57 protein-coding genes (1 of these 57 running past the window's edge) are annotated in these 57,163 nt (G+C 45.0%); 40 read left to right on the forward strand and 17 right to left on the reverse strand.

All coding sequences use genetic code 11. The annotated features are described in order from the left end of the window. Positions 1-82: 82 nt before the first annotated feature. The 4 genes from csdA to ACHUFZ_RS13355 form a co-directional block, all read right to left on the reverse strand. Positions 83-1,294: a cysteine desulfurase CsdA gene (gene csdA / locus ACHUFZ_RS13340; RefSeq protein ID WP_394127547.1), complete on the reverse strand. Its 1,212-nt coding sequence runs from the start codon at positions 1,292-1,294 to the stop codon at positions 83-85. Next, positions 1,294-1,893: a DJ-1 family glyoxalase III gene (locus ACHUFZ_RS13345; protein ID WP_394127548.1), complete on the reverse strand. Its 600-nt coding sequence runs from the start codon at positions 1,891-1,893 to the stop codon at positions 1,294-1,296. The genes csdA and ACHUFZ_RS13345 overlap by 1 nt, the downstream gene beginning before the upstream one ends. Before the next feature lie 2 nt (positions 1,894-1,895). Then, positions 1,896-2,780, reverse strand: a complete 885-nt coding sequence (gene panE / locus ACHUFZ_RS13350; protein WP_394127549.1) for a 2-dehydropantoate 2-reductase — start codon at positions 2,778-2,780, stop codon at positions 1,896-1,898. A gap of 110 nt (positions 2,781-2,890) precedes the next feature. Continuing rightward, entirely contained in the window at positions 2,891-3,703 is an 813-nt protein-coding gene (locus ACHUFZ_RS13355) for a nucleoside-specific channel-forming Tsx family protein (RefSeq protein WP_394127550.1), read from the reverse strand. 343 nt (positions 3,704-4,046) lie between these two features. On the opposite strand from ACHUFZ_RS13355, the gene ACHUFZ_RS13360 reads away from it, so the two are divergent. From ACHUFZ_RS13360 to ACHUFZ_RS13370, 3 genes are all read left to right on the forward strand, one after another. After that, complete coding sequence (locus tag ACHUFZ_RS13360; protein WP_394127551.1) at positions 4,047-4,610, forward strand: LON peptidase substrate-binding domain-containing protein; 564 nt, start codon at positions 4,047-4,049, stop codon at positions 4,608-4,610. Between the two features lie 66 nt (positions 4,611-4,676). Continuing rightward, on the forward strand, positions 4,677-5,261 hold the full coding sequence (locus ACHUFZ_RS13365; protein WP_394127552.1) for a sigma-70 family RNA polymerase sigma factor: 585 nt from the start codon (positions 4,677-4,679) through the stop codon (positions 5,259-5,261). Beyond that, complete coding sequence (locus tag ACHUFZ_RS13370) at positions 5,258-5,920, forward strand: ChrR family anti-sigma-E factor (RefSeq protein WP_394127553.1); 663 nt, start codon at positions 5,258-5,260, stop codon at positions 5,918-5,920. The genes ACHUFZ_RS13365 and ACHUFZ_RS13370 overlap by 4 nt, the downstream gene beginning before the upstream one ends. A gap of 49 nt (positions 5,921-5,969) precedes the next feature. On the opposite strand, the gene ACHUFZ_RS13375 is transcribed toward ACHUFZ_RS13370, so the two are convergent. The 4 genes from ACHUFZ_RS13375 to ACHUFZ_RS13390 all read right to left on the reverse strand — a co-directional run bounded on the left by ACHUFZ_RS13375 (position 5,970) and on the right by ACHUFZ_RS13390 (position 9,745). Further along, complete coding sequence (locus ACHUFZ_RS13375; RefSeq protein ID WP_394127554.1) at positions 5,970-7,364, reverse strand: AmpG family muropeptide MFS transporter; 1,395 nt, start codon at positions 7,362-7,364, stop codon at positions 5,970-5,972. A 74-nt stretch (positions 7,365-7,438) separates the two neighbouring features. Next, the gene (locus tag ACHUFZ_RS13380; protein WP_134836320.1) at positions 7,439-7,984 is read right to left on the reverse strand and encodes a peptidylprolyl isomerase; all 546 of its coding nucleotides are present in this window, start codon (positions 7,982-7,984) and stop codon (positions 7,439-7,441) included. Then, positions 7,984-8,553 (reverse strand): YajG family lipoprotein, encoded by a 570-nt coding sequence (locus tag ACHUFZ_RS13385; protein ID WP_394127555.1) that lies wholly within the window; start codon positions 8,551-8,553, stop codon positions 7,984-7,986. The genes ACHUFZ_RS13380 and ACHUFZ_RS13385 overlap by 1 nt, the downstream gene beginning before the upstream one ends. Positions 8,554-8,614: 61 nt before the next feature. Continuing rightward, positions 8,615-9,745 (reverse strand): methyltransferase, encoded by a 1,131-nt coding sequence (locus tag ACHUFZ_RS13390; RefSeq protein WP_394127556.1) that lies wholly within the window; start codon positions 9,743-9,745, stop codon positions 8,615-8,617. A gap of 137 nt (positions 9,746-9,882) precedes the next feature. Here ACHUFZ_RS13390 and bolA point away from each other — a divergent pair, with 137 nt between their 5' ends. From bolA to nqrM, 9 genes are all read left to right on the forward strand, one after another. Further along, on the forward strand, positions 9,883-10,191 hold the full coding sequence (gene bolA, locus ACHUFZ_RS13395; RefSeq protein ID WP_394127557.1) for a transcriptional regulator BolA: 309 nt from the start codon (positions 9,883-9,885) through the stop codon (positions 10,189-10,191). Positions 10,192-10,623: 432 nt separating this feature from the next. Further along, positions 10,624-11,964 (forward strand): Na(+)-translocating NADH-quinone reductase subunit A, encoded by a 1,341-nt coding sequence (locus tag ACHUFZ_RS13400; RefSeq protein WP_394127558.1) that lies wholly within the window; start codon positions 10,624-10,626, stop codon positions 11,962-11,964. A 6-nt stretch (positions 11,965-11,970) separates the two neighbouring features. Further along, complete coding sequence (locus tag ACHUFZ_RS13405) at positions 11,971-13,215, forward strand: NADH:ubiquinone reductase (Na(+)-transporting) subunit B (protein ID WP_138973488.1); 1,245 nt, start codon at positions 11,971-11,973, stop codon at positions 13,213-13,215. Next, the gene (locus ACHUFZ_RS13410) at positions 13,205-13,975 is read left to right on the forward strand and encodes a Na(+)-translocating NADH-quinone reductase subunit C (protein WP_394127559.1); all 771 of its coding nucleotides are present in this window, start codon (positions 13,205-13,207) and stop codon (positions 13,973-13,975) included. The genes ACHUFZ_RS13405 and ACHUFZ_RS13410 overlap by 11 nt, the downstream gene beginning before the upstream one ends. Continuing rightward, complete coding sequence (locus ACHUFZ_RS13415; protein WP_053440090.1) at positions 13,975-14,607, forward strand: NADH:ubiquinone reductase (Na(+)-transporting) subunit D; 633 nt, start codon at positions 13,975-13,977, stop codon at positions 14,605-14,607. The genes ACHUFZ_RS13410 and ACHUFZ_RS13415 overlap by 1 nt, the downstream gene beginning before the upstream one ends. A gap of 7 nt (positions 14,608-14,614) precedes the next feature. Then, entirely contained in the window at positions 14,615-15,211 is a 597-nt protein-coding gene (gene nqrE / locus ACHUFZ_RS13420; protein WP_004415327.1) for an NADH:ubiquinone reductase (Na(+)-transporting) subunit E, read from the forward strand. A gap of 33 nt (positions 15,212-15,244) precedes the next feature. Next, positions 15,245-16,471 carry an NADH:ubiquinone reductase (Na(+)-transporting) subunit F gene (gene nqrF / locus ACHUFZ_RS13425; RefSeq protein WP_134836313.1) on the forward strand — a complete coding sequence of 409 codons (1,227 nt, stop codon included), beginning with the start codon at positions 15,245-15,247 and terminating at the stop codon, positions 16,469-16,471. A 250-nt stretch (positions 16,472-16,721) separates the two neighbouring features. After that, positions 16,722-17,726 (forward strand): FAD:protein FMN transferase, encoded by a 1,005-nt coding sequence (locus tag ACHUFZ_RS13430; RefSeq protein WP_394127560.1) that lies wholly within the window; start codon positions 16,722-16,724, stop codon positions 17,724-17,726. 23 nt (positions 17,727-17,749) lie between these two features. Then, the gene (gene nqrM / locus ACHUFZ_RS13435; RefSeq protein ID WP_004415318.1) at positions 17,750-17,983 is read left to right on the forward strand and encodes a (Na+)-NQR maturation NqrM; all 234 of its coding nucleotides are present in this window, start codon (positions 17,750-17,752) and stop codon (positions 17,981-17,983) included. 75 nt (positions 17,984-18,058) lie between these two features. On the opposite strand, the gene ACHUFZ_RS13440 is transcribed toward nqrM, so the two are convergent. After that, entirely contained in the window at positions 18,059-19,273 is a 1,215-nt protein-coding gene (locus tag ACHUFZ_RS13440) for a GGDEF domain-containing response regulator (protein ID WP_394127561.1), read from the reverse strand. A 165-nt stretch (positions 19,274-19,438) separates the two neighbouring features. Between ACHUFZ_RS13440 and dinB the strand changes: the two genes are divergently transcribed. After that, entirely contained in the window at positions 19,439-20,506 is a 1,068-nt protein-coding gene (gene dinB, locus ACHUFZ_RS13445; RefSeq protein WP_394127562.1) for a DNA polymerase IV, read from the forward strand. A 2-nt stretch (positions 20,507-20,508) separates the two neighbouring features. On the opposite strand, the gene ACHUFZ_RS13450 is transcribed toward dinB, so the two are convergent. After that, on the reverse strand, positions 20,509-22,443 hold the full coding sequence (locus ACHUFZ_RS13450; protein ID WP_394127563.1) for a RecQ family ATP-dependent DNA helicase: 1,935 nt from the start codon (positions 22,441-22,443) through the stop codon (positions 20,509-20,511). Positions 22,444-22,520: 77 nt separating this feature from the next. On the opposite strand from ACHUFZ_RS13450, the gene ACHUFZ_RS13455 reads away from it, so the two are divergent. The 4 genes from ACHUFZ_RS13455 (at position 22,521) to ACHUFZ_RS13470 (ending at position 26,945) form a co-directional block, all read left to right on the forward strand. Beyond that, positions 22,521-22,997 (forward strand): GreA/GreB family elongation factor, encoded by a 477-nt coding sequence (locus ACHUFZ_RS13455; protein WP_394127564.1) that lies wholly within the window; start codon positions 22,521-22,523, stop codon positions 22,995-22,997. 48 nt (positions 22,998-23,045) lie between these two features. Continuing rightward, positions 23,046-23,789, forward strand: coding sequence for a YggN family protein (locus ACHUFZ_RS13460; RefSeq protein ID WP_394127565.1), 744 nt, complete (start codon positions 23,046-23,048; stop codon positions 23,787-23,789). Between the two features lie 127 nt (positions 23,790-23,916). Continuing rightward, entirely contained in the window at positions 23,917-25,434 is a 1,518-nt protein-coding gene (locus tag ACHUFZ_RS13465) for a sensor domain-containing diguanylate cyclase (RefSeq protein WP_394127566.1), read from the forward strand. A gap of 146 nt (positions 25,435-25,580) precedes the next feature. Beyond that, entirely contained in the window at positions 25,581-26,945 is a 1,365-nt protein-coding gene (locus tag ACHUFZ_RS13470; RefSeq protein WP_394127567.1) for a sodium-dependent transporter, read from the forward strand. 101 nt (positions 26,946-27,046) lie between these two features. Here the strand turns inward: ACHUFZ_RS13470 and ACHUFZ_RS13475 are convergent, their stop codons facing one another. The 3 genes from ACHUFZ_RS13475 to ACHUFZ_RS13485 are packed head-to-tail and all read right to left on the reverse strand — an operon-like array spanning position 27,047 to position 29,446. Further along, positions 27,047-28,141, reverse strand: a complete 1,095-nt coding sequence (locus ACHUFZ_RS13475; RefSeq protein WP_394127568.1) for a succinylglutamate desuccinylase/aspartoacylase family protein — start codon at positions 28,139-28,141, stop codon at positions 27,047-27,049. Continuing rightward, on the reverse strand, positions 28,101-29,006 hold the full coding sequence (gene rimK, locus ACHUFZ_RS13480; RefSeq protein ID WP_004415299.1) for a 30S ribosomal protein S6--L-glutamate ligase: 906 nt from the start codon (positions 29,004-29,006) through the stop codon (positions 28,101-28,103). The genes ACHUFZ_RS13475 and rimK overlap by 41 nt, the downstream gene beginning before the upstream one ends. Further along, positions 29,006-29,446: an ATP-dependent zinc protease family protein gene (locus ACHUFZ_RS13485; RefSeq protein WP_394127569.1), complete on the reverse strand. Its 441-nt coding sequence runs from the start codon at positions 29,444-29,446 to the stop codon at positions 29,006-29,008. Before ACHUFZ_RS13485 ends, rimK begins: the two co-directional genes overlap by 1 nt. A 361-nt stretch (positions 29,447-29,807) precedes the next feature. On the opposite strand from ACHUFZ_RS13485, the gene ACHUFZ_RS13490 reads away from it, so the two are divergent. Continuing rightward, a complete protein-coding gene (locus ACHUFZ_RS13490) occupies positions 29,808-30,347 on the forward strand; it encodes a DUF3332 domain-containing protein (RefSeq protein WP_394127570.1) in 540 nt (179 codons plus the stop codon). A 59-nt stretch (positions 30,348-30,406) separates the two neighbouring features. On the opposite strand, the gene ACHUFZ_RS13495 is transcribed toward ACHUFZ_RS13490, so the two are convergent. Further along, a complete protein-coding gene (locus ACHUFZ_RS13495; RefSeq protein WP_394127571.1) occupies positions 30,407-31,879 on the reverse strand; it encodes an aminoacyl-histidine dipeptidase in 1,473 nt (490 codons plus the stop codon). 1,032 nt (positions 31,880-32,911) lie between these two features. Between ACHUFZ_RS13495 and ACHUFZ_RS13500 the strand changes: the two genes are divergently transcribed. The 14 genes from ACHUFZ_RS13500 (at position 32,912) to pgpA (ending at position 45,535) form a co-directional block, all read left to right on the forward strand. Continuing rightward, entirely contained in the window at positions 32,912-34,201 is a 1,290-nt protein-coding gene (locus ACHUFZ_RS13500) for an NCS2 family permease (RefSeq protein ID WP_394127572.1), read from the forward strand. A gap of 287 nt (positions 34,202-34,488) precedes the next feature. Further along, entirely contained in the window at positions 34,489-34,953 is a 465-nt protein-coding gene (gene gpt / locus ACHUFZ_RS13505; RefSeq protein ID WP_053440075.1) for a xanthine phosphoribosyltransferase, read from the forward strand. 101 nt (positions 34,954-35,054) lie between these two features. Beyond that, on the forward strand, positions 35,055-36,302 hold the full coding sequence (gene frsA / locus ACHUFZ_RS13510; protein ID WP_394127573.1) for an esterase FrsA: 1,248 nt from the start codon (positions 35,055-35,057) through the stop codon (positions 36,300-36,302). Positions 36,303-36,406: 104 nt separating this feature from the next. After that, positions 36,407-36,796, forward strand: a complete 390-nt coding sequence (gene crl / locus ACHUFZ_RS13515; protein ID WP_004417345.1) for a sigma factor-binding protein Crl — start codon at positions 36,407-36,409, stop codon at positions 36,794-36,796. 167 nt (positions 36,797-36,963) lie between these two features. Then, entirely contained in the window at positions 36,964-38,097 is a 1,134-nt protein-coding gene (gene proB, locus ACHUFZ_RS13520; RefSeq protein ID WP_004417343.1) for a glutamate 5-kinase, read from the forward strand. 10 nt (positions 38,098-38,107) lie between these two features. Next, positions 38,108-39,358 carry a glutamate-5-semialdehyde dehydrogenase gene (locus ACHUFZ_RS13525; RefSeq protein ID WP_394127574.1) on the forward strand — a complete coding sequence of 417 codons (1,251 nt, stop codon included), beginning with the start codon at positions 38,108-38,110 and terminating at the stop codon, positions 39,356-39,358. A 103-nt stretch (positions 39,359-39,461) separates the two neighbouring features. Beyond that, the gene (nrdR, locus tag ACHUFZ_RS13530) at positions 39,462-39,911 is read left to right on the forward strand and encodes a transcriptional regulator NrdR (RefSeq protein ID WP_038139576.1); all 450 of its coding nucleotides are present in this window, start codon (positions 39,462-39,464) and stop codon (positions 39,909-39,911) included. A 12-nt stretch (positions 39,912-39,923) separates the two neighbouring features. Then, positions 39,924-41,030, forward strand: coding sequence for a bifunctional diaminohydroxyphosphoribosylaminopyrimidine deaminase/5-amino-6-(5-phosphoribosylamino)uracil reductase RibD (gene ribD / locus ACHUFZ_RS13535; protein ID WP_394127575.1), 1,107 nt, complete (start codon positions 39,924-39,926; stop codon positions 41,028-41,030). A 2-nt stretch (positions 41,031-41,032) separates the two neighbouring features. Then, entirely contained in the window at positions 41,033-41,686 is a 654-nt protein-coding gene (locus tag ACHUFZ_RS13540) for a riboflavin synthase (protein ID WP_394127576.1), read from the forward strand. Positions 41,687-41,754: 68 nt separating this feature from the next. Beyond that, positions 41,755-42,864 carry a bifunctional 3,4-dihydroxy-2-butanone-4-phosphate synthase/GTP cyclohydrolase II gene (ribBA, locus tag ACHUFZ_RS13545; protein WP_394127577.1) on the forward strand — a complete coding sequence of 370 codons (1,110 nt, stop codon included), beginning with the start codon at positions 41,755-41,757 and terminating at the stop codon, positions 42,862-42,864. A 171-nt stretch (positions 42,865-43,035) separates the two neighbouring features. Then, entirely contained in the window at positions 43,036-43,506 is a 471-nt protein-coding gene (gene ribH / locus ACHUFZ_RS13550; protein WP_004415274.1) for a 6,7-dimethyl-8-ribityllumazine synthase, read from the forward strand. Further along, a complete protein-coding gene (gene nusB / locus ACHUFZ_RS13555) occupies positions 43,506-43,973 on the forward strand; it encodes a transcription antitermination factor NusB (RefSeq protein ID WP_004415273.1) in 468 nt (155 codons plus the stop codon). The genes ribH and nusB overlap by 1 nt, the downstream gene beginning before the upstream one ends. Before the next feature lie 77 nt (positions 43,974-44,050). Further along, positions 44,051-45,016 carry a thiamine-phosphate kinase gene (gene thiL / locus ACHUFZ_RS13560; RefSeq protein ID WP_394127578.1) on the forward strand — a complete coding sequence of 322 codons (966 nt, stop codon included), beginning with the start codon at positions 44,051-44,053 and terminating at the stop codon, positions 45,014-45,016. A 12-nt stretch (positions 45,017-45,028) separates the two neighbouring features. Then, complete coding sequence (gene pgpA / locus ACHUFZ_RS13565) at positions 45,029-45,535, forward strand: phosphatidylglycerophosphatase A (RefSeq protein ID WP_394127579.1); 507 nt, start codon at positions 45,029-45,031, stop codon at positions 45,533-45,535. Positions 45,536-45,702: 167 nt separating this feature from the next. Here pgpA and ACHUFZ_RS13570 read toward each other — a convergent pair whose 3' ends face one another. The 3 genes from ACHUFZ_RS13570 to map form a co-directional block, all read right to left on the reverse strand. Then, complete coding sequence (locus ACHUFZ_RS13570) at positions 45,703-46,086, reverse strand: DUF3461 family protein (RefSeq protein WP_134836294.1); 384 nt, start codon at positions 46,084-46,086, stop codon at positions 45,703-45,705. A gap of 136 nt (positions 46,087-46,222) precedes the next feature. Further along, positions 46,223-48,844: a bifunctional uridylyltransferase/uridylyl-removing protein GlnD gene (gene glnD, locus ACHUFZ_RS13575; RefSeq protein WP_394127580.1), complete on the reverse strand. Its 2,622-nt coding sequence runs from the start codon at positions 48,842-48,844 to the stop codon at positions 46,223-46,225. 102 nt (positions 48,845-48,946) lie between these two features. Next, positions 48,947-49,825: a type I methionyl aminopeptidase gene (gene map / locus ACHUFZ_RS13580; protein WP_394127581.1), complete on the reverse strand. Its 879-nt coding sequence runs from the start codon at positions 49,823-49,825 to the stop codon at positions 48,947-48,949. A 360-nt stretch (positions 49,826-50,185) separates the two neighbouring features. Between map and rpsB the strand changes: the two genes are divergently transcribed. From rpsB to rseP, 8 genes are all read left to right on the forward strand, one after another. Continuing rightward, positions 50,186-50,914, forward strand: a complete 729-nt coding sequence (rpsB, locus tag ACHUFZ_RS13585) for a 30S ribosomal protein S2 (protein WP_394127582.1) — start codon at positions 50,186-50,188, stop codon at positions 50,912-50,914. Positions 50,915-51,045: 131 nt separating this feature from the next. Next, entirely contained in the window at positions 51,046-51,888 is an 843-nt protein-coding gene (tsf, locus tag ACHUFZ_RS13590; protein ID WP_134836290.1) for a translation elongation factor Ts, read from the forward strand. 150 nt (positions 51,889-52,038) lie between these two features. Further along, entirely contained in the window at positions 52,039-52,770 is a 732-nt protein-coding gene (pyrH, locus tag ACHUFZ_RS13595; RefSeq protein ID WP_394127583.1) for a UMP kinase, read from the forward strand. 102 nt (positions 52,771-52,872) lie between these two features. Further along, positions 52,873-53,430: a ribosome recycling factor gene (frr, locus tag ACHUFZ_RS13600; RefSeq protein ID WP_394127584.1), complete on the forward strand. Its 558-nt coding sequence runs from the start codon at positions 52,873-52,875 to the stop codon at positions 53,428-53,430. 96 nt (positions 53,431-53,526) lie between these two features. Beyond that, on the forward strand, positions 53,527-54,282 hold the full coding sequence (locus ACHUFZ_RS13605; RefSeq protein ID WP_394127585.1) for an isoprenyl transferase: 756 nt from the start codon (positions 53,527-53,529) through the stop codon (positions 54,280-54,282). A gap of 11 nt (positions 54,283-54,293) precedes the next feature. Then, complete coding sequence (locus ACHUFZ_RS13610; RefSeq protein ID WP_394127586.1) at positions 54,294-55,136, forward strand: phosphatidate cytidylyltransferase; 843 nt, start codon at positions 54,294-54,296, stop codon at positions 55,134-55,136. A 42-nt stretch (positions 55,137-55,178) separates the two neighbouring features. After that, positions 55,179-56,387 carry a 1-deoxy-D-xylulose-5-phosphate reductoisomerase gene (ispC, locus tag ACHUFZ_RS13615; RefSeq protein ID WP_394127587.1) on the forward strand — a complete coding sequence of 403 codons (1,209 nt, stop codon included), beginning with the start codon at positions 55,179-55,181 and terminating at the stop codon, positions 56,385-56,387. Then, a protein-coding gene (gene rseP, locus ACHUFZ_RS13620; protein ID WP_394127588.1) for a sigma E protease regulator RseP crosses the window boundary here: on the forward strand, positions 56,384-57,163 show its 5' portion. 579 nt of this gene lie beyond the right edge of the window; 780 of the gene's 1,359 nt are visible here — the first part of the coding sequence; it begins with the start codon at positions 56,384-56,386; its stop codon lies beyond the right edge, outside the window. The genes ispC and rseP overlap by 4 nt, the downstream gene beginning before the upstream one ends.

Here is a 57,163-nt window from a genome sequence, read left to right on the forward strand (position 1 = left end):
TCTCGCTTCTCGCTTCTCGCTTCTCGCTTCTCGCTTCTCGCTTCTCGCTTCTCGCTTCTCGCTTCTCGCTTCTCGCTTCTCGCTATAACATATCAACGGCTTTCTCGATCGCAGCAATAAAGCGCTCTACATCTTCCATTGTGTTGTAGATGGCAAATGACGCTCTAACGGTTCCCTTAACACCGAGTGCATCCATAAGAGGGTGCGCGCAGTGATGTCCCGCTCGAACGGCGATAGCTTGTTGATCAAGTAGTGTGGCGATGTCTTGATGGTGAACCCCATCCATCACAAAGGAGAGCACACTAGCACCTGGCCGGTAGCCAAGAATTTCAATATCTTCTAGTGCGTTCAGGCGTGTGTATGCCGCTGACACTAGCTGGTGGATATGCGCTTCAAGTGCCAGTTGGTCAAAGCTCTGATACCAGTTGATAGCCGTTTCTAAAGCAATAGCACCCGCGACATTCGGTGTGCCAGCTTCAAATTTACCCGGAAGTTCGCTGTAGGTTGTTCCTTCAAATGACACTTTCTCTACCATCTTGCCGCCGCCGTGCCATGGGGGCATAGCTTCAAGCAGTTTCAGTTTGCCGTAAAGCACTCCAATACCGGCCGGAGCATACAGTTTATGACCAGAGAAAACGTAAAAATCAGCATTGAGTGAAGCAACGTTGACTTGCTCATGGACGATCCCTTGAGCGCCGTCCACGACAACAATCGCTCCCATCTGATGGGCAAGCTCAATCACTTGTTCGATAGGTTGGCGAGTACCCGTTACATTAGTGATATGGGCCAACGCGACGATTTTAGTTTGAGGAGAAAGCCGAGATTTAAAGGCAGCCAGATCAAACGAACACTCGCTTGTCATCGGTACCTTGATCACTTTTGCTCCGGTCTGCTCAGCCACTATTTGCCATGGAACTATATTCGCATGGTGCTCCATTTCACTGATTAAGATTTCATCTCCGGGCTTAAGCGTGTTTCGCGCGTAAGTTTGAGCAATCAGGTTTAAAGCTTCTGTGGCACCACGAGTCCAAACTATCTCTTTGCTTGTCGAAGCGCCTAAAAAGTCGGCTACTGTTTGGCGAGCAGATTCAAACTGGCTGGTGGCTTTCGCAGTTAGGCTATGGCTACCGCGGTGGACATTGGCATTTTGATGACTGTAATAGTCGGTAATCGCATCGATCACACAGCGTGGCTTCTGCGTAGTCGCGGCACTGTCTAAATAGACCAAGCGTTGGCCATTAACTTGCTGAAGTAAGGCAGGGAACTGCGCAGCCACTGCTTGAACGTCAAACATTATTCGTCACCCAGTTTGTGGTATTGCAGCGTCGGTATCGTCACCATCGGCTCTGCAACGGTCCACGCATGTGCTTTGCCTGATAGATTGATGATGACTTCCATGGCAAATTCCAGTGCGGTACCTGGGCCTTGGCTGGTTAATAGGTTGTGGTTTACATCGTAAGTGACACGTTTAACGCGCCATTTTTTCGCATTGATGTGGCTTTCAAAACTTGGATGACAAGTCATTAGTGCATCACTGTATAGGCCGTGATGAGCAAGAACGAGAGCTGGTGCGGCACAAATTGCGGCAACCAACTTACCTTCGTACATCTGCTGGCGAACAATCTCGACCAAAACAGTGCTGTCGCGGAACGTTTCTGCCCCCTCAACGCCACCCGGCAAGATCACTGCATCGAATTCATCATCAGCGATATCGACCAGTTTACAGTCAGCGGTGAGTGTAATGTTACGTGAGCCTTTCATGGTTAACTGACCATCGAAGTCGGCACTGGCAACCACAGTTTCGTATCCAGCTCTAACCATCATATCAATGATAGTAATAGCTTCCATTTCTTCACTGCCAGGAGCGATAGGGACGAGGACTTTTTTAGTCATGGTTAATTCCAACCTTGTTCGATGTTTTTAATGGCGTCATACAGCGAGCGGTTTACCGGCGTCGCTATTTTGTGCTGCTGCGCTTTTTCAATCAGATAGCCAGTAATAAAGTCTATCTCGCTTTGGCGTTGATGAACAATATCTTGCTGCATAGAAGATAAGTTTTTCGCCGTTGCTTGAATGACTTGAGCAACGGACTGACTCAACATTTCTGAGTTGGTGTCGATCCCTTCAGCTTGCATCACTAAGGTGACTTCGTTAATAACGGACTGCAAGGTGTCTTGATATTGGCTTTGTGCTAACTCGCCATTGGCTACCCTGTGCATTGCGGTAAGCGGGTTGATTGCGCAGTTGATGGCAAGCTTATTCCAAAGTGCATCAAGAATGCTAGGGTTCCACACGACTTGAGGAAGAGCGTGCTGGAATACCTCAGCTAAGAACTCACACTGTTTGCCTGCTGAGTTATAGCCACCCAACTCGGTTTTGCCCAATCCCGTGTGTACGACATGGTGAGATGACTTTCGATACGCGCCGTGAGTGGTCGTTGCAAGAACTAAAGGGTTATTAATGAGTAATTTAGAGACGACTTCTGCCGTACCCATGCCGTTGTGCATTAAGGTAACTATGGTGTCTTTGTTAATTAATGGCTTAAGCTCAGATAAAGCTCCCTCGACTTGAGGAGCCTTTAACGTGATTAGCAGTAAGTCCGCATGCTCAAGAGCTTGTTTGGAGCGATTACCGAACTGAATTGAAGCATGCTCATCTCTCTGGATATGAATCGTCGATTCTGCATGTCGAGACCAGAGTGAAACAGAGTGCCCTGCATGATGGAGGTAGGATGCCCATAAAGAGCCGATTGCACCAGGACCAAGAACGACAATATTCATACGATAGAAAATCAGTGGGTTTGGCCAAGATCATAAGGTTATCTATTGAGAAAGCCAATAAAAATGGCACCCTAAGGTGCCATTTAAAAATCTATCGCTTATAAGCTCAATTAGAACTTGTAAGTTACTGCGAAGTAGTGACCTACGCCAGAAGAGTCATTGGTTTGAGCTGGGTTCCAAGGAACAGCTGCGCCATCTTCGAAGCCGTATACGTCGTTAAACAGTTTTAGGCCGTAACCAACAGCAAAACGGTCTGAGTGCCAGTAGATACCGTTAAACATTGCAGCACCAGTGCTTGACTGAGAGTACTCGTCTTTCATGCCAAATTGGAAATCTAGGTAACCTTGGTAAGAAATGAATGAACCGTTCTCGAAGAAGTAGAATGGCTTAAACCAGTTAGTAGATAGTTGGTAGCCGTTCCAGTCTTTAAGTGCATTGTCGTAGTTACCGTATAGGTTTAGGCCCATTTTGCCTAACCATGGTGCATTGATGTCAGAACCAAGACCAATTTTGTATTGACCTTCGTTTGAACCACCGTAGAAGATCATTTCTGATGCAACGTAAACTTCTTGAACTGGACCGAAAGACAGATCTTTACCAGTAAGAGCGTCAAGAGACATACGTGGTGCAAACTTCATGAATAGTTTGTCTGAACCAGATTTGTCGCTGCTAGAGTCACCAGTAATGTTGAAGTAATCAACATAGCCGTATAGATCAAAGATGCCCGAACGACCGCCAAATTCCATCTCTAGGTAATCGTGAGTAGATTCTTCACCAGGACCTTTCTCATCGATTGCTGCCATCAGGTTGAACTGAAGCCATTTGTAGTCATTCTTGTGGATATCGCCGTCTGAATAATCAGCAGCCATCGCAGGTGCAGACATTGCAGCTACAACACCAAGAGCTAAAAGTGATTTACGCATAATGGAACTCTCTATGTATGTTAATTCAATATTCATTGGATATTTGTTTAGTTGCACAATCTGTGTCGTGCTTTGTTGAGGCGAATAATAGCGATAAATTTCTCAAAAGCCATGTGCAACATGTGTAAAAAAACATAAAACAGGTGATCGAGATCTCATTAACATACTAAAAATTGAAATGTAACGGAACTAATCACACGTTGCACAAAAAATGAAACGGGTATCGATTACGCAAGCGTTTGCTCATATTTTTATGTCTGTCATGTATTCAACAGATATGGTGAATGATCTTGTTGGGGGCAGGTGACGTAAATGTTAATAACAAAATAGAATGAGAGCGTTTATGTCAGAAGTTATGCTTTTCCCACTGAGTTCAGTTGTGTTGCCAGAAGGAAAAATGCGTTTGAGGATCTTTGAACCTAGATACAAGAGACTCGTATCGCAAGCAATGCAAGGAGAAGGTACATTCGGTGTCTGTCTTTTCGACAGTGAAATTAAAGGGCAAGAGTTATCTAATGTAGGCACTTTAGCGAAGATCATCGACTTTGAGCTTCTTGAAGATGGTTTACTCGGGATATCAATCACTGGATTAAGTAAGTTCAAGATTCAAAGTGTGCGGGTTGAGTACGACGGTTTACGATTTGCTCGGATAGAAACACTTCCCAGTTGGAGCGCTGAGGGAATTGAAGCCAATGACGTGCGGATTACAACAGAGCTCGTTCGGGTCTACCAACAGTTTCCAGATCTAGGTACCCTTTACGAGCACAAATTTTTTGATGATGCGAGTTGGGTCAGTCAGCGTTGGTTAGAATTATTGCCTGTGAGCAAACAGCGATTTGATCAGCTTACATTAGAAACAAATTGTCGTGCAGCGGTAAGCTATATTAAAAAGAGCTTAGAAAGATAGTAGCGGAGTGATCGGTTTTCGGTCTATGACGTATAAACAGAAAAAAGTGAAACTAAGGCTATCAAAATGGAAAATTTAGATACCCAGACTTTTTCAAAAGAAGAGTGGCATTTGTGCATGGAGAAAGTAAAGCAAAGAGATAAAGCTTCCTTTTCCGTAATATTTACCCACTTTTCTCCTCGACTTAAACAGTTTGTTTTTCGTCATATGGGCAATGAGCAAGTCGCAATGGAAATTGTTCAAGAGGCGCTTTCAATCGTTTGGCAAAAGAGTGTCTTGTTTGACCCGTCTAAAAGCTCTCTGTCGACTTGGATTTATACCATCGCGCGTAACTTATGCTTTGATACGTTACGTAAGCAAAAAGGGCGAGACTGTCATCTTCACTCTGAAGATTTATGGCCTAACGACTATTGCCCGCCTGATCTGGTAGAGCATTATTCTCCTGAAACGGACCGGCTTAAACAGCAGGTGATTAAGTATCTGGATATCTTGCCTGAGGCACAAAGAGAGGTGGTCAAAGCGGTCTATCTGGAAGAGCTGCCGCACCAGCAAGTTGCGGATATGTTCGATATACCTTTGGGAACGGTTAAGTCCCGTTTACGGTTAGCTGTTGAAAAACTACGCGATACGATAGGGGCGGATAAGTTATGAGTTACCATCCAGAAACATCTATTTTAGAAGCGTATGCACAAGGTACGTTGGACGATGTGAGCGCTTTTACAATAGCGACACACATCGAGACTTGCCCTAAATGTCGCGCTAAGGTCAGTGAGCTAGAGGAGAGTTGCGGGGAAGAATTAGCTAACGCCTCTATGCATTCAGCCGATAGCTTTGATGACATGCTAACGAATATCTTAGCTTTAGAGCCAAGTGATGAGCCTTTTAGACCAGCCAGAAAACCAACCTTTATTGAAGTCAATGATAAGACGTTTCGGTTGCCGTTGTCGCTAACTCGCTTTAGAGAGCAGATTGGCGAATGGAAAAGTTACGGCGGCAAGGTTTACAGCGCGTCCATTGAGATCTCGACCCAAGCTAGAGTCAATCTGATGTATATATCTGAGGGAGTGGCAATTCCTCAACATACTCACAAAGGACTTGAATCGACCCTTGTATTACACGGTAGCTTCAGTGATGAAGATGGCGAGTACCAAGTTGGTGATTACTTACTTAAAGATGCATCAGTTAAACACTCTCCCTTTACTAAGCAAGGTGAGGACTGCTTATGCTTAACAGTACTGACTGAACCTATGCTGTTTACTCAGGGCGTCGCGAGGGTGTTTAATCTATTTGGCAAGGGCATGTATCCATAATTAGCCCTAACAAATGAAAAAGGCTTGGTGATTCACCAAGCCTTTTTGTTTATTTTGAGGTGGCTTCTTCTTGTTCAGCGTCGGCAGACTCATCTCGTTGTCTTGCTTTATCGAGTAGGTCGGTAAAGTAATGACGTAGAGAGTAGAGCATGATTAAGCTTGGAATCACCATCAAGGCTGTGATGACAAAGAACAGCGACCAATCATTGAGGTAATCAGCAAGCTCACCACTAAACGATGCCAGTGTGGTACGGCCAAAGTTACCCAGTGAAGCGAGCAAGGCATACTGAGTTGCAGAGAACGCTTGGCCTGTCAGCACAGTGAGGAATGACACAAATGCAACTGTCGAGAACGCAGTTGTGAAGTTATCGACAAGGATGGTGGCTAAGAATAGGTGTTCATTCGGACCAACTTTAGCAATCCACGCAAACATCAGGTTACTTGCCGCCATTGCAATACCGCCAATCATGAGACCGCGAACAATGCCGAACTTAACGTTGAACATACTTCCCACTAAGGTAAAGAAGATAGTTGCTCCCCAACCAATGAGCTTGGAGTAGTAGCCGATCTGTTCGTTGCTAAAGCCGACTTCTTTATAGAAGGTAATCGACATACGGCCGAGGAAGGCTTCACCAATCTTAAACAGGAATACAAACAACAATAGTGTGATAGCAACTTGTACACCGTTACGTTTGAAGAAGTCTAAGAAAGGCTCAATAACGGTTACACTAAACCAAGCAACGACTTTTGAATGGACAACTTTGTTGTGGCGGGCTTCTGCTTGGTGTTGCAGAGCCTCGCGGTTGGTTTTTGGCTCGCCGACTAATAAAGTAAAGAGCATCAAAATGCCGACAATAAATGCCATGCCATAGTAGACACCATTCCAGCCGATGGTATCTGCGTTGATGAAAGCAACATATCCAGGAAGTGAATAGCCTGTCCACCAACCAATTACGGCCATCGCAGAAGCTTGTGGCAGCTTAGACGATTGTGATTTCGGGAAAGTATCGATACGGTATGCATCAATGGCGATGTCTTGAGTGGCAGAAGCGATTGCAATCCCAAGCGCTAGCATCGAGGTGAACATTAGGTTCTTGGATGGATCAACGCCGGCAATAAACAATGTGCTTACTAACACTAAAGATTGACATAGGAAAATCCAACTACGGCGCTGGCCTAATACCTTGTGTAGCACTGGCAGTTTGACACGGTCAACCAATGGCGCCCATAAAAAGTTAATCGCGTAAACCGCGAAGACACTACCAAAGTAACCAATTGCCGCGCGTGTTAATCCCGCATCTTTTAGCCAACCGGACATATTTGAACCGATCAGTACCCATGGGAAACCGCTCGAACAGCCCAGCATAAAGACCCACATAAGGCGTTTATCCATATAACTGCGGATAGTCTCTAGCCAAGACATGGAGGGAGAGTCAGAAGACATACACAAATCCTTGTTTGATTTTTTGGTCAGCAAGAAGAATGAGGCTCTAACTTGTGGGTTAGAGCCTAAGAGAATTATTTAAGAAGAGTAGCTTTAGTAATAATGATTGGCTCGACTGGAACATCACGATAGCGACCAACTGAGTGTGTTGGTTTTTTACCCATTCCTTGGATGACATCGAATCCTTGAGTCACCTTACCAAATACTGCATAGCCCGGTGGGCGCTGGTCGTAATCTAAAAAGCTGTTATCAACGAAGTTAATAAAGAACTGCCTAGTTGCTGAGTGAGGATTATTCGTTCTCGCCATCGCAATGGTTGCTGTGTTGTTCTTTAGCCCATTAGACGCTTCGTTTCTTACCGGTGAGTAAGTTGGCAACGACTTCATGTTCTTGTCGAAACCACCACCTTGTGCCATAAAATTCGGGATCACACGGTGGAACTGACTGCCGACATAGCTGCCATCTTTCACGTACTTTAGAAAGTTTGCCACCGTCAGCGGTGCTTTCTCTTGGTTTAGTTCGACAGTAAATGAACCTAGGTTGGTTTCAAATTCAACTTTAGGCCCTGCCATCGCTAGACTACTGAGTAGCGCTAGCGAAGCAATTGCTACCTTTAACATTAGAATCGCTCCTGCATGTACTGTTGAAGCTCTCGGTCATTTGAGATTTCTTGAAGGACTAAATTAATCACATCATTTAGGACAACTTCGATATCTTCATTTGAAGCACTTAGAGCACCAGTACGCTTAGCTGTACCTGTGTAGGCCTTGACCAGTTTACCTTGTGGTGTCTCAGCGGTGATCTCTAGTACTACTTTGCCATCCATTTGGTTTTCCATCACGGTATGCTTCACTGAAACCAGCGCTTCTTGAACTTCAATCGCGATAGTATTTTCACTGCTTACCGTGCTACGGAAACCTTGTGACTTAAATTGCTCAAGCAATGCGTTTTCAATCGAGATGCGGACGTTTTGCTTAGAGTGGATAGGTTCAATGTTAGAACGACCGCTATCAACAAGTGCAACATACTGTGCAGAGCGAACGTCTTTACTGGTCAAAGTAAATGCAGCGTCTTTTACAAGGTCACTATTGCTCAGAACGGCTTTAGGCATAAAGTTGATTTGTTCTTGCTGCGGTGCTGCACAGGCAGTAAGTAGTGCCATTGACGCGGCTAAAACCAGTTTTCTCATTGTAATTTCCTTTATTGTTAACTCTTCGAGCTTACCAAACGTTTAGAGAGATAATAGTGGACTATTTAGTTGCTTGTAAAATAACAAATTTCTTATTGGCTGCCACAACTTTGACGTTTGACTTACCAAACAGTCTAGCGAGTTTACCATCGTAGCCGAGGTGGCGGTTGCCGATAACTAATAATTGCCCACCAACTCTAAGAATTTGCTTTGCATCACAGAACATCTGCCAAGCAATATGATCGGTAATTGCTTGTTGCTGGTGGAACGGTGGATTACACATAATCATATCAAGGTCATTTCTCTCTAGACCTTCGAGACAGTTATTGGCAATACACTCTATTTCTCTGTCATCGCCTAGGTTTTGAATTAGGTTTTGTCTCGCCGATTCGACAGCCATAAAACTCTCATCAACACAGGTCAATTTTATGTTTGGGTTGAGTTGCCCCATTTTGACCGATAACACGCCATTGCCACAGCCTAAATCAAGCACATGCTTTAGATTTGGGTTGGTCGGTAAGTGCTGAATCATAAATCGAGCACCTAAGTCTAAGCTCTCGCCCGAATAAACATTAGGTAGGTTATTGAGCTCTATACTCTCGCCGTCGACGTTCCAACGTGTGTTGGGTGAGACAGCTTGAGGGTTGGCAACGTTCGCTTGACTGAAAACTAATCGATGCTTTTTCCAAGCTAAAGACGTTTTAGTCTCGCCAAGGAACTTCTCAAACAGTTTGAGTGTTGACGAGTGAATCTCTTTGGCTTTATTCACGGCGATAACGGGTACCGATGGGGCTAAAGCTGAGCGCAGTTGGCTGAGTTGCCAAGTGAGGTGACGATTGCTCTTAGGTAGTTGAATTAAGACCAAATCAACATCGTTAGCGATTGGCTCGATAGTTGTGGCAAAAGACACTGGGTTACACTGGTTTAGCGCTAAGTTTTCACGAGTTCCTGTCTGTGAAATAAACGAGTCACTCATCATGGTGATTCGATGGTTTGAACTGAACCAGCAACTTAAAGCGCCAAAGTTATCGTTAAGAATAAGAATGTGTTGATTGGGCTCTAATCCCATCTCTTCGATATGATTGATGAGATATTCATCGCCAGCATCCCAAGCTTGAAGGGTTTCGGTGCTTCTTTTTGGGTAGCGAAATAAAGAAAGAGTACGCTCGTGCAGTGCAAGCTCAGTTTTCATAGTTGGAACGTTAGGTAATGTGCAATGAGCAAATTGTCGCAAAACCTAGCGGTTGAGGAAACTAAAACCTTTAGCTTTATCCGATGGGATATTATGATTTAAAGTTAATAGTCATTCATATTTGATGGTAAAGCACGATGTTGCAAGAAGTAATCGAAACCAAATTGCGTGAAGCATTCTCGCCTATAGAGCTCAAAGTGATCAATGAGAGCTTTATGCACAATGTACCGGCTGGCTCAGAAAGCCACTTTAAAGTTGTGATTGTGAGTGAAAAATTTGAAGGGCAGAGACTTATTGGTCGTCATCGCCAAGTCAATCAAGTGTTGGCTGATGAGCTTGCGAATCATATTCATGCGCTTTCTATGCACACCTATACATCGAGTGAATGGAAAGAGCAGAATCAACTCGCTCCAGACAGCCCAATGTGCTTGGGTGGTTCAAAATAATAAAATGAGAGGGTAGCGACGGCTACCCTTTTTAGTTAGTGCTAAAGAGGTATTGTTAACAACGTAGAAACAAATAAATGCAATAGTTAGTTTTAATTAAGATTGTTTCACGATGTGAATGCATTGAGCTATACAAAATGATATGCAGAAAAGGGTTTGTGCGGTGGCTCAAACTTATGACTATTCCTTAGCCTTTTAAACTCAATTCCTTCGAAATATCTCAGTTATTCATCGGATTCATCATGGCATCAACTTCTAAAAAGATGATAGACTATCGCACCTGATAAATCTCGATGATTTCTTGTTGCGAGGTTTTTAATAGGATGTTGCGATTTTGGTGTTTTAAACGACACCAAAACCGGACACTAGTGTCGTGTCTAAAAGTTACGCAATCTAAGAATCTTTTTCCCGATAAAAGTAGTGCAAGTGCGTATGATTACAATAAAGAAGGGTTTGGACCTGCCAATCGCAGGAACTCCATCCCAGGTGATTAATGATGGTAAGACCATCAAAAAAGTCGCCTTGCTTGGCGAAGAGTACGTCGGCATGCGTCCTACTATGCATGTCCGCGTAGGCGATGAAGTGAAGAAAGCTCAAGTTCTTTTTGAAGACAAGAAGAACCCAGGTGTGAAATTTACTTCACCAGCAGCTGGTAAAGTGATCGAGGTTAACCGTGGCGCTAAGCGTGTACTTCAGTCTGTAGTGATTGAAGTGGCAGGTGAAGAGCAGGTTACTTTCGATAAGTTTGAAGCTGGCCAACTAGCAAGTCTTGACCGTGAAGCGGTTAAAACTCAGCTTGTTGATTCAGGTCTTTGGACTGCTTTACGTACTCGTCCGTTCAGCAAGGTTCCAGCAATCGAGTCTTCTACACAGGCTATCTTCGTAACTGCAATGGATACCAATCCGTTAGCAGCTCAGCCTGAGTTGATCATCAATGAACAACAAGAAGCGTTCGTTGCCGGTTTAGACCTGCTTTCAACCCTGACAGATGGCAAGGTTTACGTATGTAAATCTGGCACAAGTCTGCCTCGTTCTTCTCAGTCAAATGTTGAAGAGCATGTATTTGATGGCCCTCACCCAGCAGGTCTTGCTGGCACCCACATGCATTTCCTATACCCAGTGAATGCAGAAAATGTGGCGTGGAGCATCAACTACCAAGACGTTATTGCGTTTGGTCAGTTGTTCCTAACTGGTGAGCTTTACACTGACCGTGTTATTTCTCTGGCTGGCCCAGTAGTAAATAACCCTCGTTTAGTTCGTACAACTCTAGGTGCAAGTCTAGAAGACGTAACGGACAGCGAGCTAATGCCAGGTGAAGTTCGTGTAATTTCTGGTTCGGTACTTACTGGTACTCATGCAATTGGACCTCACGCATACCTAGGTCGTTACCACGTTCAGGTTTCTGTATTACGTGAAGGCCGTGAAAAAGAACTGTTTGGCTGGGCGACGCCTGGTAAGAACAAGTTCTCAGTAACTCGCTCATTCCTTGGTCATATCTTCAAAGGTCAGTTGTTCAACATGACAACAACGACTAACGGTAGTGATCGTTCTATGGTTCCAATTGGTAACTACGAACGCGTAATGCCATTAGATATGGAACCGACTCTGCTACTTCGTGATCTATGTGCAGGTGATACTGATAGTGCAGTAGCACTGGGTGCACTTGAACTGGATGAAGATGATTTAGCACTGTGTACCTTTGTGTGTCCTGGTAAATACGAATACGGTGAACTCCTTCGTGAATGCCTAGATACCATTGAGAAGGAAGGGTAATTTTTCATGGGCCTTAAAAAGTTTATTGAAGACATCGAGCATCATTTTGAGCCAGGTGGTAAACATGAGAAGTGGTTCGCGCTTTACGAAGCTGCAGCAACACTTTTCTACACACCAGGTTTAGTAACGAAAAAAAGCTCGCACGTTCGTGATAGCGTTGACTTAAAACGTATCATGATCATGGTTTGGTTTGCGGTATTCCCAGCAATGTTCTGGGGTATGTACAACGCAGGTGGCCAAGCTATCGCTGCACTTAACCACATGTATGTTGGTGACCAACTTGCAGCAGTAGTAGCAGGTAACTGGCACTACTGGCTAACTGAAATGCTGGGTGGCACCTTAGCCGCCGATGCAGGCGTTGGCAGTAAGATGATCTTGGGTGCAACTTACTTCCTACCTATCTACGCGACGGTATTTATCGTTGGTGGTTTCTGGGAAGTACTGTTCTGTATGGTGCGTAAGCACGAAGTTAACGAAGGTTTCTTTGTTACTTCTATCCTGTTTGCACTTATCGTTCCACCAACGCTACCTCTATGGCAAGCGGCGCTAGGTATTACCTTCGGTGTTGTTGTTGCTAAAGAGATCTTCGGTGGTACTGGTCGTAACTTCCTTAACCCAGCACTTGCTGGCCGTGCATTCCTATTCTTCGCTTACCCAGCTCAAATTTCGGGTGACGTAGTATGGACAGCAGCTGACGGCTTCTCTGGTGCAACGGCTCTTAGCCAATGGGCTCACGGTGGTAGCGGTGCCTTGATCAACAACATCACTGGCGCTCCAATCACTTGGATGGATGCTTTCATCGGTAACATCCCAGGTTCAATTGGTGAAGTATCGACGCTTGCTCTAATGATCGGTGCAGCAATGATCGTCTACATGCGTATAGCATCTTGGCGCATCATCGCAGGTGTGATGATTGGTATGATTGCAACAGCAACGCTGTTCAACGTTATCGGCTCTGACACTAACCCAATGTTCAACATGCCATGGCACTGGCACCTAGTTCTTGGTGGCTTTGCGTTCGGTATGTTCTTTATGGCAACAGACCCTGTATCGGCTTCATTTACTAACAAAGGTAAATGGTGGTACGGCGCGCTAATCGGCGTGATGTGTGTACTAATCCGTGTTGTGAACCCAGCATACCCAGAAGGTATGATGCTGGCGATTCTATTCGCGAACCTGTTTGCACCTCTGTTCGACCATGTGGTTATTGAGAAGAACATCAAGCGGAGACTAGCACGCTATGGCAAGTAATAACGACAGCATTAAAAAGACGCTGGGTGTTGTTGTCGGGTTGAGCCTTGTTTGTTCAATCATCGTATCAACAGCAGCGGTAGGTCTACGTGACAAGCAAAAAGCTAACGCTGTACTAGATAAGCAAACTAAGATCGTTGAAGTTGCTGGTATTGACGCTGACGGCAAGAAAGTACCTGAGCTGTTTGCTGAGTACATCGAACCTCGTCTAGTTGACTTTGACTCTGGTGCGTTTGTTGACGGCGATGCTGCAACTTACGATCAGCGTAAAGCAGCAAAAGATCCAGCAGAGTCAATCAAGCTAACTGCTGATCAAGACAAGGCGAAGATCATTCGTCGTGCTAACACAGGTGTTGTATACCTAGTGAAAGATGGCGACGCTGTATCTAAGATTATCCTACCGGTACACGGTAATGGTCTTTGGTCAATGATGTATGCATTCGTTGCGGTTGAAACTGACGGTAATACTGTATCTGCGATCACTTACTACGAGCAGGGTGAAACTCCTGGACTTGGTGGTGAAGTTGAGAACCCATCTTGGCGTGATCAATTTATTGGCAAGAAGCTTTATGATGAAAACTTCAAGCCAGCTATCAAAGTTGTTAAAGGTGGTGCCCCAGCCGGTTCTGAACACGGTGTTGATGGCCTATCAGGTGCGACACTAACAGGTAACGGTGTTCAAGGTACATTTGATTTCTGGTTAGGCGATATGGGCTTTGGTCCATTCCTAGCAAAAGTTCGTGACGGAGGTCTGAACTAATGTCTAGCGCACAAAACGTTAAGAAGAGTCTGTTAGCACCAGTATTGGATAACAACCCAATCGCGCTTCAGGTTCTTGGTGTTTGTTCTGCTCTTGCAGTAACCACCAAACTAGAAACGGCTTTTGTAATGACACTAGCGGTTATCTTTGTAACTGCACTGTCTAACTTCTTCGTTTCGGTAATCCGTAACCACATTCCAAACAGCGTGCGTATCATCGTACAGATGGCAATCATCGCATCGCTAGTAATCGTGGTAGACCAAGTGTTGAAAGCATACCTATACGATATCTCTAAGCAGCTATCGGTATTCGTAGGCCTAATCATTACAAACTGTATTGTAATGGGTCGTGCTGAAGCATTCGCTATGAAGTCTGAGCCAATCCCATCTCTAATCGATGGTATCGGTAACGGCCTTGGTTACGGTTTCGTTCTTATTACTGTTGGCTTCTTCCGTGAACTATTTGGTTCAGGCAAGCTGTTCGGTATGGAAGTGCTTCCTCTAGTGAGCAACGGCGGTTGGTACCAGCCAAACGGTCTGATGCTTCTAGCGCCATCTGCATTCTTCCTAATCGGCTTCCTAATCTGGGCAATCCGTATTCTGAAACCAGAACAAGTAGAAGCGAAGGAGTAAGGACGTCATGGAACATTACATTAGCTTGCTAGTTAAATCGATTTTCATCGAAAACTTAGCACTATCGTTCTTCTTAGGTATGTGTACATTCCTTGCCGTATCTAAGAAAGTTAAGACCTCTTTCGGTCTTGGTGTTGCGGTTGTATTCGTACTGACAGTTGCAGTACCAGTGAACAACCTGCTTTACACTTTCATTCTTAAAGAGAATGCGTTAGTTGAAGGCGTGGACCTTAGCTTCCTGAACTTCATCACCTTTATCGGTGTAATCGCAGCACTTGTACAGATTCTAGAAATGATCTTAGACCGTTTCTTCCCACCTCTGTACAACGCGCTAGGCATCTTCCTACCGCTGATCACAGTAAACTGTGCGATCTTCGGTGGCGTGTCTTTCATGGTTACACGTGACTACAACTTTGCTGAATCTGTTGTTTACGGCTTCGGTTCTGGTGTGGGCTGGATGCTAGCTATCGTTGCGTTAGCAGGTATCCGTGAGAAGATGAAGTACTCTGATGTACCTCCAGGTCTACGCGGTCTTGGTATTACGTTCATCACAGTTGGTCTTATGGCGTTAGGCTTTATGTCTTTCTCTGGTGTTCAACTGTAAGTCGGGTAAACGGCAGCAATTAAAGGAATAGTCATGAATACTATTATTTTTGGTGTAGTGATGTTTACCCTGATTATTTTGGCGCTAGTTTTAGTGATTCTTTTCGCTAAATCTAAACTAGTACCATCAGGTGACATTACAATTTCTGTGAACGATGACCCTTCATTGGCGATCGTTACACAACCAGGTAGCAAGCTACTGGGTGCTCTAGCAGGTGCTGGTGTATTCGTATCTTCTGCTTGTGGTGGCGGTGGCTCTTGTGGCCAGTGTCGCGTAAAAGTTAAATCAGGTGGTGGCGACATCCTACCTACCGAGCTTGACCATATTACTAAAGGTGAAGCACGTGAAGGTGAGCGTCTAGCGTGTCAGGTTGCAATGAAAACTGACATGGATATCGAGCTTCCTGAAGAGATCTTCGGCGTTAAGAAGTGGGAATGTTCAGTTATCTCTAACGATAACAAAGCAACATTCATCAAAGAGCTTAAGCTACAAATCCCAGATGGCGAATCAGTACCTTTCCGTGCTGGTGGTTACATCCAGATTGAAGCACCTGCTCACCACGTGAAATACGCTGACTTCGATGTACCAGATGAGTACCGTGAAGATTGGGATAAATTCAATCTGTTCCGTTACGAGTCTAAGGTAAACGAAGAGACGATCCGTGCTTACTCAATGGCTAACTACCCTGAAGAAGAAGGCATTATTATGCTGAACGTGCGTATCGCTACGCCGCCGCCTAATAATCCTGACGTACCACCAGGTATCATGTCTTCATTTATCTGGTCTCTTAAAGAGGGCGATAAGTGTACGATTTCTGGTCCATTTGGTGAGTTCTTCGCTAAAGACACTGACAACGAGATGGTATTCGTTGGTGGTGGTGCAGGTATGGCGCCAATGCGTTCACATATCTTCGACCAACTTAAGCGTCTTAACTCTACGCGTAAGATGTCTTTCTGGTATGGTGCACGTTCTAAGCGCGAAATGTTCTACGTGGAAGACTTTGACGGCCTACAAGCTGAAAATGATAACTTCATTTGGCACTGTGCTCTGTCTGACCCTATGCCAGAAGATAACTGGGATGGTTACACAGGCTTCATCCACAACGTATTGTACGAAAACTACCTGAAGGATCACGAAGCTCCTGAAGATTGTGAGTACTACATGTGTGGTCCACCGATGATGAACGCGGCTGTTATCGGCATGCTTAAAGATCTAGGTGTAGAAGACGAGAATATCCTACTGGATGACTTCGGCGGCTAAATTTCAGCGTATTTGAAGCTGTAGCGTCGTTGGCTTCATAAACCCAACCTAATCACATAGAAGATCTATGCTCATAGGCTTGGGTTTATTTACCGCCTAGCTACAACTCCAACTACTTGAAATTGCATATATAAGATGGCTGACTGCTTATTAGTCAGCCATTGTTTTTTTTAAGAATGGTAATAGTCGATACGTTCGATAAAGACGTATGAGCTATTCCCGTTCCCCCAAAAATACAGGAGTCTAACAAGTGAAAAAGTGGCTTGTTGCATTTGCTTCTCTGTTAGTACTGGCTGGTTGTGAGAAACCAGTAGAGCAGATTCATTTAAGTGGCCCAACAATGGGTACGACTTACAACATTAAATACATCGCAGCCGAAGGTCAGCCTTCTCCCCAGGAGCTTCAAGTTGAAGTCGATCGACTACTTGAAGAAGTCAACGACCAGATGTCGACTTACCGCAAAGATTCAGAACTAAGCCGTTTTAATCAAAGTGAATCGCTAGAGTCATTTGAGGTGTCATCACAAACAGCGACTGTTGTGAAAGAAGCGATTCGTCTTAACGGTCTTACTCTAGGTGCCTTAGATGTGACAGTTGGCCCATTGGTTAATCTATGGGGCTTTGGTCCTGAAGCGCGCCCTGAGGTTGTGCCAACGGATGCTGAGCTTAGTGAGCGTAAAGCCATGACAGGTATTCAACACTTGACTGCTGACGGCAACACGCTGAAAAAAGACATCCCGAACCTGTATGTCGATCTATCAACGATTGCCAAAGGTTGGGGGGTTGATGTTGTGGCTGATTACATTCAGGCTCAAGGTATCCTAAACTATATGGTTGAGGTTGGTGGTGAAATGCGCCTCAAAGGTCTCAACCGTGAAGGTGTGGCATGGCGTATTGCGATAGAAAAGCCGTCTGTAGAAGAGCGCTCTATCCAAGAGATCATCGAACCAGGTGATATGGCAGTCGCGACTTCGGGCGATTATCGTAACTACTTTGAGCGTGATGGTGTACGTTACTCACATATTATTAATCCAGCAACAGGCAAACCGATCAATCATAAAGTGGTGTCGGTGACGGTTTTAGATGCCTCTTCAATGACGGCAGATGGCTTAGCTACTGGACTAATGGTTCTCGGCGAAGAGCAAGGTATGAAGATCGCTGAGCAAAATAATATTCCCGTGTTTATGATCGTAAAAACGCAGGATGGATTCAAAGAGATGGCTTCAACAGCGTATAAGCCATATCTAAACCAATAACCCAATTATAAGAGCATGTCACTATGAGTGAGTTTATTATTACATTTGGTGTGTTTATGGCCGTGATTGCAGCAATGTCTATCGGCTATATTATCCAGAAGAAGGTTGTAAAAGGCAGCTGTGGCGGCCTTGGCGCAGTTGGTATTGATAAAGTATGTAACTGTCCTGAACCATGTGATGCGCGTAAGAAGCGCGAAGCACGTGAAGCGGCTCGACAAGAAAAGCTCGCGGCATGGGAAAAAGATCGTATTGCTTAATTCCCGAGCGTACAGATAATAAAAAACACCAGCATTACGCTGGTGTTTTTGTATCTAAGATATAGGACTTGATTGCTACGAAGAGATGGTTTGATTTCGCCCCGCTGCCTTCGCTGAGTATAAGTGGTCATCAGCAATCTTGATTTGATCGTTGAGGTCGGTATTCAGGTTACATACACCGATACTGATCGTCACCTGAATATGCTGACCATTGTGTTTTATTGGGGTCTTTTCTACACGCTGACGCATGTTCTCAATTCGACTAAGGAACTCATCGAATGGAGCACAAGATTGGATGCAGAACTCCTCTCCACCAAAACGCACTACCACGTCCTCAGGGAAATAGATTTTCAGGATGTTAGCAACCATCTTTAATGTTGCGTCACCGCCGTCATGCCCATAGGTGTCATTGACCTTTTTAAAGTAGTCAATATCGAGCATGGCAATATTACTATGCTCGCAACCAGAGCAGGCTTGGTTGAATAGAAAGCGCCTATTCCATAAGCCTGTCAACGCATCTTGATTGGCTAACTTATACAGTTCGTCGGTGGCGTCTTTCATATCAAGCAGTTGATGAACGCGGCAATAAAACTCTTCTTGGTTGAATGGCTTAGTGAGGAAGTCATTGGCTCCCGCTTTAAGAAATTGGGCGGTGAGGGTTTTCGATTCATTTCCGGATAAGCCCAAAATGGCCAAGCTATTCTTATCATAATTCTGCCGGATCTCTCTAGTCATGATGATGCCATCTTTTTCCGGCATGTCATGATCGGTGATAACAAAAGTGATATCCGAGTTCTCTTCAAGCTTTTCTAATGCTTCTTGGCCATTTTCGGCTTGAGTCGTACGGATATACTGATGCTCGAGAAGTTGAGAAACGTGGCGGCGGACGGTAGGAGAGTCATCCACGACGAGAGCATGATGTTGATCGTTATTGAGCAACCTTTTGGCTAACGGAAGTAAGTAGGAGACGGATGCCATACTATCTTTAAGTATGTAATCAACTACTCCCTTGGCGATAAACCTTCCCCGCGCGTCATCATTAAATGTTGCCGTTAATACAATAACCTTTTGGCGATAGGAAAGTACCAGATCGATGACTTCGCCATCTTGAGCATCAGGCAAGCAGTAATCGAGTACAGCAAAACGGAAATCCTTGTGTTGCTTCAATAGCTGCTCAGCTTGAGCATATGATTCCGCATCGTAAACCTGACAACCAAGGGCTGTCAGTTGCTGGATCAAGTAATTTCTATACGCACGGCTATCTTCGACAACTAACACTTTATTGTTCAAAGTCGTGCCTCTTATTTTTATTTATAAACCTAATAATAACTATATCTTTATAAGATGCGAGTGATTCCTGTGTCAAATTTAATCAAGTCCTGACTTTGATATAGTGTATATATTAAGTATACTGTTTTTATATACAGCCTTATTTTTAATGCCTAGTAGTCGTGAATGTCTAATGACAAAGTGAGAAAAATCATACATGTAGATATGGATTGCTTTTATGCAGCAGTGGAAATGCGTGACAATCCCTCATATAGGAATCGTCCGCTTGCTGTCGGAGGTCACGAAAAGCAACGGGGCGTGATCAGTACTTGTAATTATGAAGCGAGAAAGTTTGGTGTGCGCAGTGCGATGGCAACATCTAAAGCCTTGCAGTTATGCCCTAGGTTACTCGTCGTTCCAGGTCGAATGGATGTGTACAAGCTAGTATCTCAGCAGATCAGAGCAATCTTTGCTCGCTACACAGATTTAATCGAGCCGCTATCTCTGGATGAAGCCTATTTAGACGTGACCAATTGTGCCCAGTACAGAGGCTCGGCCACCTTGATCGCGGAAGCGATTCGTCGTGATATATGGCAAGAGCTGAACCTTACTGCGTCAGCAGGTATTGCTCCGGTAAAGTTTCTTGCTAAGGTCGCCTCCGATATGAATAAGCCGAATGGGCAATATGTCATACCTCCTGAACGGGTACAGCAAGAAGTCGATAAACTGCCATTAGAAAAAATACCTGGCGTGGGCAAAGTCAGTTTAGAGAAGCTCCACCAAGCTGGCTATTTTGTTTGTGCAGACGTTAAGAGCAGTGATTATCGAGAGCTATTGCGTCAATTTGGTCGCTTAGGCGCATCGCTGTGGAATAAAAGCCATGGCGAGGATAATCGTGAAGTGGTTGTCGAGCGAGAACGCAAGTCAGTTGGCGTTGAGCGAACCTTTAGCCAAAACATCTCAACCTATGATGAGTGTTGGCAGGCAATCGAAGATAAGTTGTTTCCCGAACTAGAAAAACGCTTAGAGAAAGCCTCGCCAGAAAAAGCGATCCTTAAGCAAGGAATTAAACTCAAGTTTGCCGACTTTCAACTTACGACCATTGAACATACCCACCCGCAACTTGAGCTCGATTATTTCAAGCAGTTGCTAAGAGATATTCTAAAGCGGCAGAATGGACGCGAAATTCGCTTATTAGGCCTAAACGTCATGCTTAAGCCTGAAGAGCAAGTCAAACAGTTGAGCTTTTTTTAAGTCTAGCGATTCAACTCAATCCATTGGCGAACTTGAGCAAAAGGTGTCGCTTCAAGTTTGCCAAAACCAGCCAGAGAGCGAGCCTTAAGCTTAGTGAATTTTGGGGTGGTGATTCCACATAGAAACTTAGCTTGCAGTGCGACAGAGAGTTGACGTCCTGCTTTATCAGTCAGTTCATTTAGCCATTTTTCTAGTGGGTAGTCAGACAATGGAGTGATATCCCCACGCGGTAAAGTGGCCACTTGATCGCGACAGACACTACAGTGACCACATTGCTTAGGCGCTTGATGATCACCAAAATAATGCGCTAGTTCATAGCTTAAGCACTGAGATGATTCGAAGAAACTCAGTAGGTTATGAATTCGAGCGATATCGCTGTTTTCTTTATCCGAGAACAGTTGCCATAAATTATGATTCAATTCATCGATTGGCTGGCTTGGCGGATTTACTTGATAGACTTCCGTCATCAATTTGCTTTCCAACTCAATCCAGCCTTTCTCATTAAAGTAATCGAGCGCTGCCACGGCACGTTGTCTTTCTCCTTGGAAGTGAGTCCATAGCGCATCAAAATCGACCTGACACCAAACCTTGGCCTGACTTGAACAGTCAAACAGTGCTTGGACAAAGGCGCGCCTAGCAGGGTCAAACTGGTTGATGATGAAATTCTTATCCTGAATAAACTTAAATCGATAGTCGGCAAAATAGCTGTACTTAGTCTGAATGAGTCCAGCCATCTCTATGTACACAAGTAGCGTCTTGAGGGGTAACTGACGAACATTACTTTCAGTCGCGAGGCGTGAAAGCACCACTTCCCATTGAGGTGAGTGACTCAGCGCTTGTTCAAGTACCGCTTGGATATCATTGGGTTCAGGGGTGTCGCCATAGATGAAGTTTTCTAAGGTACTAATGCCACTTTGATTGGCGAGCAGTATGCATTTCGAGGGTTTGTCATCTCGACCTGCACGGCCAATTTCTTGTGCGTAGTTCTCAATCGATTTAGGCAAGTCGAAGTGAATAACGCGGCGGATATCAGACTTATCTACCCCCATACCAAAGGCGATGGTCGCGACAATGCAGTCGACTTCCCCAGACATAAATTGGTTTTGGATTTTTTCACGATCCTCACTGGCAAGGCCAGCATGGTAGGCCAACGCATTATTACCACTTTTTCGCAGGATAGATGCGACAGTTTCTGCAGTATTTTGCAGCGTTACGTAGACCACGGTTGGTGCTTTTGGATCTGGGCGCAGCAGCTCCAATAGCGCTTCACTTTTGTCTTCGTCTTCACATGGCGAAATTGTGATATCTAAGTTAGAGCGATAAAAGCCGGTAATAATGATGTCGTCGGGCTTAATCGAAAACTTGCGCTGCATATCTTCGATTACCGATTGAGTCGCCGTGGCAGTAAGCAACAAGGCTTGTGGGATATTAAGCTCTTGCAAGTACTGTGGCAGCTTTAGATAGTCAGGGCGAAAGTTGTGCCCCCACTCGGAAATACAGTGCGCCTCATCGACAACGAGTAAAGAGAGCGGGATCTGACTGATGAATTGGCGAAAGCGTTCGTTCTTGAGTCGCTCTACTGAGATCATTAAGATCTTGAGCTGTCCTTGGCGGATCTGATTCATCACTTGCTGGATCTCCTCGCGACTAAGGCTTGAATCAATCGAGGCAGCGGCGATTCCTTTGCTGTGTAAGAATGCGAGTTGATCCTTCATCAATGCCAGCAGCGGCGATACAACAATAGTCAAATGGGGCAAGCACAATGCAGGCAGCTGATAGCAGAGAGATTTACCGGAACCTGTCGGAAAAATAGCAGCACAAGAACGATTCTCTAACACGGTATCGATAACATGCTGTTGACCTTCTCTTAGTTGGTCAAAGCCGAAGGTCGCTTCCAATATCGTTTGTACGTTGCTTGTGGGGTGTGAAGTGCTCATATCTGCCTTTTTGCTATTCTTGCCATCTCTAGCAAGGTATTCTAAAGATAATCCGAACATTGGAACACGATTTTAGTATGAATAAGTTGGAACTGCGCCAAACTATTTTGTCGCTTTTACAGCATAAGCACGCCGTAGCGATCAGTTCGGCTCAACGAGCGATTGAATCTGCGACCGATGAAGAGACGGTCCCGGAGCATAAATATGACACGCTAGCACTAGAAGCGTCTTATTTAGCGCACGGGCAAGCGATGCGGGTTCAAGAGTGTGAACAAGAGATACAGATGATGTCAGACTTAGTGTTACCTGAGTCTCCAACAAAGGTAGGGCTAGGTTGCGTTGTTGAACTCATAGACGCTGATGATCAGATAAAGTGGTTTTTTATCGCTCCTTGCTCAGGTGGACTAAAAGTGGATATCGCGCAGCAGAGCATCATGTTGGTCACGTTTGATTCGCCACTTGGTAAGGCACTAAAAGCCAAACAAACCGGTGACGAGGTAGAATACCAAGTGGGTCAATATAGCCATTGCTATGAAATTGAAGCGATCCACTAACGGAATCGTTTCTGGTAAGGTGTCATGATTGAATTGAGTGGAATGACAATGAAGAAGATATTACTAACATTACCCATCTTACTATCGAGCCAAGTGTACGCGGCTCAATGTAAGGTTGATCTGAAGAATGAAATTCACCTTGATAGTGAGCGCATTGAGATTCTTCAAACCAATGGTGATAGTGCGATTGTTGATAGTGATAACAATCTAATGATCCACGGTGAACGTATCGAATTAGACAGTGAGCAACAGCAAGCGATCGAAGCCTATCGAGAAAGCTTGAATGATTATCTGCCTAGAGCAAAGAAAATGGCTCAAGACGGCTTGGCACTGGCAAACGACATTATTGATGATGTCGCCGAGAGCTTCGATACTCCGGGGGCATTTGATGATGTAAAGCAGTCGATGCAGCAATTCTATGCCGATATTGAAGCACGTTACTACAAAGATGGTGATTTAATTTTGCCAGCAGACAGCTTTGGCTCGTTTGGTGATACTTGGGCGGAAGATTTTGAGAAAGCCAAGACACTGTTCAATGATGAGTTTATTACCAGTGCATTCAATGCCATGTCTGAGAAGATGAAAGAAGAAGGTGGTTTAAACCTGACCGAGATGGCTTCATCAATGACTGAGCTTAAAGAGCGAATTGCAGAGCGTTTACAAGCGCACTCCGTTGAAGTGCAAGAGCAAAGTGAAGCTTTCTGCGATTCTCTTGACCAGATGGCAGAGCAAGAGCAAGAGCTGCATAAGAAAATTCCTGAATTGAAGGATTACCAAATCTTTACTATCTAAACTTCAGACTTGTTTTGAATTTGCAGTCTAGACTTAAAGAGCACCAGTAGGGTGCTCTTTTTGTAGACAATTACACTGTGATTGTGTTTAATCCCGGCTCATTTTTTAATCGTGCTCCAAGGGTTGTGTGAAGATATCTAACTTTTCTGTCAAACAGTTAACGGTATTAGCTTCTATTTTTATGGCGGCTACGTTTGTTATTTGTTATCTCACCTTTCGCTACTTTTTTACCTATGATTTAGCCGTCGAGCGCGCACTCAACCAGCAGCACGAAGAAGTTCACCGAGTAAAAACTCTGCTTAGACTGCAAAAAAACGACCTCGCCAAAAACCTAATGGACTACGCTTCGTGGGACGAAATTGCGGATTATATTATTGGCAAAAATGATGACCTGCTTCAAGATAGCCTTAATAATCACACTTTTTCCTCTTTAGAAGTCCATGGCATCTTTATTTTTGACTCTCATGTCTCTTTGGTGTGGGGGAAGCTCTATGACTACATCAATAATAAAGAGCTCTCGTATGACCCCATTCGCTATAAGTTTGGCGCTTTATTGGCGGACAGTTTACGCTCACCGACAGACAAAGTGACCTCATTTGTAAAGTTCTTAGTGTTGGATGGTCAACCTCACGTAATGGCGACATCAAGAGTGTGTAATAGCGACGGGTTTGATTGCGATAAGGGGTTTATGATGATGATTAAACCCATTGGACAGGAATTTAGCCGTACCTTAAGACAAGCGACCGGCTTAGCGGTTGAGATCAAAACCAAAGATGAGTTTGAGAGTTTCGACAATCTTACTGAGAACGTATCGGTGATTGAGAAACTGGATTATCAGAATGATTCAACGGTATTTGTCGAGATTCATCATTCAGTTAAGATCCCTGATTTTATAACCTGGCGAGAGCTATCCGCGGTGCTCGCCTTCGCGGTCTTTATGTTTGGGTTTAATTTAGCCCTCGCGCACATCATAGTAAGGCCTGTTAAGCGTGCCCGCAGTGCACTCGATAGTTTGATAAGCGGTAACGCCTCGACATTGACTGAGCAAGATTCCTTTATTTCTTACGAAATGCGCGACTTTGTCTATCGAATTAATGAAGTGTTTAATCAGTTAGAAGCTAAGCAGAAAGAACTTGAGTGGCTCGCGTTACATGATGCCTTGACCAAAGTAGGCAACCGACGCAGCTTACAGCAATATTGGGACGCACTGGTTGAACAGTGCGGAGAGCGCCACATCAGCTTGCTGTTAATTGATATCGACTATTTTAAACCTTTTAATGATCATTACGGTCATATCGAAGGCGATCATGTTCTTCAGCAAGTTGCTTTGTGTTTAGAGCAGACTAAAACGCAATGTGACAAATTTGTCGCACGCTTTGGTGGCGAGGAGTTTTGTGTCGTGCTGAGTTCGGAATCCAAAATCGAAAATCAACAGGAAGCCGAGTGGTTACGTGCTGCTATCGTTGAGTTGCAGATCTCTCATCAGTACTCACCTATTGCTGATTGCATCACAGTGTCTAGCGGTGTGGCAGACTGCGCGCTACAACCGTTGGAAGAACTACAAGACATTTTCTTGGTGGCAGATTCAGCCCTCTATCAAGCTAAGGATTTGGGTCGAAACCAGTGTGTCGTTCATTCTTTATGATGGTAACTGCTGATTTTTTGCTCGAGTTTATATTAAATATCTAAGTTTTTCGTATTAGTGCTTATGTTGATGCTAAATAAATTGCTGATTATAGTGTTTTGAATTATTGTACTAGCCAACTAGTTCATTGGTGCGAATTAAGAAGTATGGCACAGGTAGATTCCTCTCAATCTCGTGAGCATTTTGGCTCTCGTCTTGGTTTTATTCTCGCGGCTGCAGGGGCAGCGGTTGGTCTTGGCAACATCTGGGGGTTTCCTACCCAAGCAGCAAGTAATGGTGGCGGCGCTTTTTTACTGGTTTATCTAGTAATGATCCTTGTGGTTGCGTTTCCTATGCTGGTGGTTGAAATGGCCATTGGTCGCCACGGCCAAGCTAACCCAGTTGATAGCATGCGCTCACTGACAGCTAATTCTATCGGTAAGCGTGTCGGTGCTGCTGTAGGTTGGATAGGTTTAAGTGTGCCAAGTGCGGTATTGGCTTTCTACAGTATTGTCGGTGGTTGGTTGATCTGTTTCTTGCTTGGTGCTGTGACTGACGTTTTGGGGATGGAGACGGCAACGGCTTGGTTTAAAGGCTTCAGTGTTGAACGTAATCTTTTTGGCACCATTACATTCTATGTTCTCACTATCTTAATTGTTCAAGGTGGCGTGAAAGAAGGGATTGAGAAGTGGTCGACACGCTTGATGCCGGCTCTGTTCATCTTATTTGGTCTGCTGTTTATCTACATCATGACGCAGAGCGGCGCAATGGAAGGGTTAAAGCATTACCTAATTCCGGACTTCGAAAAGGTGATGGATCGTAAGCTGATTCTAGCGGCAATGGGGCAAGGGTTCTTTTCTCTTACCATTGGTGGCTGTTCGATGTTGATCTATGGCTCTTACCTAAGCAAAAAAGAAAATCTGCCTAAGATGGCAATGAATGTCACGCTGGTGGATACCGCCGTCGCGTTTATTGCTGGACTGGTTGTGATGCCAGCTATGTTTGTCGCAATGCAAAAAGGCGTTCAGATTTATGCTGAAGATGGGTCACTGCTCAGCTCTGATACCTTGGTATTTACGGTACTGCCGCTGATGTTTGATAGTTTAGGCCTATTAGGCCAGCTATTTGCGATTGTGTTCTTTTTGCTGCTGACTATTGCTGCGTTGACTTCATCTATTTCAATGTTGGAGTGTCCTGTCGCTCTGGTAAGCGAACGTTTTAATACCAAACGTACACCAACGAGTTGGGTACTTGGCGGTCTGATTGCCCTGTTTAGTGTGGTCATCGTCTATAACTTTGGAGAGCTGTTTGGGCTGGTGGCGATGGTCGCGACACAGTACCTACAGCCAGCTGCCGCGCTGTTGTTCTGCCTATTCGGTGGTTGGGTATGGAATCGTCATTCTAAGATTAAAGAACTAGAGCAGGGCTGTCCTGAGTTCACTCAAGGCTGGTTTGGCAAGCTATGGCCTGCTTACGTTAAGTTTGTGTGTCCGATTCTAGTCGCGACGGTTATCTGGGCGTCATTTGGTTAACAGTCAATTTGATTAACAGCTAATTTGGCTAACGGGAAAACGACAGATAATAAAAAGCCCGCACAGTGATATGCGGGCTTTTTGTTGGTAACGGCTTCAGTTTACTGAGCAGGAGCGTTGATTTGACCAGTTGTTAAAGGATCAACGTCAAGGTCAGTGACCTCTTCAATGAACTCCTCAACCACTTGCTCTACTTCTTCATCATCTTGTTCAAAGTAAGCCAAGTGGAAGATTGCATCGCCTTCGTTTACCAAAGGTAGAGTCTGTTGACCGATAACAATACCGCCTTTGCGAGCGATGAGTTCAATCTCACTGTGGCCTAGTGGCGCGCTGATATAAGCCAGAACTTGGCCTTTTTCAACTTTCTCACCCAGTGTCACTACAGTACGCAAGATGCCATCACTTTCCGCACGTAGCCAGCTAGTGGATTTTGCAATCACTGGCGTTGGCAGCTTTTTACGGCTTGAACGCAGCATACCAATGGCTTGCATTACACGCTGTACACCGATGAAACCTGCACTGATACAAATTGGCTCAAAGCGCAATGCTTCGCCCGCTTCGTAAGTCAGAACCGGAATGCCCAGGCGCTCAGCCTCGCTACGCAGAGAACCATCACGTAGTGGAGCATCGACTATCACTGGCGTAGCGAACGCCTGAGCAATACGAAGTGTTTCTGGGTTACTTAGGTCTGCGCGAATTTGTGGCAGGTTAGTGCGGTGAATCGCACCCGTGTGTAAGTCCAGAATGTAATCACAGCGCTTAGCGACCTGAGAGAAGAAAGTGTTTGCCATGCGTGAAGCTAGCGAGCCTTTCTCACTTCCTGGGAAGCAGCGGTTTAGATCGCGTCGATCCGGTAGATAACGCGATTTATGAATAAAGCCAAATACGTTGACGATTGGCACAGCAATCACGGTCCCCTTGAGCTTGTTAGCATCAATGGTATTGATCAACTGGCGTACAATCTCCACGCCGTTGAGCTCATCACCATGGATAGCTGCGTTGACCATTAAGACTGGTCCTGCTTGCTTACCATTGATGATCTCAACAGGGATCGATAAAGGCGAGTGGGTATAAAGCTTAGCTGCTTCTAACTCAACAACCTTACGCTCTCCCGGCGAGATAGACTCGCCGAGAAATTCAAATGCGCTATTCTTTTTAGCCTTTGCCACGAGTTTTAGTCCTTTTGCTTGCCGCATTCTTCTCAATAAATTCGACAATCATTCCAGCAATGTCTTTACCAGTTGCGGCCTCAATACCTTCAAGACCTGGAGATGAGTTTACTTCCATGACCAATGGACCACGGTCTGATCTTAGTAGATCCACCCCAGCCACATTTAGACCCATTATCTTCGCAGCCGCTACCGCAGTACGGCGCTCTTCTGGAGTGATCTTAATTAAAGATGCACTACCACCACGGTGTAGGTTTGAGCGGAACTCGCCTTCAGCGCCTTGACGCTTCATGGCTGCAATCACTTTGTCACCAAGAACGAAGCAGCGAATATCTGCACCGCCAGCTTCCTTGATGTACTCTTGCACCATGATGTTTGCTTTTAGGCCCATGAAAGCTTCAACCACGCTTTCCGCTGCTTTACGAGTTTCAGCAAGAACCACACCGATACCTTGTGTCCCTTCAAGTAGTTTGATTACTACTGGGGCACCGCCAACCATTTCTAGTAGGTCTTTCACATCATCAGGCTTGCTTGCAAAACCTGTGATTGGCATACCGATCCCTTTGCGAGATAGCAACTGCATTGAGCGTAGTTTGTCACGAGAACGCGTGATCGCAACAGATTCGTTGACTGGGTAAACACCCATCATTTCGAACTGGCGTAATACCGCAGTACCGTAGAATGTTACTGACGCACCGATTCGAGGAACAATCGCGTCAAAGCCAGACAGCTCTTCACCTTTGAAGTGGATCTCTGGTTTCTCTGAGTTGATATTCATGTAACAACGTAGCGCATCAATCACTTTTACTTCGTGACCACGGCTTTCTGCCGCTTCAATTAGACGCTTGGTTGAGTACAGGTTCGCGTTGCGAGACAGAATACCAATTTTCATTATTTGCTTTCCTCGAAAGGGACTAAAAACGATTCAACAGGGTCGACGATGATGCGATCGTGCATTGCAGTGCGACCTAATAGCATGCGAAAAGCCATGTTTTCGCGATTAGTTAAAGTAATTTCAATTGGCCAACTTTTTCCGCCAATGCTCAGTTCAGATTCGATCACATAACGTGATTCTTCATGACCACCTGAGTCGCGCACAGTGCGCTCATCCATTACTTTAGCTTCACAAACTTTTTCGAATTCCGTGTCGTGTTGTTTTGGGTGAATCCAGAAGCGGACCCATAGAGCTTCGTCCTTCTTAAAGCTCTCTACTTTGAACGCGTGTAAACAAGACGTCCTGGCTCCGGTATCAATTTTTGCATTAATTTCATTAATACCTAAACCTGGCAGGCTAAGAGTTTCTCGCCAACCGACTAATAGTTTTTCTTTCATCGCAGTACAAATTTTATTAGAGAGAATTACAGACTCAGTTAGGGATAAACTCAGTCCACCGATACAACTTAAAATGTTTATTTAAATTTGAGTTATCGCTTGAAGAGGGCGTTTGTGATGAGCCCAAGAAGCTTCAAGGAGGCGGACTGTATCAGTCACGATGACTACTGACTAACGAAATAAAATATCCATAACGACAAATTTAATTTATCGACATTGTGAGAAATTAAGCGTCTAAAACTTGGGACTGCAGACACAATTCTTAGGATTAGTCTGAGGTTATTGATGCCTATAACATATGCAACTTAATAACTGAGCTAAAGTTGTTGATGAACATTATCGTCAATAGTTAGAGGGATTTATGAAAACAACAATAGCAAAAGTAGTGGCGTTGTCAGCAGTTGCAATAAGCTTATCGGGTTGTGTGGGTAGTAATGCCGTCACGGGAATGCTGATGAAGTTTAACGTTGAAGCTGTCGATAACCGCTATGCTAGGGGCGGCCTCAACATGTTACTCGCGCCGGTCTATGGTATTACCGTGGCGGCGGATTATTTAATTTTCAACTCACTCGAGTTTTGGACGGGTAAAAACCCGCTGAATGGTAAGCCACACATCTTTGATACCAAGACGGAGACCATGATTGATATTAATGATGATCTGGATGATTCATTGAAAGAAGCACCAATTGCTCCGATCAGCCAGTATCGTACTATTGAGCGTGGCCACATGCAGTCTTTGGATGCAAATACGATCCAAATGGATATCACCTATGATAATGGTGAGCGCGCTACCCTTATTGGGGTTAAAGAGGGCGAGAAGGTCTCTTACTTTATTGACGGTGAGTTAGTGGCAGAAACCAGTCTTCAAGAGCTTGAAGATTACTTAGCGACTCAAGCATAAAGAGAATTTAGCGGATAAAAAAAGCCGAGCTAGTGGTAGCTCGGCTTTTTTAGTGTTTGTTAGGCTTTTTCTGGAATCGCTTCCAGCAGCGCTACCATTTGATCCCAGAATAGAGCAACGGTATCGATCTTCACTTTCTCATCAGGAGAGTGAGGGAACTTGATCGTTGGGCCAAAAGAAACCATATCCATGTTCGGGTAAGGTTCTTTGAATAGACCACACTCAAGACCTGCGTGAATTACCATGATGTTTGGTTTGTGACCGTAGATGCCTTCATACATATCACGGAAGATAGCCATGATTTCAGAATCCGCGTCTGGCTTCCAACCCGGGTAAGCACCAGAGAATTCAATCTGTGCCCCCGCCAGCTCTGCAACAGAAGTTAGCATGCCTTCTACTTGCTGACGGCCAGAGTCAATAAGTGAACGAACTAGACATAGCACTTGAATTTGGTTCTCTTGTGTTGTGATAACACCCACGTTAAGAGAAGTCTCAACCACACCTTCGATTTCATCGCTCATACGAATCACGCCATTTGGACATGCGTTTAGCGCAGCAATAAAGCGTTGTTGGTCTGCAACGACTAAAACCTGAGCGTCTGTTTCGATGGCTTCATTGAAAGAAACAATGTCCGTTTCCACTTTACCTAGCTCTGTTTTAAGCAGGTTAGTGTAGAACTCAAACAGCTCTGCAAGTTTCGCTTCGTTTTCAGCAGGAACCGCTACCGTTACAAACGCTTCGCGAGGAATTGCGTTACGTAGGCTACCACCGCGGAATTCAACTAGACGAAGATCAAGCTCTTGCGCGTGACCCGCTAGGAAACGTGCAACTAGTTTATTTGCGTTACCACGACCAGTGTGAATATCACAGCCAGAGTGACCGCCTTTCAGGCCTTTAAGGATTAGCTGACGAGTCACATAACCTGTAGGGATTGCTTCACGTTTGATGTCAAAAGTCATTTCGCCATCGATGCCGCCAGCACAACCCATGTAGACTTCGCCTTCTTGCTCTGAGTCAGTATTAAGAAGGATATCGCCTTCTAACCAACCCGCTTCAAGACCAAATGCGCCAGTCATGCCTGCTTCTTCATCGATAGTCAGTAGTACTTCGATTGGACCATGCTTGATCTCAGTCGATGCCAGTACTGCTAGACAAGAAGCCATACCCATACCGTTGTCGGCACCTAGGGTTGTGCCTTTGGCGGTAACCCACTCACCATCAATGTATGGTTGGATAGGATCTTTAGTGAAGTCATGATCTGTGTCTTCGTTCTTTTGCGGCACCATATCGATGTGCGCTTGTAGAACAACACCCTTTTTGTTTTCCATACCCGGTGTTGCCGGCTTTTTAATGAAAACGTTGCCTGTTGGATCGCGGCGAACTGGTAGGCCTTGCTCAGTAGCCCATTGCACAATGTACTGTGCTAGCGCTTCTTCGTGTTTAGAAGGGTGAGGGATAGAACAGATCTTATCGAAAAACTGCCATAGTGGAGCAGGTGATAAGTTGCTGATTTCAGAATGGAATTCAGACACGGATGACTCCTTAAAAAGAATAATGCCAGATTTTGTCGTGCAACGCGGTTGTGCAGGCAGAACAAAAAGCTAAATCTGACCTATTAAATAGAGGCCACAGCATAGCACTACAGGCCTTTGGGTAGTAGTAAAAGAGAAATGGAAAGCAAAAGGACAATCACATATTCGCTATTTTTCACGAAAACGTTTACCCACCTAAGTTCGTAATTTTTGTTGTTAAGAGCGTCAGTTGACTGATGTTTCTGTAAGTTAATTACAGTTTAAATTTAATTGAAGTCAATTTATGAAGTTTTTGTGATATTTGTCACGCAAAAGCTTGTAATTAATTTTCTTTGAGGTATATTAGTAACCAACTTCGAAAGCGAAGAGAAAATGCTCAAAGGATGAGTCCGATTTGTCGCCTCCAAGGAACCGAGAAATCAATATTTGTAATTTGTTTTAATTGATTTAGAAGGTGATAGTTATGAAAGGTTTACCAAGTGCAGCGTTCTGGCTAAATAGCTCTGTTTACACTGGCAGCTTTAAGTATCCAACAAGCTTCGGTTACTAAACCGGGGTTTGTGACTCTCGAACAGTAGTATGTTCACCCCTATTATTGGAATTTTTTTTCAGCAGCTTAATTCTTGCTGACATGATTCAACCGCCACTCAAATTGAGTGGCGTTTTTTTATCTAAAAAATATCCTACCTGCACATCCCAACTTCCTGCTTTCCTTAGCTAGCTCTTCTAGCCTCGATTTTATTCGCATAAACTCATATTGCTCACCGAATATTTGCCACTTCGTCAGTTGTAAGTTTGCAACATGGTACAAAAAAACACCTTTTATCTTCAAAAAATAACTTTTGTTTTAAGTGTTGATAAATAAGATGTTTTTTCGTGTCTTGTTGCAATGTAATCGATTGAATTTCCCTTTTACAATTAGAAATATTAGTTAGAGTCTTAATTCTATCTGGAATTTACTATTTGATGACCTTATAATTCCCGCCAATCGATTACGCAACCGTTTACTTTTTACCTTTTTAGGATTCGATTATGTTCGAAAAACTATTCAAGCTCAGTGAAAATGGCACGACAGTCAAAACTGAGATCATCGCGGGTATTACTACCTTCTTAACGATGGCTTACATCATCTTTGTTAACCCAGCGATGCTTGCTGACGCCGGTATGGACAAAGGTGCTGTGTTCGTTGCTACCTGTCTTGCTGCAGCGATCGGCTGTTTCATCATGGGTTTTGTAGCTAACTACCCAATTGCTTTAGCACCAGGTATGGGCCTAAACGCGTTCTTCACTTACGGTGTTGTTCTTGGCATGGGGCATTCATGGCAAGTTGCGCTGGGAGCGGTTTTCGTATCGGGTGTTATCTTTATGGCATTAAGCGTATTTAAGGTACGTGAATGGATCATTAACTCGATCCCAATGTCTTTAAGAACCGGTATCTCAGCGGGTATTGGTCTTTTCCTTGCGTTTATCGGTTTACAAAACTCTGGCATTGTTGTTGATAACCCAGCGACCTTGGTTAGCCTTGGTGACATTACTGGCCTGCAACAAGCGCTTGCCGCTCTTGGTTTCTTCTTAACGATTGCATTGGTATACCGTGGCGTACGTGGCGCGGTAATGATTGCGATTCTAGTGATCACTGCGATTGGCCTACTGATGGGTGATGTTCATTGGGGTGGCGTAATGTCTACACCGCCAAGCATTGCTCCAACGTTAATGCAGATGAACATCGCTGACGTATTTGAAGTCGGTATGATCTCGGTTGTATTTGCTTTCCTATTTGTCGACCTATTTGATACAGCAGGCACACTCGTTGGCGTGGCAACAAAAGCTGACTTAATTAAAGAGGACGGTAAACTTCCTCGCCTAAGCAAAGCGCTACTTGCTGACTCAACAGCAACTTCAGTGGGTGCGATGCTAGGTACTTCAAGCACAACCTCTTACGTTGAATCAACGGCGGGTGTTGCGGCTGGTGGTCGTACAGGTCTAACTGCAGTTGTGGTTGGTGTGCTGTTCCTTCTGGCGTTATTCTTCTCGCCGCTAGCGGGTATGATTCCAGCGTACGCGACTGCAGGTGCACTTTTCTACGTAGCGATTCTAATGATGTCTGGTCTTGTTAGCGTAGACTGGCGTGATTTGACAGAAGCAGCACCGGTTGTTGTGACATGTCTGCTAATGCCTCTGACATACTCTATCGCGGAAGGTATTGCGCTTGGCTTTATCTCTTACGCAGCAATTAAACTGCTAAGTGGCCGTGGTCGCGAAGTTTCAGTGAGTGTTTGGGTCTTAGCTGCTGTATTTATTATCAAATACTTAGTGGCTTAATCTACAAACTCTGCTTCTTTTCTTTGTTTGAAAAGAGTTTATTTATCATCGCTATAGTAGTCATGGCTACTATGGCGATTATTTTTGTCTAGAGAATCAAATCTGGTCCATAGCCATCATTGAACTGTTCATTCGTGCTGAACATTTTATTTATGGCATTGGTATTATGCTGCACTTTCGGTAAAATAAACGTTTGCGTAGCTTTTCCCCCAAACTTGCCGATTGCAATCATTTCATTACAGATGCTTTGCGGGGATGCAGATTTTTCAAATTATTAGGTTATTACAATGGCTAAGAAATTCATTATCACTTGGGACCAAATGCACACACTTTGTCGTGAATTGGCAGAAAAACAGATGCCAGCAGAGCAGTGGAAAGGTATTTGGGCTGTGAGCCGTGGCGGTCTTGTTCCTGGCGCAATCCTAGCGCGCGAACTGGGCATTCGTCACGTTGATACAATTTGTATCTCTAGCTACGACCACGATCACCAACGTGATATGACGGTAGTGAAAGCACCAGAAGGTGACGGTGAAGGTTTCCTAATCGTTGAAGACCTAGTGGACAGTGGTGACACTGCGCGTAAACTTCGCGAAATGTACCCGAAAGCAAAACTGATCGCGGTATGTGCGAAGCCAGCAGGTGTAGAGCTACTTGATGACTACGTGGTTGATATCGCACAAGACACTTGGATTGAGCAACCATGGGATATGTCAATTCAGTACGTTGAGCCAATCAATCGTAAACAAAAGTAATCATCTTTGGTGAATTCCCACCTATTTCTTGATAAATGACCCTTTCTTGGGTCATTTTTTTTATTACTATTTAATAATCATTATTTATTTAGGTCGAACTCATGTCAGAGGAAGTCAGCAAGAACCTCTCAGAAACCTTGTTTGCTAATCATAAACAAGCCAAAGAAACGTCCGGACTTACCCGTTATATGCCGAGTAGCCAAACGTTTCTTGATGGTAAGCTAGAGGAGGATGGCTATAAGTGGTATCGCAATCTTCGTCGTATGCAATGGTCATGGCAGGGGCTAGATCCAATAGAGATAGAAGCTGTTCTGGCCAAAATTGCGGCCTCTAAGCACTCGCGTACCAATGATCAATGGCTTGATACCGTGATGGGTTATCACAGCGGCAACTGGACTTATGAGTGGACGAAATTGGGTATGTTGCATCAAAAGCGCGCAGCAGAACTCAAGGGAGAGGAGGCGGCAGATGAGATGTTCAACGCATCACTATGTTTTAGTATTGCCGGATACCCACATCTAAAAAATGATAATTTAGCCGCGCAAGCGCAAGTGCTAGCAAGCAATGCCTACACTGAAGCGAGTAATAAAACCAAATACATCGTTAAACGTATAGAGATCCCATACCAGAAGAAAACCATCGTCGCTCATTTGCACTTAACCAGCACAGAAAAGCCTCAACCAGTCGTTATGGTTAGTGCTGGACTAGACAGCTTACAAACGGATCTGTGGGCGCTGTTTCGTGATCATTTAGCGAAAAAGAACATCGCAATGCTAACGGTTGATATGCCTTCTATTGGTTACAACACCCATTGGAATATGACTGAAGATACGTCGCGCTTGCATCAGGCGGTCCTCAATGAGCTCTACAATATTCCTTATGTCGATCACCATAAAGTTGGTTTGATTGGTTTCCGCTTTGGCGGTAATGCGATGGTACGACTCTCGTTCCTTGAGCAAGATAAGATTAAAGCTTGTGTTTCGCTCGGTGCGCCGATTCATGATGTGCTCTCTTCACCAGAAAAACTCAAACAGATGCCTAAGATGTACTTGGATGTATTGGCATCTCGATTAGGTAAAACTGCAGTCGATATTCACAGCTTAGCAGGGCAACTGATGGCTTGGTCGCTCAAGGTTCAAGGCATCTTAGCTGGACGAAAAACTCGCGTGCCGATATTGGCGATGAGTTTAGAAAATGACCCGGTGTCACCCTACAGCGATAACCAGTTAGTCGCGGTTTATAGCGACTACGGAAAAGCGAAGAAAATTAGTGCTAAGACAATTACACAAGGTTATGAGCAATCCCTCGATTTAGCGATAAAGTGGTTAGAAGATGAGCTAATTAGATGACATTTAAACTAATTTAGACAACACTTATGTATACGAGCTACCCAGACTGTTTAGTCCTGAAGTATGCGCGAATAACAATAAGTAAATGAATATGGAGATTCATTATGTCTGAACAGACAAAAAGTCCGACACATTATCGCTTGTTAACAACACTGAGAGCTATTGGGCCTTACCTGCGTGAATCACAAAGTTCTGAGGGCTCTTATTTGTTTGATTGCCTATCGGTTTGCGTCAATGATAAGAAATCACCAGAGCAAAGAGAGTTTTGGGGCTGGTGGCTTGAACTAGAGAAAAATGGCGAGGCGTTTGAAGCCCGCTACCGCTCAGGTTTATATGATGTGACAGGGGAGTGGCAAGACAAAGCACTGCCGAAAAAGGCCATTCAAGATGTCACTCGCACCCAAGAAGTGTTTCATCAAAAGCTGCTTGAAACTCTCGAGAAAGAGTTTGAAATCCCACTGGCGATTCACAAGGAATCTGTAGAATTCGTCTAAAATACTCAGGCTTTTGCCTCTATAGACCAAAAAGGCGCTTTTTAGCGCCTTTTCTGCTTGTGAAATTTCGATTTGATTGCTAAAACATCAGCTCTAATCAATCTTTGAGACTTATCAATTGAGAACAAGGTTGAGAGGGTTTTTATATTTTTCATAGTAGAAAGGCAATGAATCAAGAAAGCGGAAATACCGTACAGTCACAGACTGTCGTGGTTAAATTAGGTACCAGTGTTTTAACGGGTGGTACGTTGGCATTAGATCGAGCTCATATGGTTGAGCTGGTGCGCCAGTGTGCTGAACTTAAAAAGCAAGGCCACTCTGTGGTTATGGTTTCGTCTGGCGCGATTGCAGCCGGCCGTGAACACCTAGGATACCCCGCACTGCCCAACTCTATGGCAAGTAAGCAGCTCTTAGCGGCGGTAGGTCAAAGCCAATTGATTCAAACATGGGAATCTTTGTTTGCGATTTATGGGCTTAAGATTGGTCAAATGTTGCTAACTCGTGCCGACTTAGAAGATCGTGAGCGTTTTCTTAATGCGCGCGACACCATCAATGCGCTGGTTGAAAACGACATTATTCCAGTCGTAAATGAAAACGATGCGGTGGCGACGAGCGAAATCAAAGTAGGTGACAATGATAACCTGTCGGCTTTGGTCGGTATCTTATGTGGCGCAGATAAACTGCTGCTGCTAACGGACCAAAAAGGCTTATTTACCGCCGATCCTCGCAAAGACCCAAATGCAGAGCTGATCAAAGAAGTTAAGACCATTGACGATACACTGCGCAAAATTGCTGGTGGTAGTGGTACCACGCTAGGCACTGGTGGTATGGCTACTAAGTTGCAAGCGGCAGATATCGCACGTCGCGCAGGTATTGAGGTGATCATTGCAGCGGGTAGCGCGCCAAACGTGGTGTTTGATTCACTTGGTGATAACCCACAAGGCACACGTTTCTTACCGTGTGAAGAAGCATTAGAAAACCGTAAGCGTTGGATTCTAGCAGGACCAGCTGCTTCAGGTGATATTGTGATTGATGATGGCGCCGTTAACGCTGTGGTTGGTAAGGGCAGTAGTCTACTTGCGAAAGGCCTAACAAAAGTGAGCGGAGAGTTCGCTCGCGGCGACGTTGTACGTGTGACCGATACGCAAGGTAAATTGATTGCACGCGGTATCGCCAGTTACTCAAGCCAAGACATGGCAAAAATTGTTGGCAAGCACAGTAAAGATATTATTGGAATTTTAGGTTATGACTACGGCAATGAAGTATTGCACCGTGACGATATGGTCGTAATCCAAGAATAAGGAAAGAAAAGTGGAACTGATTTCTATGGGTAAAGCTGCTAAAGAAGCGGCTTTCCAACTGGCAACAGCATCAACAGCGCAAAAAAACCAAGCATTGGCGATTATTGCCGATGAGCTTGAAGCAAACGCAGAAGCTATCCTAGCGGCGAATGCGAAAGATATCGAACAAGGCCGTGAAGCTGGTCTAACAGAGGCGCTGCTAGATCGTTTATTGCTGAACCCAGAGCGCTTAACTGGGATTGCTAACGATGTACGTAACGTTATTAGCCTAAACGACCCAGTGGGGAGCGAGTTAGACAGTAAAGTACTAGAAAATGGTATGTCGCTATCACGCCGCCGTGTACCGCTAGGTGTGGTTGGAGTGATTTATGAAGCTCGCCCTAACGTAACGATCGATATCGCTGCTCTTTGTCTAAAGACAGGTAACGCCAGCATCCTACGTGGCGGTAAAGAGACATTTTTCTCTAACATGGAACTGGTTAAAGTGATTCAGTCTGCGCTGGCAAAAGCGGGTCTACCTGCGGCTTCAGTACAGTACATTGAAAAGCCAGACCGTGAACTGGTTTCACAGCTACTTAAGCTTGATGATTACGTGGATATGATCATCCCACGTGGTGGTGCTGGCCTGCACAAAATGTGTAAAGAAAACAGCACTATCCCTGTGATTATCGGTGGGTTTGGTATTAGCCATATCTTCGTTGATGAAAGTGCCAATCTAGAAAAATCATTGGATGTGGTTGAAAACTCAAAAGTACAACGTCCATCGGCATGTAACTCTTTAGATACGCTATTAGTTCACGAAAAAGTAGCAGCAGAGTTCTTACCTATGCTAGCGGAACGTGTAGCGGATAAGGTCGCGCTGGTTGCAGAGCCGAAAGCGAAAGTTCTGCTAAGCAATGCCAAAGAGCTACGTGATGCAGGTGAAGGTGACTTTGATACCGAATGGCTAAGCTACACGCTTGGCGTTAAAGTGGTTGCTGACGTGAATGAAGCGGTTGATCACATGCGTGTTCATAACGCGAGCCACTCTGATGCGATTATGACGAACAGCCTAGAAAACTCGGAAGTGTTTATTAACTCTGTCGGTTCTGCGGCGGTTTATGTCAATGCTTCAACGCGTTTCACTGATGGTGCGCAGTTTGGTCTAGGCGCTGAAGTTGCGGTATCTACTCAGAAGCTTCATGCCCGTGGTCCTATGGGCTTGGAAGAGCTGACCAGCTACAAATGGGTAGGTAAAGCAAACTACTTGCCGCGCAGTTAACAAATCTTGTTAAACATTGATTGAAAAAGGGGCTATCTAGCCCCTTTTGTTTTCTTGTCTGAAGCAAATCCGCTACACTAGCTTTCACTTATATGGAGGTGATATGCATTGTCCTTTTTGTTCTGAGAACGATACTAAAGTAATTGATTCTCGTTTGGTTGCTGATGGCCATCAAGTGCGACGTCGTCGTCAATGTCTAGCGTGTAGTGAGCGTTTTACTACTTTTGAAACAGCTGAGTTGGTGATGCCAAGAGTGATTAAATCTAACGGCAACCGCGAACCATTTAACGAAGACAAAATGGTAGGTGGTCTTCAGCGTGCATTAGAAAAGCGTCCAGTTAGTGCCGATGCAGTCGATGTGTCGATCAGCCTAATTAAATCTCAGCTTCGAGCAACGGGTGAGCGAGAAGTGCCAAGTGAAATGATCGGTAACTTAGTGATGGATCAGCTTAAAGAGCTCGATAAAGTTGCGTATATTCGCTTTGCCTCTGTCTACCGTAGTTTTGAAGATATTCGCGAGTTTGGCGAAGAGATCGCTCGTTTAGAAGACTAACGGTTAGTATCAATGCCACTATTTACCCCCCAAGATTTTACTATGATGTCGCGTGCTATTGAGTTAGCAAAAGGCGGCATCTATACCACGGCTCCTAACCCAAATGTCGGTTGTGTGATCGTTCAAGGTGATGAGGTTGTCGGTGAAGGATTTCACTACCGCGCTGGCGAGCCGCACGCTGAAGTACATGCATTACGTATGGCTGGTGAAAACGCGGTTGGCGCCACGGCTTACGTTACATTAGAGCCTTGTTCCCACTATGGACGCACACCTCCTTGTGCAGAGGGCTTAATTAAAGCCAAAGTGGCGAAAGTCATTTGTGCAATGCAAGACCCTAATCCCAAAGTCGCTGGGCGTGGCATTCAAATGTTGCGTGATGCTGGCATTGAGGTTGAAGTTGGTTTACTTGAGCAACAAGCAGAATCACTCAATCCCGCTTTCATTAAACAGATGAAAACTGGGATGCCTTTTGTTCAGCTAAAAATGGCAGCAAGTATTGATGGTCAAACAGCGTTGGCTAATGGTCAAAGCCAGTGGATTACCTCACCACAAGCAAGACAAGACGTGCAAAAATATCGCGCCAAGAGTGGAGCGATCTTATCAACCAGCAAAACTGTGATTGAAGATAATGCTTCATTGAACGTGCGCTGGGATGATCTTCCTCTATCACTACAAGAGGCGTACTCACAGCAAGAGCTTCGCCAACCAGTTAGAGTGATTTTAGATAGAAGCCGTCAGCTGAGCTCAGATCTCAAGTTAATGAATACTGAGGGCGAGCGAATTATTGTCGCAGAAGGTCAAGATCTCGAACCTATACTCAATGATGAGCAATTGATCGATCTTGCAGCCACATTTTCTGCATTAGCAAAACAGCACCATATTAATCACCTATGGGTGGAGGCTGGCGCGACGCTTGCGAGCAGTCTTATCAAAGCGAATCTCGTTGATGAGCTTATCCTCTATCTAGCCCCGAAAATCATGGGTAGCGATGGTAGAGGGTTACTCGGTGCGTTAGGTTTAGAGTCAATGGCAGAGACAATCGATCTCAATGTCAAAGATGTAAGACAGGTCGGTCAAGATATTCGTATTACTGCCACCTTAAAGAATAAAGAGTCGTAATCATGTTTACAGGTATTGTTGAAGCAGTAGGTACCCTAACTGCAATCACGCCAAAAGGCGAAGATATTAGTGTCACAGTGGAAGTTGGCAAACTGGATATGTCCGACGTTAAACTCGGTGACAGCATTGCGACCAACGGAGTTTGCTTAACCGTAGTGGACTTCAGCTCAACCAGCTACACAGCGGATTTATCTCTCGAAACGTTGCAAAAAACAGGTTTTACTGATTACCAAGCCGGTGACAAGGTTAACCTAGAGAAAGCAATGCTGCCGACTACGCGTTTTGGTGGTCATATTGTTTCTGGTCACGTTGATGGTGTCGGTGAAATCGCTGAGCGTAATATGGTCGGTCGTGCTATCGAGTTTTGGGTTTCAATGCCTGAAGAAATTGCCAAATACGTTGCCGAAAAAGGCTCGATTACGGTTGATGGTATTAGCCTAACAGTGAACGATCTGCGTAAGAACGCGTTTAAACTGACCATCGTTCCTCATACCGGTGAAGAGACCACTATTGCTGACTTTCACGTTGGCCGTAAAGTGAACCTAGAAGTCGATGTACTGGCGCGTTATATGGAACGTTTATTGACTAGTCAACGCGAGCAGCAGCCTGAATCGCGCATTACGATGGACTTTTTGCAGCAGAACGGTTTTGCATAAACCAAGAATTATACAAACATTAGCGGCGACGCCTTACTCGCTCGATGCCTTAAGATAGGAATACCAAAATGCCAATTAGTACGCCTCAAGAAATTATTGAAGATATTCGCCTAGGTAAAATGGTCATCCTGATGGATGATGAAGATCGTGAAAATGAAGGCGATCTGATTATGTCGGCTGAGATGATCACGCCAGAAGCGATCAACTTTATGGCAACTCATGGTCGTGGCTTAATCTGTCTGACAATGACCAAAGAGCGTTGTGAACGCTTAGGCTTACCGCCAATGGTTCAAGACAACAATGCCCAGTACACGACTAACTTTACCGTTTCTATCGAAGCTGCTGAAGGTGTGACTACGGGTATTTCAGCGGCTGACCGTGCGCGTACAGTACAAGCGGCAGTAGCGAAAGAGGCAAAAGCGGCAGATCTAGTTCAGCCAGGTCATATCTTCCCTCTTGCGGCGCAAGAAGGTGGCGTTCTAACTCGTGCTGGCCATACGGAAGCGGGCTGTGATTTAGCGCGTTTAGCGGGTCACGAACCGTCAGGTGTTATTGTTGAGATTCTAAATGACGACGGCACAATGGCACGTCGTCCAGACCTAGAAATCTTTGCTGAAAAACATGGCTTGAAACTAGGCACGATCGCTGACCTTATCGAATACCGCAATAACACCGAAACAACCATTGAGCGCGTTGCAGAGTGTAAGTTGCCAACTGAATTTGGTGATTTCGATTTGGTGACATACCGCGATGTTATCGACAACCAAATCCATTATGCCTTGTGTAAAGGCGATCTCACGGCCGAAGCGCCACTCGTACGTGTTCACCTGCAAGATACTTTTACCGATCTTCTCCACAGTGACCGCAATGCTGAGCGTAGTTGGACACTGGATGCGGCGATGAAGCGCATTGGTAGTGAAGGTGGTGTTTTGGTTATCTTGGGTAATGAAGAGTCAACCGATTTACTGATCCATCGCGTGAAAATGTTTGAAGCGCAAGATAAAGGCCAAGCGCCAACACTTGCTAAAAAACAGGGCACATCTCGCCGCGTAGGTGTCGGTTCACAGATTCTCGCTGATCTTGGTGTACACGATATGCGTTTGCTCTCTTCTGCCAGCAAGAAATACCATGCTCTCGGTGGCTTTGGATTGAACGTTGTTGAGTATGTGTGTGATTAAACACTAACTCTTGGTTAAAGCGCCTTGGTTAACATCAAGGTGCACTTAAAAGCTGGAAAGAGGGTTTACCTCTGTAGTGTCACTTCTGTTAAATTTCTATTAGATATTGCTCACAGATTTGTGCTAGAATCCGTCGATTCTCACTTGATGAACATAGTTAAAGGAAGGCTTATGAAAGTGATCGAGGGTGGCTTCCCAGCGCCAAACGCAAAAATTGCTATCGTTATTTCTCGTTTCAACAGTTTTATTAACGAAAGTCTATTGTCTGGTGCAATCGATACTTTAAAGCGTCACGGCCAAGTAAGCGAAGACAACATCACTGTAGTTCGTTGCCCTGGTGCAGTTGAACTTCCGCTTGTTGCTCAGCGTGTTGCTAAAACAGGCAAATTTGATGCAATCGTATCACTAGGTACGGTAATCCGTGGTGGTACACCACACTTTGACTATGTTTGTAGTGAATGTAACAAAGGTCTTGCGCAAGTGTCTCTGGAATACTCTCTTCCAGTTGCATTCGGCGTACTTACCGTTGATACAATTGACCAAGCAATTGAGCGCGCAGGAACCAAGGCTGGTAATAAAGGTGCAGAGGCTGCACTAAGCGCACTTGAGATGATTAACGTTCTTTCAGAAATCGATTCCTAATGGGGGCCAGTGTGAAACCAGCCGCACGTCGTAATGCACGTCGATTCGCTCTACAAGCGATCTACTCTTGGCAAATTACTAAAGAAAATGTTGCTACCATCGAGGAGCAATTTTTGTCAGGTGGTAAGTATGATGAAGAAGAACATCATGCTTCTGAGCCGGCACTTTCTGCTCCAGACACAGACGTTGCATACTTCCGTGACCTACTAACAGGTGTTGTGCTAAGTCACACAGAGCTAGATAGTAAGATTCGTCCATACACAGCACGTCCTATGCAAGATTTGGATATGATGGAGCTAGCATTGCTTCGTCTTGCTATGTATGAAATGACTCGTCGTGAAGATGTCCCTTACAAAGTGGTAATCAACGAAGCGATCGAACTTGCAAAAGTGTTCGCAGCAGAAGAAAGCCATAAGTTCGTCAATGGTGTGCTTGATAAAGCCGCGCCACACGTACGTAAGAAATAATCAATTAAGATTACTAAAAGGTCAGCAAACGCTGACCTTTTTTATGCTTGTTACTTTTAATCATTCATAGATTTCGTATGTCCGGTGAATTTAACTTAATCGAAAAATATTTTGTTGGTCGTCAGAAGCAGCGCAAAGATGTGCTTCTTGCTGCGGGTGATGATTGCGCGTTAGTAAAAGCGCCAGAGGGGTTGTCGATCGCGATTAGCACTGACACCTTAGTGGCGGGTACCCACTTTCTTGCAGAGGCTAACCCTGCTTGGGTGGCGCACAAAGCCTTGGCGTCAAATATCAGCGATCTGGCGGCTATGGGAGCGACACCGGCATGGGTCTCTTTCGCATTGACGATGCCAAGCCCTGATGAAGAATGGTTAGCGCCATTCTGTGATGCTTTCTTTGAGTTAGCTGATTACTTCGATATCCAGTTAATTGGCGGCGATACTACCAAAGGGCCATTAAGCCTCACTTTAACGGTACAAGGCTTGGTTGACCCTGACAAAGCACTACGCCGAGATGGCGCGAAAGTTGGGGACTGGGTCTATGTGACAGGGAACCTCGGTGACAGTAAAGCAGGATTAGATGTTATTCTTAACCCTGAATTGCATACTAAGCCATGTGCTGAAGAGCTTGAGAAACGACACTACCTTTCTACGCCAAGAGTATTAGCGGGACAAGCGCTGCTGAACTTAGCCAGTTCAGCGATTGATATCTCTGATGGCGTCATTTCAGATATAAAACACATTTTGAAACGCTCAAATGTCGGTGTGAGTATTGACGTTGCCACTCTTCCTGTTTCTAATGAGTTACTTCAATTTGTAGGGACTCCTTCGGCGGCCCAGCAATATGCTCTCTCTAGCGGTGAAGAGTATGAACTCTGCTTTACTGTGCCAGAGCAAAACAAAGGGTCGATTGAAAGTGCTTTGGCCCATTGTGGCGCTAAGGTCACCTGTATTGGTCAAATTCGTCCGCAAGGTACCTTTGAGCTGCATTGTAATGGCCAAGCGATCGATTGGTCTCTCAGCGGTTACGATCACTTTAAATAGAATACGATAGTTATGACAAATCCTCTTGCACTTATCTCTTTGAAAAATCCATGGCACTTGCTAGCGACTGGCTTTGGTAGCGGTTTATCACCTATCGTACCGGGTACCATGGGCACACTAGCCGCCGTCCCTTTCTATTTACTGTTGGTTCAATTACCACTGCCGCTTTATATCGTCGCGGTGCTCATCTCGTGCGTGATTGGTATTAAAATTTGTCAGGTGACATCTGATGATATGGGTGTGCATGATCATGGTTCGATTGTATGGGATGAGTTTGCAGGCTTTTGGATTACCATGCTGGTGGTGCCGCTATTTAATTTGTCGGCAACGGATTGGAAATGGCTAGTGACAGGATTTGTCTTGTTCCGTTTCTTCGACATGGTTAAGCCATGGCCGATTGGCTGGCTAGATAAGCGTGTTCATGGTGGCTTAGGTATTATGGTTGATGATATCGTCGCTGGTGCTATGGCGGGTGTCGCGCTGTATTTTGTCGGTAAATACGCAGGCTGGTTGGTTTAAGCAAATCCTCTGTCATTCCTTAGAGCGAAGAATGAGAGAGTAAGGAATCTCTTGTAGTTTGCTATTCGGTTTGAGAGATCCCCAACTCGTTCGTCCCTCACTCTCAGGTAGGACGCGCAAAAAAGGGGCTGGTACTAAGTACCAACCCCTGAGTCTATTAAAACTTATTATTTCAGTTTCTCTAGATCCGCTTCGATCTCTGCGATCTTACTTGAAACCACTTTCTCTAAGTGACGCAAATCAGAGAGTATTTTCTGTTTTACATCGACTTCTTCGACTTTCTCTGGCTTAGTTAACTTATTCAGTTCATCGATGACCAGAGTCAGGTTACGATTGATTTCAGTTACTTCACGGTACTTGTGACTACCACTATCAACCAAGACATTCTTTACTTGGCGCGGGTATTTGAACTTAACGCTTTTCGCAAACAACTCACCTTTTTGCTTACGAAAATAGATTTTTAACACATCCTTGTGCGCTTCTTGGCGAAGGGAATAGCGCTCAATTTGCTTAGGATCTTGAATACCTAAACCTGTGAGGTGTGGATACATAGGCTACCTCTATTGTGTTGAAGTGTTTATTCCTGTGTTATACAGAAAATGAATAATTCAATTAATAATGTAGCAGCCTATGATCGTGGTAGATAGCGCTTTTTTAACCAAGTTAACAACTTGTGGCTGAGATCGCTTAAGGGGCTAATTCCGCAATGTTTTCTCGCAGTTTCTCGCGCAATTCCGCTTGCTCTTCTTCAGTCAGTCTGCCCCCAGATGGGCTAGTGATGATAAACAAATCCTCCGCTCGTTCACCAATTGTGGTGATCTTCGCTGCATGAAGATTCACGCCTTGATCGGCGAAAGTCGCACCAACCGTTGCCAGTAGTCCGGGTGTATCCAAGGCAACAAACTCTAACAGTGTGCGTTTTTTACTTTTCGTCGGTAAGAAGTCAACGGTGGTTTTTACCTTAAAGTGCTGCAAGTTTCGTGGAGTTCGACGTCGCTTAATCTTGGTTGGACGCCCATCAGCCAAAACATGCGCAAGGTGTTTGGTTACGGCTTTATGGCGTGACTCTTCGATGGCTTCTCCGTTTTGGTCGAGCACCATAAAGGTATCGAGCACGTAGCCGTCTTTACTGGTCATAACCTGTGCGTCGTGGACGTTGAAGTTGCGTCTATCCAGTTCTGCTACCACAGAAGCGAATAGGGCATGTTGGTCTTTGCTATAGACAAACACTTCAGTACCGCCTCTGGTCGCTTTCTTGGAAATTAGGATCTGCGGCTGAGAGTGATCTTCATGACGTAACAAGTGCATGCAGTGCCATGCGATCTGCTTATGGCTATGGCGTAGGAAGTAATCCGCTTTAAAGCGTTGCCACAGTACCTCTATTTCACGTGCGCTGAAGCCCTCTTTACGTAGCAGAGCTGAGGCGAGTTGTTGATTGTGGCGAATGCGCTCGCGAACATCGACCGGATTCTCTAACCCGCGGCGCAGTGCTCGTTGAGTTGAATAGAACAATTCAGCGAGTAAGGTACGTTTCCAACTGTTCCAAAGCTCTGGGTTTGTTGCACAGATATCAGCGACCGTGAGGCAGACTAAGTATTCAAGGTACTCTTCATCTCGTACCTGCTTCGCGAACTCGGTGATCACTTCCGGATCGTATATATCACGGCGCTGGGCGGTGACTGACATCAACAGGTGATTGCGCACCAGCCAAGATACCAGCTTGGCTTCTGGTTTTGATAACCCATGCTCAATGCAGAACGAATAAGCTTCCCCTTCGCCAATCACTGAGTGGTCACCACCGCGGCCTTTACCGATATCATGGAAAATCGCCGCTATGATTAGCAGTTCTTTTTTCTGGATACGTGGATACACTTCGCAGCAGATTGGGTGTTTATCATGGTTTTTCGCGTAGCTGAACGTGTTGATATGTTTGAGCAGTCGTACACTGTGTTCATCAACCGTGTAGACATGAAACAGGTCGAATTGCATCTGACCAACTATCTGACTCCACTGAGGCAGGTAGGCCGCCAAAACGCCTAATTTGTGCATCAGACTAAACGCTTTATGCAGTGCATTAGGGTGACGGCAGAGATCCATGAACTTTTCACGCGCTTCTGGGATGGTATGGAGGAACTTATTAAGTCTTCTGCGCGCGGTTCTAAGTTGGCGCAGCGTTGGCGGAGCCACACCTTCGATGGTTGAGTCGTTGGCGATGTGCAAAAACATATCCAAAATCGTCTCAGGCCTTGCTTGGAACAGCGCTGGTTTACGTGCCTCGATTAAGTGACCACGGCGTTGGAAATCATCACTCAGTATTTGCGGCTCTGCTTCAATACCGTTGTTTAGAATCGCCTGATCAAACAGTTTGAGTAGCATTTTATTCAACTCTGCCACACGGCGCAGCGTGCGGTAGAACTCCTTCATCATCATTTCTACGCCACGATTGCCTTCGCCGCTATAGCCCAGGTTTTCGGCCACTTGAGCTTGGTGAGCAAAAGTAAGCCGATTGTCGTAGCGTTTCAGTTCAATGTGCAGGGAAAAGCGAACTCGCCATAAAAAGTCCTGACATTCGACCAGTTCTCGATATTCTGCATCAGTCAAAAAACCGTAGCGGCTCATTTCCAGCAGAGATGTGGCTCCAAAGTGGCGGCGCGCGACCCAACTTAAAGTGTGGATATCTCTCAGCCCGCCAGGGGTCGACTTAATATCGGGTTCTAAGTTGTAGGTGGTGTCATGAAAGCGAGCATGACGGTTACGCTGCTCTTGGACCTTGGCCTTGTAGAATACCTCGCTTGGCCAGAAAGATTCGGAATGAATGACCATGCGCAGTTGATGGAAGGTATCTTCACAACCACATAATAGTCTGGCTTCTTGTAGGTTGGTGGCAACGGTTAAGTCATCGCGGCCGATTTCCGCACACTCTTCAACTGAGCGAACCGCATGGCCGACTTCTAAGCGTAAATCCCACAGTAGCGTAATAAACTCACTCACTTTACCTGCTAGTGATTCTGGTAACGCCTTTCTTGAGACGACTAAGATATCAATGTCTGACAACGGGTGAAGTTCACCGCGCCCATAGCCACCGACTGCCACTAGGCTGATGTTTGGTAAAGCTGAAAAGCCAAAATGAATCCACAAACGGTTGAGGAGCAGATCGATATATTCCGCCCGCCCGAGAACCAAGTCGGTCACTGGGTGGTGATTGAGAAACTCTTGCTTCTGATAGAGAGCAAATTTTTCTAACTGATTTTTAAGATCAGCGACAGAAAGTTGGTCATTGTCAAACGTCAGTGGAGATTGAAAGGGCATACAGCAAATCCGTGCAGAAGGTCCATTAGATACCAATCTATCAAAATAGAGCAGATAAAAAAATATCCCCGACTAAGCGGGGATATTTTCAAAGCGTTGTGATTAAGCGTTATTCATCATACGCGGGATGGAGTCGTCGCTGCGTAATGTCATGACTTCACACCCAGTCTTTGTCACCAAAATAGTATGCTCGTACTGTGCCGATTTCTTCGCATCGCCTGTGTAAACTGTCCAGTCATCTTCTGCATCAACAGTCACACCGAACTTACCAGCGTTAATCATTGGTTCAATCGTAAAACACATACCTTCTTTTAGTACGCGGCGATCATTGTTTTTGTAGTGAACAATTTGCGGTTCTTCGTGGAACTCATTGCCGATACCGTGACCACAGAAGTCCTTCACAATAGAGAACTTGTTACGAGGGTTCTTTTTGTTGTTCTCTTTGATGTACTTCTCGATAGCGGTACCGATATCACCAACCGTTGCGCCTGGTTTCACTTTACGCATACCCACGTAAAGTGCTTCTTGAGTGACCATACATAGGCGCTTATCAGCAGGGGATACATCACCAACGAAGAACATCTTAGAAGTATCACCGTGGTAACCTTCTGGGCGAACACTTAGGTCTGCCCCTTCCTCGTTTGGAATGATCACTGTGATATCGACGTTAATGATGTCACCGTCTTTCAGTACCGCTGGTTTAAGTTGACCATTGCTACCCACTTCATCTTGAGAGGCCGGGATACCGTGACAAACGATGTGGTTGATTGAGGTACAGATTGATTTCGGGAAACCGTGGTAATCAAGAGGAGCCGAATAAGCGCCTTTTTCGATGCCGTAATCGTGACAGATTTGGTTTAGTTCATCCGTTGTTACGCCCTCTTTGATGTGAGGTTCGATCATCTCTAGGATTTCAGCGGCCAACGCGCCCGCTAGTCGCATACGTTCGATTTCTTCAGCTGTTTTAATCTTGATTGACATCGGTTTTCTCTACTTTATTCAGTTGCACTCGTTGGTGCGATTGGGCGCATTCTAACAGGAACACCACATAATGAGAATTATTCTTCATGGCTGAAGGGAACATCTCTTCGATTAACTGTAAGTCAAAAATGGCGCTGAATGTTTTTTTACTAGCCAGGCAGGGCTAAAATATGGTATAAAGCGCGCCGGAAATGTGGTCTGTTCTCTCTGGTTAAATCTGTTAACTGGCGAAGCCGATTACTTCCAACTAACTTATATCTTTAAATCACACACATTCCGTCACATATTCCGGGGTGCTGGGCAGAAGCCTAGTCGGAGTTATGGGGGATGTGGAGGCCTAACCCCATAGAGGATTTTAAAATGGCAACTGTATCAATGCGCGATATGCTAAAAGCTGGTGTTCACTTCGGTCACCAGACTCGTTACTGGAACCCAAAAATGAAGCCATTCATCTTTGGTGCTCGTAACCGCGTTCATATCATCAACCTAGAAAAAACTGTACCAATGTTCAACGAAGCTCTAGCTGAACTAGCTAAAGTTGGCGAGAAGAAAGGTAAAGTTCTATTCGTTGGTACTAAGCGCGCTGCATCTGAAGCTGTTAAAGAAGCTGCAATCGCAAGCAACCAGTACTACGTAAACAACCGCTGGTTAGGCGGTATGCTTACAAACTACAAAACTGTTCGTCAGTCAATCAAGCGTCTAAAAGAACTTGAAGCTCAAGCTCAAGACGGTACTTTTGATAAGCTAACTAAGAAAGAAGCTCTAATGCGCACTCGTGAAATGGAGAAGCTAGAGAAGTCTCTTGGTGGTATCAAAGATATGGGCGGCCTACCAGACGCTCTATTCGTAATCGACGCTGATCACGAACACATTGCGATTAAAGAAGCTAACAACCTAGGTATTCCAGTATACGCTGTAGTAGATACTAACTCTAACCCAGACGGCGTTGACTACATCATCCCAGGTAACGACGATGCGATCCGTGCGGTACAGCTATACCTAAACGCTGTTGCAACTTCAGTAACTGAAGGCCGTAACAAAGACGTAGCTGTAGCTGCTGAAAAAGACGGTTTCGTAGAAGCTGAATAATAGCGGCTCCTAGTCACACTTGGTCTATGTGCAACTTAGTTGTAGCATAAACTGAGTTATAGTTATCAGCAGGGGCCGAAAATGTAGGCCCCTGTTTTTTACCAAATCCAGAATCAACTGAGGAATTTAGAATGGCTGTTACTGCTGCTCTAGTTAAAGAACTGCGCGAACGTACTGGCGCAGGTATGATGGAATGTAAGAAAGCGCTTGTTGAAGCAAACGCTGACATCGAACTAGCAATCGAAAACATGCGTAAATCAGGCGCTGCTAAAGCTGCTAAAAAAGCAGGTAACGTAGCTGCTGAAGGCGCAATCATCATTAAAGAAGAAAACGGTGTTGCTGTTCTTCTTGAAGTTAACTGCCAAACTGACTTTGTTGCTAAAGATGGTAACTTCACAGCATTCGCTGGCGAAGTTGCAGCTGAAGCTCTAGCTTCTAAAGCTTCTGTTGAAGAACTACAAGCTAAGTTCGAAGAAACTCGCGTTGCTCTAGTAGCTAAAATCGGTGAGAACATCAACATCCGTCGCGTTCAATACGTTGAAGGCGCTGCTCTAGCTTCTTACCGTCACGGCGAGAAGATCGGTGTAGTTGTTGCTGGTGAAGGCGACGCTGAAACTCTTAAGCACGTTGCAATGCACGTTGCTGCTTCTAAGCCAGAGTACGTTAACCCAGAAGACGTACCAGCTGACGTAGTTGCTAAAGAGAAAGAAGTTCAAGTTGAAATCGCTATGAACGAAGGCAAGCCTGCTGAGATCGCAGAGAAGATGGTTGTTGGCCGTATGAAGAAATTCACAGGCGAAATCTCTCTAACTGGTCAAGCGTTCATCATGGAGCCTAAGAAATCTGTAGGCGAAATGCTGAAAGAAAAAGGCGCTTCAGTTGCTACATTCGTTCGCCTAGAAGTAGGTGAAGGTATCGAGAAAGCTGAAGAAATGAGCTTCGCTGAAGAAGTAGCTGCAGCTCAAAAAGGTTAATCCTTAGAGACTCGCATACTATTTAGACCGTAGCCAAGGCTGCGGTCTTTTTATGACTAACGAGTAATCGTTTAGCTGTGATGAATGCAGACTATTAAAGTCTTCATCCATGACTGTTAATCAACAACTCTCTTTTGGAAGGTAAACTCCATGACTACGAACCCTAAACCAGCGTATCAACGTATTCTGTTAAAACTGAGTGGTGAAGCTCTTCAAGGCGAAGATGGTTTCGGCATTGATCCGGCGGTTCTTGATCGCATGGCACAAGAAGTAAAAGAGTTGATTGAACTTGGTGTTCAAGTTGGTGTGGTTATCGGTGGTGGTAACCTATTCCGCGGTGCAGGTCTAGCAGAAGCGGGTATGAACCGTGTTGTTGGTGACCATATGGGTATGCTAGCAACAGTAATGAATGGCCTAGCAATGCGTGATGCACTTCACCGTGCATACGTAAACGCTCGCGTAATGTCAGCAATTCCTCTTAAAGGTGTGTGTGACGATTACAACTGGGCTGACGCAATCCGTGAACTTCGCCAAGGCCGTGTGGTGATTTTCTCTGCAGGTACTGGTAACCCGTTCTTTACTACAGATTCTGCTGCATGTTTGCGTGGTATTGAAATTGAAGCTGACGTAGTTCTAAAAGCGACAAAAGTAGATGGCGTATTTACGGCTGACCCAGTAGCAAACCCTGACGCAGAGCTGTATGATAGCCTTTCATTCAATGCAGTTCTTGAAAAAGAGCTAAAAGTGATGGATTTGGCAGCATTTACATTGGCTCGTGACCACAAAATGCCAATCCGCGTATTCAATATGAATAAGCCAGGCGCACTTCGTCGCGTGGTAATGGGTGAAGCAGAAGGCACGCTAATCAGCGACGCAGAGTAACTCCAATCACCGTAGCGTAAATTGATTTATGCTACGGTATTGCCTTTTGAAGACTCCCGCATAGGCTTTCTTCGAGAAAGAATTACACATTAAGGTGATATTGTGATTAACGAAATCAAACAAGACGCTCAAGAGCGCATGGAAAAAAGCGTAGAAGCGCTAAAGAATAACCTTTCTAAAGTACGTACAGGTCGTGCGCACCCAAGCCTACTATCTGGTATCTCTGTAGAGTACTACGGCGCTCCAACGCCCCTAAACCAAGTGGCAAACGTTGTAGCTGAAGATGCACGTACACTAGCAATCACAGTATTCGACAAAGAGCTTACGCAAAAAGTTGAAAAAGCAATCATGATGTCTGACCTTGGTCTAAACCCAATGTCGGCTGGTACTATCATCCGCGTTCCACTTCCACCGCTAACGGAAGAGCGTCGTAAAGACCTAGTTAAGATTGTACGTGGTGAAGCTGAAGGTGGCCGTGTTGCTATCCGCAACATCCGTCGTGATGCTAACGGTGAACTGAAAGCACTACTGAAAGATAAAGAAATCTCTGAAGATGAAGATCGTAAAGGTCAAGATGAGATTCAAAAGCTAACAGACTCTGCAGTTAAGCAGGTAGACGAAGTGTTAGCAGCAAAAGAAAAAGAGTTGATGGAAGTCTAATTCTCCATAAACTTTCTATATAAATAGCGCTGTGCTCGCAGCACAGCGTTTTTTTATGCTAATCTCTCTCTCCTGCTGATTATCTATCAATGTTTTATGCATAACTCACAACTCTCTCCTGATTTACTCCCGAAACATATCGCAATCATTATGGATGGCAATGGCCGCTGGGCTAAGGCACAAGGTAAACCTCGTGTGTTTGGTCATAAAAATGGTGTTGCTGCGGTACGTAAAGCAATTTCGACTTCAGCAAAATTAGGCATCAAGGCTATCACTCTATTTGCGTTTAGTAGTGAAAACTGGCGTCGCCCTGAAGAAGAAGTCGGTGTGCTGATGGAGCTGTTTATTTCAGTTCTTTCAACAGAAGTGAAAAAACTTCATAAGAATAACTTACGTCTACGTGTAATCGGTGATAAGTCTCGTTTCAACGATCGCTTGCAAAAGAAGATCGCTCAAGCTGAGTCTTTGACGGAATCCAATACCGGCATGGTTATTAATATTGCGGCTAACTACGGCGGTAAGTGGGACATTATGCAGGCGACAAAAGCAATTTCAGCTAAGGTTGCCAATGGTGAATTGAAGGCGGAAGATATCAGCGAAGAGCTGATGACTGAGCATCTAACCATGGCAGATTTACCTGAAGTTGATTTGATGATTCGAACCAGTGGGGAATGCCGCATTAGCAACTTTATGTTGTGGCAGATGGCCTATGCGGAGCTGTATTTTACTCCCGTTTATTGGCCTGAGTTTGATGAAAATAGCTTGATTGAAGCTGTGACTTGGTTTGTGAACCGCGAACGTCGATTTGGTTGTACAGGTGAGCAAATCAAAGCGCTAATGGACAGCGAATAAAGGATCCAAGTTTGAAACAAAGAATTATAACCGCACTTATCCTTGCTCCTTTGGTGATTCTAGGGATATTTGAACTTTCACTACCACTGTTTATGGCAGCTATTGCTGCTGTTACCCTCATTGGTTATTGGGAGTGGACACAATTTGTTGATGCTAAGTCACGCACTATGGCATTGATTCCGACTGTCGCGATCAGTGCTGCGAGCCTGATTTTTATCCCATTTGACAGTTTAAGCCTGAATCTCATTTCCGATGCACATTACGCTATTTTGGCGGTGGGTTTTGTTTGGTGGTTAGCAGCAAGCGCTCTAGCAATCACTTACCCGAAATCTTCGTCATTCTGGCAGAACTCAAATATTTTACGTCATAGTTTTGGCATACTCACTTTATTGCCATTCTTTTGGAGTGTATTACTGCTTCGTGCAGAAGGCGTGGATGTCGACCCATACCATGGTGCTAAGTTAGTTCTGTACGTCTGCTTTATTGTTTGGGCTGCGGACAGTGGCGCTTATTTTGCGGGTAAGAGTTTTGGCAAACATAAAATGGCGCCCCATGTTAGCCCGAATAAGACCATTGAAGGCCTTGTTGGTGGCATTATTACCGCAATCCTGGTCGGCTGGGGAACGGCGCAATGGTTTAATCTCCAGTTCGATAGCACCTTTGCCATGGTGGCGATTACGTTAGTGACTGTAGTGATCTCAGTGCTAGGCGATTTAGTTGAAAGCATGTTTAAACGTGTATCTGGCATTAAGGACAGCAGCAACATCATTCCAGGTCATGGCGGTGTATTAGACCGCATTGATAGCCTAACAGCGGCATTTCCTGTTTTTGCTTTCCTATACTTCATATTTTAAGGCAAGCTTCGGCTTGCCCTTACCATACTTTGGTTTTTCGCTATGCGTAAGTTAACGATTCTAGGTGCGACAGGCTCGATTGGAGCAAGCACGTTTAAGGTTCTCGAACAAAATCCTGAGAAGTTTTCAGTGGTTGCGTTAGCCGCAGGGCAAAACGTAGCGAAAATGCGAGAACTGTGTCAGAAATGGCAGCCTAAGTTTGCTGTGATGGCTGATGACAACGCTGCTAAACAACTAAAGCTTCAACTCTCTGAACTTAAAATAGCCACACAAGTGCTTTCTGGTGTTGATGCGATGTGTGACGTCTCATCGATGGATGAGGTCGATACCGTTATGGCTGCAATTGTGGGGGCAGCAGGTTTGCTACCGACAATGGCGGCTGTCAAAGCAGGTAAGCGCGTGCTATTGGCGAACAAAGAAGCATTAGTTATGTCTGGCCAGTTGTTTATCGATGCGGTGAACAAGCATGGCGCCGAATTGCTGCCTGTTGATAGCGAACATAATGCTATTTTCCAATGTTTACCTAGCGATATTCAAACTAACTTAGGCCACTGCCAGCTTGATAGTCATGGTATCTCTCATATCTTGCTAACTGGGTCTGGCGGTCCATTCCGGTACAGCGATATCAACACACTTGATGATGTGACGCCGGAGCAAGCTATCGCGCACCCTAACTGGTCGATGGGGCCGAAGATTTCGGTCGACTCTGCAACCATGATGAACAAAGGCCTTGAGTATATTGAGGCTAAATGGCTGTTCAATACTCAGCGTGAACAGCTTAAGGTTGTGATTCATCCGCAGTCAGTCATTCACTCTATGGTTCAGTATAAAGATGGCTCAGTGATAGCACAGATGGGAGAGCCAGATATGGCAACGCCTATCGCTCTTACGCTTTCCTATCCGGAGCGTATTGCTGCTGGAGTACCTGCCCTTGATTTTACTAAGGTTGGAGAGCTTACCTTCCTAGAACCAGACTTTAATCGTTATCCGTGCTTAAGGCTGGCGATAGATGCGTGTTACGCAGGTCAACATGCGACCACGGCACTGAATGCGGCTAACGAAATTGCCGTTGATGCATTTTTAAATAAACAGCTTCGTTTTACTGATATCGCTAAGGTTAATGAGCAAGTAGCGAGCAATATCATTGGTTCTTACAGCTCGTCGCAATGCAGTGACTTGGAAAGCATTTTAGAGCTCGATAGAATAGCAAGAGAATTGGCGGTAACAATCGTAAGTGGGCTTGAGCGATGACAGGTATTTTGTGGAACTTTGCTTCCTTTATAATTGCGCTAGGAATCCTCGTAGCGGTTCACGAATTTGGCCACTTTTGGGTGGCGCGACGCTGTGGTGTCAAAGTCGAAAAGTTTTCCATTGGATTCGGTAAATCCATTTGGAGCAAAGTGGGTAAGGATGGCACGGAGTATAGTGTTTCCATCATTCCACTCGGCGGTTATGTCAAAATGCTCGATGGGCGTGTTGATGACCTTACTGAGGGTGAACAAGAGTTCGCTTTTGATCGCAAACCGCTATGGAAGCGAACGGCCATTGTTGCTGCAGGCCCTGCCTTTAACTTCTTTTTTGCTATCTTTGCTTACTGGCTAGTTTTTTTAATCGGCGTTCCGGCTGTTAAGCCCGTCGTTGGTGAAGTTACCCCTTACTCGATTGCTGCTGACGCAGGTTTAGAACCTGGAATGGAACTAAAATCAGTTTCTGGCGTCAAAACTGCGGATTGGGAATCGGTTAATATGGGCCTTATCTCTCATATCGGTGATCGCCAGTTAACCATGACCGTTGCACCTGCTGATGGTATTGGGGTTGAGCAAGTTAAGCACTTTGATTTAACTGAGTGGAACTTTGACCCTGAGAAAGAGTCTGCAATGTCAACGCTCGGTTTTGTTCCCTTTACGCCTGCGATTACACCTCGTCTGACTGCAGTGTCAGAAGATGGCGCGGGTGCGAAATCTGGACTTGAGGTTGGCGATTTACTTGTTTCCCTTGATGGACAAAAAATCAGTGAATGGGATCAA

It is taken from the genome of Vibrio hepatarius (genome assembly GCF_043642085.1).
GTDB lineage: Bacteria > Pseudomonadota > Gammaproteobacteria > Enterobacterales > Vibrionaceae > Vibrio > Vibrio hepatarius_C.

Bases quoted from the DNA above. Each gene is read 5' to 3' on its own strand.
- csdA (WP_394127547.1), bottom strand. From the start codon at position 1,294: ATGTTTGACGTTCAAGCAGTGGCTGCGCAGTTCCCTGCCTTACTTCAG.
- ACHUFZ_RS13345 (WP_394127548.1), bottom strand. From the start codon at position 1,893: ATGACTAAAAAAGTCCTCGTCCCTATCGCTCCTGGCAGTGAAGAAATG.
- panE (WP_394127549.1), bottom strand. From the start codon at position 2,780: ATGAATATTGTCGTTCTTGGTCCTGGTGCAATCGGCTCTTTATGGGCA.
- ACHUFZ_RS13355 (WP_394127550.1), bottom strand. From the start codon at position 3,703: ATGCGTAAATCACTTTTAGCTCTTGGTGTTGTAGCTGCAATGTCTGCA.
- ACHUFZ_RS13360 (WP_394127551.1), top strand. From the start codon at position 4,047: ATGTCAGAAGTTATGCTTTTCCCACTGAGTTCAGTTGTGTTGCCAGAA.
- ACHUFZ_RS13365 (WP_394127552.1), top strand. From the start codon at position 4,677: ATGGAAAATTTAGATACCCAGACTTTTTCAAAAGAAGAGTGGCATTTG.
- ACHUFZ_RS13370 (WP_394127553.1), top strand. From the start codon at position 5,258: ATGAGTTACCATCCAGAAACATCTATTTTAGAAGCGTATGCACAAGGT.
- ACHUFZ_RS13375 (WP_394127554.1), bottom strand. From the start codon at position 7,364: ATGTCTTCTGACTCTCCCTCCATGTCTTGGCTAGAGACTATCCGCAGT.
- ACHUFZ_RS13380 (WP_134836320.1), bottom strand. From the start codon at position 7,984: ATGTTAAAGGTAGCAATTGCTTCGCTAGCGCTACTCAGTAGTCTAGCG.
- ACHUFZ_RS13385 (WP_394127555.1), bottom strand. From the start codon at position 8,553: ATGAGAAAACTGGTTTTAGCCGCGTCAATGGCACTACTTACTGCCTGT.
- ACHUFZ_RS13390 (WP_394127556.1), bottom strand. From the start codon at position 9,745: ATGAAAACTGAGCTTGCACTGCACGAGCGTACTCTTTCTTTATTTCGC.
- bolA (WP_394127557.1), top strand. From the start codon at position 9,883: ATGTTGCAAGAAGTAATCGAAACCAAATTGCGTGAAGCATTCTCGCCT.
- ACHUFZ_RS13400 (WP_394127558.1), top strand. From the start codon at position 10,624: ATGATTACAATAAAGAAGGGTTTGGACCTGCCAATCGCAGGAACTCCA.
- ACHUFZ_RS13405 (WP_138973488.1), top strand. From the start codon at position 11,971: ATGGGCCTTAAAAAGTTTATTGAAGACATCGAGCATCATTTTGAGCCA.
- ACHUFZ_RS13410 (WP_394127559.1), top strand. From the start codon at position 13,205: ATGGCAAGTAATAACGACAGCATTAAAAAGACGCTGGGTGTTGTTGTC.
- ACHUFZ_RS13415 (WP_053440090.1), top strand. From the start codon at position 13,975: ATGTCTAGCGCACAAAACGTTAAGAAGAGTCTGTTAGCACCAGTATTG.
- nqrE (WP_004415327.1), top strand. From the start codon at position 14,615: ATGGAACATTACATTAGCTTGCTAGTTAAATCGATTTTCATCGAAAAC.
- nqrF (WP_134836313.1), top strand. From the start codon at position 15,245: ATGAATACTATTATTTTTGGTGTAGTGATGTTTACCCTGATTATTTTG.
- nqrM (WP_004415318.1), top strand. From the start codon at position 17,750: ATGAGTGAGTTTATTATTACATTTGGTGTGTTTATGGCCGTGATTGCA.
- dinB (WP_394127562.1), top strand. From the start codon at position 19,439: ATGTCTAATGACAAAGTGAGAAAAATCATACATGTAGATATGGATTGC.
- ACHUFZ_RS13450 (WP_394127563.1), bottom strand. From the start codon at position 22,443: ATGAGCACTTCACACCCCACAAGCAACGTACAAACGATATTGGAAGCG.
- ACHUFZ_RS13455 (WP_394127564.1), top strand. From the start codon at position 22,521: ATGAATAAGTTGGAACTGCGCCAAACTATTTTGTCGCTTTTACAGCAT.
- ACHUFZ_RS13460 (WP_394127565.1), top strand. From the start codon at position 23,046: ATGAAGAAGATATTACTAACATTACCCATCTTACTATCGAGCCAAGTG.
- ACHUFZ_RS13470 (WP_394127567.1), top strand. From the start codon at position 25,581: ATGGCACAGGTAGATTCCTCTCAATCTCGTGAGCATTTTGGCTCTCGT.
- ACHUFZ_RS13475 (WP_394127568.1), bottom strand. From the start codon at position 28,141: ATGCGGCAAGCAAAAGGACTAAAACTCGTGGCAAAGGCTAAAAAGAAT.
- rimK (WP_004415299.1), bottom strand. From the start codon at position 29,006: ATGAAAATTGGTATTCTGTCTCGCAACGCGAACCTGTACTCAACCAAG.
- ACHUFZ_RS13485 (WP_394127569.1), bottom strand. From the start codon at position 29,446: ATGAAAGAAAAACTATTAGTCGGTTGGCGAGAAACTCTTAGCCTGCCA.
- ACHUFZ_RS13490 (WP_394127570.1), top strand. From the start codon at position 29,808: ATGAAAACAACAATAGCAAAAGTAGTGGCGTTGTCAGCAGTTGCAATA.
- ACHUFZ_RS13500 (WP_394127572.1), top strand. From the start codon at position 32,912: ATGTTCGAAAAACTATTCAAGCTCAGTGAAAATGGCACGACAGTCAAA.
- gpt (WP_053440075.1), top strand. From the start codon at position 34,489: ATGGCTAAGAAATTCATTATCACTTGGGACCAAATGCACACACTTTGT.
- frsA (WP_394127573.1), top strand. From the start codon at position 35,055: ATGTCAGAGGAAGTCAGCAAGAACCTCTCAGAAACCTTGTTTGCTAAT.
- crl (WP_004417345.1), top strand. From the start codon at position 36,407: ATGTCTGAACAGACAAAAAGTCCGACACATTATCGCTTGTTAACAACA.
- proB (WP_004417343.1), top strand. From the start codon at position 36,964: ATGAATCAAGAAAGCGGAAATACCGTACAGTCACAGACTGTCGTGGTT.
- nrdR (WP_038139576.1), top strand. From the start codon at position 39,462: ATGCATTGTCCTTTTTGTTCTGAGAACGATACTAAAGTAATTGATTCT.
- ribD (WP_394127575.1), top strand. From the start codon at position 39,924: ATGCCACTATTTACCCCCCAAGATTTTACTATGATGTCGCGTGCTATT.
- ACHUFZ_RS13540 (WP_394127576.1), top strand. From the start codon at position 41,033: ATGTTTACAGGTATTGTTGAAGCAGTAGGTACCCTAACTGCAATCACG.
- ribBA (WP_394127577.1), top strand. From the start codon at position 41,755: ATGCCAATTAGTACGCCTCAAGAAATTATTGAAGATATTCGCCTAGGT.
- ribH (WP_004415274.1), top strand. From the start codon at position 43,036: ATGAAAGTGATCGAGGGTGGCTTCCCAGCGCCAAACGCAAAAATTGCT.
- nusB (WP_004415273.1), top strand. From the start codon at position 43,506: ATGGGGGCCAGTGTGAAACCAGCCGCACGTCGTAATGCACGTCGATTC.
- thiL (WP_394127578.1), top strand. From the start codon at position 44,051: ATGTCCGGTGAATTTAACTTAATCGAAAAATATTTTGTTGGTCGTCAG.
- pgpA (WP_394127579.1), top strand. From the start codon at position 45,029: ATGACAAATCCTCTTGCACTTATCTCTTTGAAAAATCCATGGCACTTG.
- ACHUFZ_RS13570 (WP_134836294.1), bottom strand. From the start codon at position 46,086: ATGTATCCACACCTCACAGGTTTAGGTATTCAAGATCCTAAGCAAATT.
- glnD (WP_394127580.1), bottom strand. From the start codon at position 48,844: ATGCCCTTTCAATCTCCACTGACGTTTGACAATGACCAACTTTCTGTC.
- map (WP_394127581.1), bottom strand. From the start codon at position 49,825: ATGTCAATCAAGATTAAAACAGCTGAAGAAATCGAACGTATGCGACTA.
- rpsB (WP_394127582.1), top strand. From the start codon at position 50,186: ATGGCAACTGTATCAATGCGCGATATGCTAAAAGCTGGTGTTCACTTC.
- tsf (WP_134836290.1), top strand. From the start codon at position 51,046: ATGGCTGTTACTGCTGCTCTAGTTAAAGAACTGCGCGAACGTACTGGC.
- pyrH (WP_394127583.1), top strand. From the start codon at position 52,039: ATGACTACGAACCCTAAACCAGCGTATCAACGTATTCTGTTAAAACTG.
- ACHUFZ_RS13605 (WP_394127585.1), top strand. From the start codon at position 53,527: ATGCATAACTCACAACTCTCTCCTGATTTACTCCCGAAACATATCGCA.
- ispC (WP_394127587.1), top strand. From the start codon at position 55,179: ATGCGTAAGTTAACGATTCTAGGTGCGACAGGCTCGATTGGAGCAAGC.